50 protein-coding genes and 2 tRNA genes are annotated in these 47,220 nt (G+C 47.9%); 25 read left to right on the top strand and 27 right to left on the bottom strand.

Annotation, left to right across the window (positions count from 1 at the left end):
- Nucleotides 1-1,382: 1,382 nt before the first annotated feature.
- The gene (locus tag HUX64_RS20410; protein ID WP_174625634.1) at nucleotides 1,383-1,640 is read right to left on the bottom strand and encodes a class I SAM-dependent methyltransferase; all 258 of its coding nucleotides are present in this window, start codon (nucleotides 1,638-1,640) and stop codon (nucleotides 1,383-1,385) included.
- A gap of 19 nt (nucleotides 1,641-1,659) precedes the next feature.
- On the opposite strand from HUX64_RS20410, the gene HUX64_RS07580 reads away from it, so the two are divergent.
- The 8 genes from HUX64_RS07580 to HUX64_RS19185 all read left to right on the top strand — a co-directional run bounded on the left by HUX64_RS07580 (nucleotide 1,660) and on the right by HUX64_RS19185 (nucleotide 6,264).
- Nucleotides 1,660-2,178 carry a hypothetical protein gene (locus tag HUX64_RS07580; protein ID WP_174625630.1) on the top strand — a complete coding sequence of 173 codons (519 nt, stop codon included), beginning with the start codon at nucleotides 1,660-1,662 and terminating at the stop codon, nucleotides 2,176-2,178.
- A gap of 85 nt (nucleotides 2,179-2,263) precedes the next feature.
- Nucleotides 2,264-2,536: an exonuclease SbcCD subunit D C-terminal domain-containing protein gene (locus HUX64_RS07575; protein ID WP_174625629.1), complete on the top strand. Its 273-nt coding sequence runs from the start codon at nucleotides 2,264-2,266 to the stop codon at nucleotides 2,534-2,536.
- Between the two features lie 106 nt (nucleotides 2,537-2,642).
- Complete coding sequence (locus tag HUX64_RS07570) at nucleotides 2,643-4,382, top strand: AAA family ATPase (RefSeq protein ID WP_174625628.1); 1,740 nt, start codon at nucleotides 2,643-2,645, stop codon at nucleotides 4,380-4,382.
- Nucleotides 4,383-4,410: 28 nt separating this feature from the next.
- The gene (locus tag HUX64_RS07565) at nucleotides 4,411-4,593 is read left to right on the top strand and encodes a hypothetical protein (RefSeq protein WP_174625627.1); all 183 of its coding nucleotides are present in this window, start codon (nucleotides 4,411-4,413) and stop codon (nucleotides 4,591-4,593) included.
- A 21-nt stretch (nucleotides 4,594-4,614) separates the two neighbouring features.
- Complete coding sequence (locus HUX64_RS07560) at nucleotides 4,615-5,049, top strand: hypothetical protein (protein WP_174625626.1); 435 nt, start codon at nucleotides 4,615-4,617, stop codon at nucleotides 5,047-5,049.
- Between the two features lie 76 nt (nucleotides 5,050-5,125).
- Nucleotides 5,126-5,695, top strand: coding sequence for a hypothetical protein (locus HUX64_RS19195; RefSeq protein ID WP_217426457.1), 570 nt, complete (start codon nucleotides 5,126-5,128; stop codon nucleotides 5,693-5,695).
- Complete coding sequence (locus HUX64_RS19190; protein ID WP_217426456.1) at nucleotides 5,692-5,874, top strand: hypothetical protein; 183 nt, start codon at nucleotides 5,692-5,694, stop codon at nucleotides 5,872-5,874. Before HUX64_RS19195 ends, HUX64_RS19190 begins: the two co-directional genes overlap by 4 nt.
- Nucleotides 5,875-5,913: 39 nt before the next feature.
- A complete protein-coding gene (locus HUX64_RS19185; protein ID WP_217426455.1) occupies nucleotides 5,914-6,264 on the top strand; it encodes an SbcC/MukB-like Walker B domain-containing protein in 351 nt (116 codons plus the stop codon).
- Between the two features lie 185 nt (nucleotides 6,265-6,449).
- Here the strand turns inward: HUX64_RS19185 and HUX64_RS07550 are convergent.
- The 11 genes from HUX64_RS07550 to HUX64_RS07515 all read right to left on the bottom strand — a co-directional run bounded on the left by HUX64_RS07550 (nucleotide 6,450) and on the right by HUX64_RS07515 (nucleotide 12,847).
- Nucleotides 6,450-6,523 (bottom strand) — tRNA-Cys (locus HUX64_RS07550).
- A gap of 47 nt (nucleotides 6,524-6,570) precedes the next feature.
- Nucleotides 6,571-6,645, bottom strand: a tRNA-Gly gene (locus tag HUX64_RS07545).
- Between the two features lie 60 nt (nucleotides 6,646-6,705).
- A complete protein-coding gene (locus HUX64_RS07540) occupies nucleotides 6,706-7,188 on the bottom strand; it encodes a hypothetical protein (protein ID WP_174625625.1) in 483 nt (160 codons plus the stop codon).
- A 249-nt stretch (nucleotides 7,189-7,437) separates the two neighbouring features.
- On the bottom strand, nucleotides 7,438-7,803 hold the full coding sequence (locus HUX64_RS19635) for a hypothetical protein (protein ID WP_246246953.1): 366 nt from the start codon (nucleotides 7,801-7,803) through the stop codon (nucleotides 7,438-7,440).
- Between the two features lie 50 nt (nucleotides 7,804-7,853).
- Complete coding sequence (locus HUX64_RS19630; protein ID WP_246246952.1) at nucleotides 7,854-8,105, bottom strand: hypothetical protein; 252 nt, start codon at nucleotides 8,103-8,105, stop codon at nucleotides 7,854-7,856.
- A 38-nt stretch (nucleotides 8,106-8,143) separates the two neighbouring features.
- Nucleotides 8,144-8,569, bottom strand: coding sequence for a hypothetical protein (locus HUX64_RS19625; RefSeq protein WP_246246951.1), 426 nt, complete (start codon nucleotides 8,567-8,569; stop codon nucleotides 8,144-8,146).
- Nucleotides 8,570-8,669: 100 nt separating this feature from the next.
- Nucleotides 8,670-9,020, bottom strand: coding sequence for a hypothetical protein (locus tag HUX64_RS19620; protein ID WP_246246950.1), 351 nt, complete (start codon nucleotides 9,018-9,020; stop codon nucleotides 8,670-8,672).
- A gap of 125 nt (nucleotides 9,021-9,145) precedes the next feature.
- Nucleotides 9,146-9,952 (bottom strand): ABC transporter permease, encoded by an 807-nt coding sequence (locus tag HUX64_RS07530; protein ID WP_174625624.1) that lies wholly within the window; start codon nucleotides 9,950-9,952, stop codon nucleotides 9,146-9,148.
- Nucleotides 9,949-10,689, bottom strand: coding sequence for an ABC transporter ATP-binding protein (locus tag HUX64_RS07525; RefSeq protein ID WP_174625623.1), 741 nt, complete (start codon nucleotides 10,687-10,689; stop codon nucleotides 9,949-9,951). The genes HUX64_RS07530 and HUX64_RS07525 overlap by 4 nt, the downstream gene beginning before the upstream one ends.
- Nucleotides 10,686-11,648 (bottom strand): PQQ-dependent catabolism-associated beta-propeller protein, encoded by a 963-nt coding sequence (locus HUX64_RS07520; protein WP_246246949.1) that lies wholly within the window; start codon nucleotides 11,646-11,648, stop codon nucleotides 10,686-10,688. Before HUX64_RS07520 ends, HUX64_RS07525 begins: the two co-directional genes overlap by 4 nt.
- Before the next feature lie 8 nt (nucleotides 11,649-11,656).
- Entirely contained in the window at nucleotides 11,657-12,847 is a 1,191-nt protein-coding gene (locus HUX64_RS07515) for an ABC transporter substrate-binding protein (protein WP_174625632.1), read from the bottom strand.
- A 538-nt stretch (nucleotides 12,848-13,385) separates the two neighbouring features.
- Between HUX64_RS07515 and HUX64_RS07510 the strand changes: the two genes are divergently transcribed.
- The 3 genes from HUX64_RS07510 to HUX64_RS07500 all read left to right on the top strand — a co-directional run bounded on the left by HUX64_RS07510 (nucleotide 13,386) and on the right by HUX64_RS07500 (nucleotide 18,061).
- The gene (locus HUX64_RS07510) at nucleotides 13,386-14,210 is read left to right on the top strand and encodes an MOSC domain-containing protein (RefSeq protein ID WP_174625622.1); all 825 of its coding nucleotides are present in this window, start codon (nucleotides 13,386-13,388) and stop codon (nucleotides 14,208-14,210) included.
- 183 nt (nucleotides 14,211-14,393) lie between these two features.
- Nucleotides 14,394-15,599 (top strand): acetate/propionate family kinase, encoded by a 1,206-nt coding sequence (locus HUX64_RS07505; protein ID WP_174625621.1) that lies wholly within the window; start codon nucleotides 14,394-14,396, stop codon nucleotides 15,597-15,599.
- A 20-nt stretch (nucleotides 15,600-15,619) separates the two neighbouring features.
- Nucleotides 15,620-18,061 carry a phosphoketolase family protein gene (locus HUX64_RS07500; protein ID WP_174625620.1) on the top strand — a complete coding sequence of 814 codons (2,442 nt, stop codon included), beginning with the start codon at nucleotides 15,620-15,622 and terminating at the stop codon, nucleotides 18,059-18,061.
- 61 nt (nucleotides 18,062-18,122) lie between these two features.
- On the opposite strand, the gene HUX64_RS07495 is transcribed toward HUX64_RS07500, so the two are convergent.
- Nucleotides 18,123-19,691, bottom strand: a complete 1,569-nt coding sequence (locus tag HUX64_RS07495) for a GGDEF domain-containing protein (RefSeq protein ID WP_246246948.1) — start codon at nucleotides 19,689-19,691, stop codon at nucleotides 18,123-18,125.
- On the opposite strand from HUX64_RS07495, the gene HUX64_RS19180 reads away from it, so the two are divergent.
- Entirely contained in the window at nucleotides 19,690-19,887 is a 198-nt protein-coding gene (locus HUX64_RS19180; protein ID WP_217426458.1) for a hypothetical protein, read from the top strand. The genes HUX64_RS07495 and HUX64_RS19180 overlap by 2 nt on opposite strands.
- Nucleotides 19,888-20,076: 189 nt before the next feature.
- Here HUX64_RS19180 and glnD read toward each other — a convergent pair whose 3' ends face one another.
- Nucleotides 20,077-22,713, bottom strand: a complete 2,637-nt coding sequence (gene glnD, locus HUX64_RS07490) for a [protein-PII] uridylyltransferase (RefSeq protein WP_425484252.1) — start codon at nucleotides 22,711-22,713, stop codon at nucleotides 20,077-20,079.
- A gap of 5 nt (nucleotides 22,714-22,718) precedes the next feature.
- Entirely contained in the window at nucleotides 22,719-23,483 is a 765-nt protein-coding gene (gene map, locus HUX64_RS07485) for a type I methionyl aminopeptidase (RefSeq protein WP_174625617.1), read from the bottom strand.
- Nucleotides 23,484-23,780: 297 nt separating this feature from the next.
- Here map and rpsB point away from each other — a divergent pair, with 297 nt between their 5' ends.
- From rpsB to HUX64_RS07435, 10 genes are all read left to right on the top strand, one after another.
- Entirely contained in the window at nucleotides 23,781-24,518 is a 738-nt protein-coding gene (rpsB, locus tag HUX64_RS07480) for a 30S ribosomal protein S2 (RefSeq protein WP_174625616.1), read from the top strand.
- A gap of 119 nt (nucleotides 24,519-24,637) precedes the next feature.
- Complete coding sequence (tsf, locus tag HUX64_RS07475) at nucleotides 24,638-25,525, top strand: translation elongation factor Ts (RefSeq protein WP_174625615.1); 888 nt, start codon at nucleotides 24,638-24,640, stop codon at nucleotides 25,523-25,525.
- Between the two features lie 78 nt (nucleotides 25,526-25,603).
- Nucleotides 25,604-26,335 carry a UMP kinase gene (gene pyrH / locus HUX64_RS07470; protein ID WP_174625614.1) on the top strand — a complete coding sequence of 244 codons (732 nt, stop codon included), beginning with the start codon at nucleotides 25,604-25,606 and terminating at the stop codon, nucleotides 26,333-26,335.
- Nucleotides 26,328-26,885: a ribosome recycling factor gene (gene frr, locus HUX64_RS07465; protein ID WP_174625613.1), complete on the top strand. Its 558-nt coding sequence runs from the start codon at nucleotides 26,328-26,330 to the stop codon at nucleotides 26,883-26,885. Before pyrH ends, frr begins: the two co-directional genes overlap by 8 nt.
- 14 nt (nucleotides 26,886-26,899) lie before the next feature.
- Complete coding sequence (uppS, locus tag HUX64_RS07460; RefSeq protein WP_174625612.1) at nucleotides 26,900-27,658, top strand: undecaprenyl pyrophosphate synthase; 759 nt, start codon at nucleotides 26,900-26,902, stop codon at nucleotides 27,656-27,658.
- A gap of 17 nt (nucleotides 27,659-27,675) precedes the next feature.
- Nucleotides 27,676-28,551: a phosphatidate cytidylyltransferase gene (locus HUX64_RS07455; protein ID WP_174625611.1), complete on the top strand. Its 876-nt coding sequence runs from the start codon at nucleotides 27,676-27,678 to the stop codon at nucleotides 28,549-28,551.
- A complete protein-coding gene (ispC, locus tag HUX64_RS07450) occupies nucleotides 28,548-29,732 on the top strand; it encodes a 1-deoxy-D-xylulose-5-phosphate reductoisomerase (protein ID WP_174625610.1) in 1,185 nt (394 codons plus the stop codon). Before HUX64_RS07455 ends, ispC begins: the two co-directional genes overlap by 4 nt.
- Nucleotides 29,732-31,093 (top strand): RIP metalloprotease RseP, encoded by a 1,362-nt coding sequence (rseP, locus tag HUX64_RS07445; RefSeq protein ID WP_174625609.1) that lies wholly within the window; start codon nucleotides 29,732-29,734, stop codon nucleotides 31,091-31,093. The genes ispC and rseP overlap by 1 nt, the downstream gene beginning before the upstream one ends.
- A gap of 75 nt (nucleotides 31,094-31,168) precedes the next feature.
- On the top strand, nucleotides 31,169-31,894 hold the full coding sequence (locus HUX64_RS07440) for a DsbC family protein (RefSeq protein WP_174625608.1): 726 nt from the start codon (nucleotides 31,169-31,171) through the stop codon (nucleotides 31,892-31,894).
- Nucleotides 31,895-32,116: 222 nt separating this feature from the next.
- Nucleotides 32,117-33,004 (top strand): transporter, encoded by an 888-nt coding sequence (locus tag HUX64_RS07435; protein WP_174625607.1) that lies wholly within the window; start codon nucleotides 32,117-32,119, stop codon nucleotides 33,002-33,004.
- 157 nt (nucleotides 33,005-33,161) lie between these two features.
- On the opposite strand, the gene mutS is transcribed toward HUX64_RS07435, so the two are convergent.
- Nucleotides 33,162-35,753 carry a DNA mismatch repair protein MutS gene (gene mutS, locus HUX64_RS07430; protein ID WP_174625606.1) on the bottom strand — a complete coding sequence of 864 codons (2,592 nt, stop codon included), beginning with the start codon at nucleotides 35,751-35,753 and terminating at the stop codon, nucleotides 33,162-33,164.
- A 166-nt stretch (nucleotides 35,754-35,919) separates the two neighbouring features.
- Between mutS and HUX64_RS07425 the strand changes: the two genes are divergently transcribed.
- Nucleotides 35,920-37,215 carry a tyrosine-type recombinase/integrase gene (locus HUX64_RS07425; protein ID WP_174625605.1) on the top strand — a complete coding sequence of 432 codons (1,296 nt, stop codon included), beginning with the start codon at nucleotides 35,920-35,922 and terminating at the stop codon, nucleotides 37,213-37,215.
- Here the strand turns inward: HUX64_RS07425 and HUX64_RS07420 are convergent.
- The 7 genes from HUX64_RS07420 to HUX64_RS07395 form a co-directional block, all read right to left on the bottom strand.
- A complete protein-coding gene (locus HUX64_RS07420; protein ID WP_217426454.1) occupies nucleotides 37,166-37,579 on the bottom strand; it encodes a helix-turn-helix transcriptional regulator in 414 nt (137 codons plus the stop codon). The two genes, HUX64_RS07425 and HUX64_RS07420, sit on opposite strands and share 50 nt — an antisense overlap.
- Nucleotides 37,561-38,028 (bottom strand): FlhC family transcriptional regulator, encoded by a 468-nt coding sequence (locus HUX64_RS07415; RefSeq protein ID WP_174625604.1) that lies wholly within the window; start codon nucleotides 38,026-38,028, stop codon nucleotides 37,561-37,563. Before HUX64_RS07415 ends, HUX64_RS07420 begins: the two co-directional genes overlap by 19 nt.
- Nucleotides 38,029-38,040: 12 nt before the next feature.
- Complete coding sequence (locus HUX64_RS19615) at nucleotides 38,041-38,406, bottom strand: flagellar transcriptional regulator FlhD (protein ID WP_246246946.1); 366 nt, start codon at nucleotides 38,404-38,406, stop codon at nucleotides 38,041-38,043.
- A gap of 47 nt (nucleotides 38,407-38,453) precedes the next feature.
- Complete coding sequence (locus HUX64_RS19610) at nucleotides 38,454-38,630, bottom strand: hypothetical protein (RefSeq protein ID WP_246246945.1); 177 nt, start codon at nucleotides 38,628-38,630, stop codon at nucleotides 38,454-38,456.
- 67 nt (nucleotides 38,631-38,697) lie between these two features.
- Nucleotides 38,698-38,958: a hypothetical protein gene (locus HUX64_RS20105; protein ID WP_343034383.1), complete on the bottom strand. Its 261-nt coding sequence runs from the start codon at nucleotides 38,956-38,958 to the stop codon at nucleotides 38,698-38,700.
- A gap of 43 nt (nucleotides 38,959-39,001) precedes the next feature.
- Nucleotides 39,002-39,280 (bottom strand): FlhC family transcriptional regulator, encoded by a 279-nt coding sequence (locus HUX64_RS20100; protein WP_174625602.1) that lies wholly within the window; start codon nucleotides 39,278-39,280, stop codon nucleotides 39,002-39,004.
- Between the two features lie 94 nt (nucleotides 39,281-39,374).
- A complete protein-coding gene (locus tag HUX64_RS07395) occupies nucleotides 39,375-39,560 on the bottom strand; it encodes a flagellar transcriptional regulator FlhD (protein ID WP_246246944.1) in 186 nt (61 codons plus the stop codon).
- Between the two features lie 892 nt (nucleotides 39,561-40,452).
- Between HUX64_RS07395 and HUX64_RS19600 the strand changes: the two genes are divergently transcribed.
- Both HUX64_RS19600 and HUX64_RS07385 read left to right on the top strand, forming a co-directional pair.
- Nucleotides 40,453-40,980, top strand: coding sequence for a hypothetical protein (locus HUX64_RS19600; RefSeq protein ID WP_246246943.1), 528 nt, complete (start codon nucleotides 40,453-40,455; stop codon nucleotides 40,978-40,980).
- Nucleotides 40,981-41,294: 314 nt separating this feature from the next.
- Entirely contained in the window at nucleotides 41,295-42,266 is a 972-nt protein-coding gene (locus tag HUX64_RS07385) for a cell envelope integrity TolA family protein (protein WP_174625601.1), read from the top strand.
- A 271-nt stretch (nucleotides 42,267-42,537) separates the two neighbouring features.
- Here HUX64_RS07385 and HUX64_RS07380 read toward each other — a convergent pair whose 3' ends face one another.
- From HUX64_RS07380 to HUX64_RS07365, 4 genes are all read right to left on the bottom strand, one after another.
- Nucleotides 42,538-44,310, bottom strand: coding sequence for an AAA domain-containing protein (locus HUX64_RS07380; protein WP_174625600.1), 1,773 nt, complete (start codon nucleotides 44,308-44,310; stop codon nucleotides 42,538-42,540).
- The gene (locus HUX64_RS07375; RefSeq protein ID WP_174625599.1) at nucleotides 44,311-44,691 is read right to left on the bottom strand and encodes a hypothetical protein; all 381 of its coding nucleotides are present in this window, start codon (nucleotides 44,689-44,691) and stop codon (nucleotides 44,311-44,313) included.
- Nucleotides 44,675-45,916, bottom strand: coding sequence for a hypothetical protein (locus HUX64_RS07370; RefSeq protein ID WP_174625598.1), 1,242 nt, complete (start codon nucleotides 45,914-45,916; stop codon nucleotides 44,675-44,677). The genes HUX64_RS07375 and HUX64_RS07370 overlap by 17 nt, the downstream gene beginning before the upstream one ends.
- Before the next feature lie 127 nt (nucleotides 45,917-46,043).
- The gene (locus HUX64_RS07365) at nucleotides 46,044-47,093 is read right to left on the bottom strand and encodes a hypothetical protein (RefSeq protein WP_174625597.1); all 1,050 of its coding nucleotides are present in this window, start codon (nucleotides 47,091-47,093) and stop codon (nucleotides 46,044-46,046) included.
- Nucleotides 47,094-47,220: the final 127 nt, after the last annotated feature.

Genomic DNA, 47,220 nt, shown 5'->3' with positions numbered 1-47,220 from the left:
TCGCGTCGTCTCAGTAAAGCCTACGAACGACTGACTCGCATCGACGAAGCTTGGATTTACATCGCCATGACTCGCATCATGGTGAATCGTTTGGCTTGACGCGATAATTTCCAAACAGCTTCTGAGAGACGACGGTGCCAATCAAATAAATTCGAGTAATCCAGGAAGCTCGCAAGCTCGCTGAGGCCACTGCGCTGAAAAGTTGGACGCTGAAGCTGACGTGCAAACAAGCCGCGCCGAGACTCATTTGATACGACGAAAAAGCGGCTCACTCCCTGACACGTTAGCAGAACATCATTGAATCTCCGCAAGCCAGAATAGACCGACGTTGAATGCTCGACTTCGAAGGCGGCAGCAATGACATCGTGCTTGTGATCACCCAGATCACATCGATATCGGACGCAAACCGCATTCACTCTTTGACGAAAGCCGGAAGCGCAGTGATTGGCTGAAATGGTCGCACTAGCCCCCAGTCGAGCAGTTCAACATTGTTCGGTGGAACATACACGCCGTAACCCTTCATCGCACCGATGCCGCCGAGCAGTGTTTGCGCTTGCCAGTGGCTTAGATTCTGGATGATGGCATTTAGGTCCCCATCCTCCCAGAGGGCAGAGCATCAAGTCCGCCAAAAGCGTCAACATTGGTGTCCTACTCTCGGCAGGTACAGTTCCTTCGTGCTTGGACTGTAAGCGATCTGAACCTTGCACTGACCATCAGAGGCCAGCGGCAATTGCCTGATTACGGCCTCAAAATCGCTGTAAGGGATGAATAGTGGCGGTTCTCGGTCATTGAAGAAAAAAGGTACGAGCGACGCCGATCAAGTGCACTGGGATCGACTTGGCGAAGACCATAGAACGACACCCCTTTGCCATATATCTTCGTGTAGCGTAGATAGACTCGAACACCACCTTGTAGATCGATGAGAGATTGGCTCCGTGGCAATCTTGTAATCGACCCGAAGCGTCCCTCTATCGCGATTAGCAGGTCTTTTTGTAGTCGTGGGCTATAGCGTTAGTGGATCAACTCGTAGTCTAATAACGGCTGTAAATGGCGGCATCTACGCCTGCTGAGGCTAATCCAGACAAAGGATCAAAAAATCTCCATGCGTTCGGGGTGGACAAAACCCCGCGCTCTAGGGGCCCAACTGGAGCCTGGCGAGGATGATCTATCTTTTCGATAGGGTTGCTCTTTACATTAGATATATCCGACATCTTCAGGATTTTTTCCTAATGGATTGCCCGAATACTGCCCAGACTTAACCCCTTTAAAATGTTTTTTGCTTGGGTACTTGAATAGCACGCGCACACTCTCAAGATTGAAAATGTAATCATCAGTCTTGGTATATCACATTACCGTCTCGTAACGGCCAGAAAAGCGGCGTTTCATGAGCAGGCGAAAAATGCCAATAATGTGCTTACACATCTGCAACTTATGCTTCTTGAAGAGGGAGTAGAACTCAATATCAAGCGGGAAATTTGGCCATTATCCACAAAATTGCCAACTTGCCAGCAAATACTGGCTGTATCTTTTAGGTGCGGGATCATCTGCTTAATGATCCGTTTTTGCCATTTGAGATAAACCTCAAGTGTCGAACGCATTTCGCAGACTTTGCCGATGTTATAATGCGGAGAACTTACGATTAAATCAAAATTAGGCTCTTTGGGCGGCCTGCTGCGGGATGATCAGGGCGGTATTGACTGGGATCGGCTTATCGTACCGTTCACGAATAAGGCGCGTGAAGTCAAGGCCTGGTGCGGCGCAATGGCGTTTTTGCGCAATGCCGATTTACCGGCTTGCGAGCAAGGCTGCAATTCCTTAATTGCCGGCGCGTCAACGCTGTACACCCAATTGATTGCGCAGCTGCAGAAAAAATCAACCGGCGAAAGCCTGAGTCTGACCGGACACTGCTATAGGGTGAACGGCTGTCTGTCTGAATTAAGCGAGCGCAAAATACTTGGCGGCAATCAACATGCGCTGCCGGCAGAGCTGTTTCCGGATGCTATTGCTTATGTGGCGTTAGGCCATTTGCATCTGGCCCAACAGGTAGGCGCAAATGAGCATATACGCTACAGCGGCTCGCCAATTCCGCTGGCGTTTGACGAAGCCGGCTATCCGCACCAGATTGTTCAGGTCGATATTAAAGCCGGCCGGCCAGCCCGTAGAAATTTTCGCCGTTAAAATTCCTCGCTGTATTGAACTGATACGAATCCCGAACCGCAAGGATTTTGCCGCGCTGTCAGAAGTGATTTTTTAATTGGAGAAAATGCTGTTTGAAGAGCATCCTGCGCCGGAGCAATGCCCGCTCATTGAATTAAGGATCAGACTGGAAAAGCCGAAGCGGGAGCTGCGTCAGCAGATTGAAGAAGTCATTTCAAAATTACCCGTGCGCCTGTTGAAAATATCCACGGCTTATGCGGGTACCGATAAAACGCTGGCTGTTATAAAAATCGATGTAAGGCTTGAAGATCTGCAGCCGCTGGCGGTCTTTGAGCGCTGCTATCAAAATAAATGCGCGCAGCTGCATCGGAAAGCATGAAGGCGATATTTAACGAATTACTCGAAAGCATGCAGAGATCTGAATAATGCTCATTTTAGCGATTCGCTGAAAAAATCTGGCCAGCCTGTCTGGGCCTTTTGAAATTTTGCTGAATGAAGGGTCCCTGAAAAATGCGGTGTTGTTTGCCATTACCGGCCAGACCGGCTCCGGTAAAAGCACGATTCCGGATGCCTTGTGTCTGGCGCTGTATGACAAAATGCCGCGCCTGCCGGACGGCCACGGCTATGCGGTAGGCCATAAAGACGAAGATGAAAATCTGCGCGTGGCCAGCAATGACGTGCGTTCGATATTGCGCCGCGGCACCGGCCGCGCCTTTGCCGAAGTTGATTTTATGAGCAAGGATAAACGCAGCTACCGCGCCCGCTGGGAAGTCAGCAAAGCCCGCGGCAGAGCCGATGGCCGTTTGCAGGCGCAGGAAATCATATTAAGCGATATTGCCGGCGGCCAGCGCATCGGCCAAGGCAAAAAACACACGCTGGAGATGATCAGTGATTTGATCAACCTTAATTTTGACCAGTTTCGCCGCTCGGTTTTATTGGCGCAAGGCGATTTTGCGGCCTTTTTGAAAGCAAAAAAAGACGAGCGATCCAGTTTGCTGGAGCGCATTACCGGTACCGCGATTTATTCGAAGCTGTCTATTGCCGCATTCGAGCGGGCCAGACAGGAAAAAGACGAGCTAAAGCGGATTGCCATTCAGCTGCAGGAGCAAATTCCGCTGCCTGCGCAGGCCCGCCAAGAGCTTGAGCAGCAGCGCGACCACTGCCTCAAGCAGCTGTTTGAACTGGACAGGCAGATTGCCGCCAATCAGGAAATCCTGGCCTGGCATGCTGAGCTGAAAAAATTGCAGGCAGCGGAACGGCTTGCCGGCGATGCGCTTGCGCAAAGCCAAAACGCCTGGAATGCTGCCGAGAACGAGAGAATTTTAATTCGAAAAACCGAAGCCGTGCAGCCGGTAAGACCGTTGTTAAGCCAGTATGAAACGGCAAATGCCGAGTTTCAGGAAATTCAGCGCAAACTGCAGGACAGCAGCGAGCAGCATAAAGCTGCGGAAATACAACTGCAAGCCGTCAGGGAACGGCTAATACATCGCGCCGGTCTGCTGGCTGAAGCCGAACAACAGCAGCGACAGGCTCAACCTTTATTAATTAAGGCGCGCGCCCTTGATACCCGCCTTGATATAGTCCGGAAGGCTATTGACGCGCTGAGCGCTGAAGAAAGCAGGGTCAATGAAGATCTAAAAACTGCCGGGAAAGAATATTCAGGCTTGTTGCAACAGCAGCAGGAACACGGCGCACGGCTGCAAAAACTTACTGGTTGGCTGGATCAAAACCAGGCGATTAAGCCCATCGCGGCGGAATGGCCGCGATGGGCAGCCGAGCTGGAACGCTATCAGAACCTGAATGCCTGCAAGAAGGATGCAGAATACAAGATTGAGCAATTACGGACATCGTTTGATCATGGAGCCGACCGTTTAAAGGAGCTGCGATGCGCGGCAAAAGAAATCCAACAGCAGCTGGAGCGTTATTTTGAGACGCTTGAGCAATTGAAACAACAGGGCAGCCGGCAGTCTCTTGAAGAGCTGTATCGGCTAAAGGATGATCTTGACCTCAAGCGCAGCCATATCGCCGCAGCTGTGAGCCTGGCCGTTAATGCGCGGGATCTGCAGCAGGCCATCGCGGCCGATACCGGCAAACTGGCTTTAATCGAACACTCGCTTACTGAAAATTCCCTGCATCTGCAGACCCTGAACATCGTCACTGGCCAACGACAGCGCCCTGAACGAGGCAAAAAAAGTTCTGGAACTGTTTCAGTCGGCCGCCCATAAAAACGCCCGACAATTCCGCCAGTTATTATTGAAAGGCCAGCCCTGCCCGGTTTGCGGAGCCCTGGAACATCCGTGGAAAAATCGGCTGGATCTGAGCAATGATCATGATACTGTGCAATTAAGCCGAGTCAGGGATCTGGAAAAGCGGAAAACAGCGGATATTCAAGCCATTGCTGAATTGAACCGGAACAGCAGCCACGGGCAGGAGTAAAAAACCACGCTGACAGACCGATTGGCCGATGCTCATGTTAAGCTGAACAGCTATGTCCAGGACTGGGCTGCTATCGCCTTTTCTGCCAAACCTGATTTTTCCCTTGCCGATGCTGAGCTTTTGCCGCTGCTCAACCTGCGTAATGAGCAGACAACCGCTGACTGGGAGCTTATAAAAAAGCAGGAAAAAGCGGCTGTTGAGTTACAAAAGCAGCTAACAGCCACACAGAATTTAATCGACGCCGCCAGGCTGAGGCAAGAAAGTTTGGCCGTCGAACATACCGCGCTGGATAAAAAGCACGCCGAAAATACATCCAATCTGGAGCATGCCCGCAGCATCGTTCCGGAACTGGAAAAGCAGCTGAACGCCATTATCGATTTAGTGGCTGCGCCGTTCCTGGGAATTGAAAACTGGCAGTCGTACCTGCATAATGCTGCTGAATTTAAACGGGAGTAAACGGCCAAAGTAAAGCAGTTTCAGCGCACGGAAAAAGAGGTTGAAATAGCAGACCAGGCTTTACAAAGAATTTATCATGAGACAAAGCTGGCCGAGCAAGCTATTAATCAGCACCGGCAGCTGTATCAGTCCAAACATGCCGAAACGCTGCGGGCCAGCGCAGAAAAGCAGAGTCTGTGGGCCGAGCGCCAGACCTGTTTTAAAAGGACTTGCCGCTGATAGTTATGAGCAAGCTGTCAATCAGCAAGTGTATGAAGCAAGAGCGGCTCACCAGCCAGCCCTCGCTGAAGATAACCAGGCGGAAACTTATCTGGCAACTCAGAAGCAAAAACATGAGCATTGGCAGGCGGAGACAATTCGCCGTCACCACATCCTGGAAAAAGCGTTATCGGCCCTAAGCCAGTCCCTGGAAAAACATTTCCTTGATCTGGCACAGCTGACAGCATTGTTGAAAAAAGACGATGGCTGGCTCACCGAACAAAAAACTGCGCAATCCGCACAGGAGCGCGCCCTGCAGGAAGCGGCTGCCTTATCAAAAGTAAAAAAGCCGGGTACCGGCAGCGTCATGCAAGCCAGTCGGCCGGAGTTAGTGAGGAAATCGCCAATGCCATCGCGCTTGAGTTACAAAAGCGCCGGCAGGAATTGAATGCCACGAAAGATAAATATGTAATTAATCTTCTGGAGGATGATAGAAAAGTCAGCGCCAGCAGCCCTCTGAAATCCGAACTGGACATCCAGTATAAGCGCTGGCGGCAATGGGAAAGCCTGAATGTCACCATCAGCTCAAAAAACGGCGCGATTTTCGGGTGTTTGCGCAAAGCCTGACCCTGGAAGCATTACTTGCGCACAGCAATCATCATCTTAATGACTTCGCGACGCTATGCTGTGCAGCGCGTGCCCGGCAGCGATCTGGAACTGCAAATCATAGGCCGCGACATGGCCGATGATGTGCGCAGCGTACACAGCCTGTCCGGAGGCGAAAGTTTTCTGGTATCGCTGGCGCTAGCCTTGGGCCTGGCCTCGCTGTCATCGAATAAAACCCGGGTTGAATCATTATTTATCGACAAAGGCTTCGACAGCCTCGACCCGGAAACGCTGGATATAGCCATCGCCAGCCTGGACACGCTGCAATCCCTGGGCAGAAAAGTCGGAGTTATCTGGCATGTGCCGATTCTGGTTAAGCGGATCAGCGCCAAGGTTATGGTGAAAAGTTAAGGGGAGGTCGGAGTCGTGTGGTGATTGCTGGAGGATTCGGTTAGGGGCAACGATTCCCAAAATAGACCGCGGAAGCCTTGGCTCTATCGATGGATGTTACTGCACTTCACTGGACATTAAAAAACCCGCTAAGCCTTGTAACTTGCAGGTTTTTGAACTTCGTTGAATCTGTTTAAATCTTCAGGTGGAGGCTGCGGCCGGAATCGAACCGGCGTAGATGGCTTTGCAGGCCACTGCATAACCATTTTGCTACGCAGCCAAAAGATGAAATAAAAAAGCCGCGAATTGTCGCGGCTTGGGTTTATTTGGAGCGGGAAACGAGATTCGAACTCGCGACCCCAACCTTGGCAAGGTTGTGCTCTACCACTGAGCTATTCCCGCGCGTCAATATTATTCAGCGATTATATAAGTTTTTAAATTCCTGTCAATCTTAAACTCTATTTATTGAATATTAATTGCCAAGGTCCAGCCTGCATTACCTTTGCACTCCCCTTCCTCAATTTGAACTTTAACGAAGGCATTTTTCTTGCCAAAAGCATCTTGGAAATCTATGACCGACACAGGTGTTCCCTGAGGCAAATGTTGACAAGGCGAAGTTCTGTCGGCTTCTTCAGTGTCATCATAGGCAGCCATAGTACCGGGGACTGGAACTAGACGGACCGTTGCTTTGGGGTCATACGTATTGGGGGATTTTAGAATATATTTTTGTCCTGCCACAAGATCTTTAACGGTAGGCCCGGAAACAGGCGTTGGTTTATCACCGCCGCTCATCATCATAATTAAAATCAGCAGCACTATCCCTCCAATGGCGCCAAAAAAAACTTTTGGCTGTTTTTCTTTTAAACTCAATATTGAAGAAGTCAGGTTACCAGCCATGTTTTTTGCCGAGTCTATAGTTTTTTTAGTATTCTCTTGATCACTCATTTTTCATCCTCACTTTTATAATTATTTATTGTAGTTGTTGAGACTCTGCTCAAATATTATGACGCCGGCCAAGCTAACCTGAAAAGTATCCCCATGAAAGCCCTCTTATTACTGGCCTATATCTATTATCTATATTTAAAAGTAGTCATGGAATTAACCCTGCCTGCTTAGCGTATCAACTTACCACGATGAAAAAACTTTTCAAGCTTTTATACACCTGGCCTTTGGTTTCAACAATATATCTTCTGCTTAATGAAATCGTAGTCTTTTTTTAGCTGGCAGAGGCTTTTCCATTTCCACTGTGGGCGAGCATTCAAATTGCCAGTAACCAAGCCCGATATTTTTTCTGTTGCCCAAAGCCATGGGAAACCTTTTGTTTTTCATAAATAGTAGAATGGCATCGCCGTCTTTCAACATAAAATTATCCACAATAAGGTGAGTTTTTTCGATATTTTCTTCTTTTATTGTATACGCCAGGCCTTTTTGTGACGTTTTATTATTCGGCGCATTCAGTTGGCGGTAAGTTACTGGCAAAGACTCTTTTGCCACTAATTGGATGCCAAAATTTATTTTACCGCTTTGTTTTGTTACCACAATTTTGTCAACAATTCCCAATAAGCGTACAGGTTTCGGCAGATCAGTTTTTCTGAAACTGACGAGGCTGCCTACGGAAAAAACCCAGGCTTGTTAAATACGGCGGATAATAATCTGTCAGATGCAGATTGCACAAGGAATTCGAGATCTTCGTCAGTATCTTTGCTTGATTCAGTTTGCACTTCAAAAGCTGAAGACAACCCTGCGGCTATATGGCGATCAAGCCTGTCGCTAAAAAGAGACACTCCCTGCAAGTCGATCCCCGCCCCTCTTTGTTCAAGGTAATCCAGTAATTCCGCTGCAGGTTTTAAGCTGTTATTCATCAATACAGGCATCGAGCCAAACCTGGCCTCGGTCGTGCTTATCCATTCTGTTTAAAGGCTCTTGACACTTTAGTAAAGTCGAGGCAAAGGGCAGCTGAATTATTCTGGGGGTTCAGTTCAAAAGGCGGAGGCTGGTCCTCATCCGTTAAAATAATGCATTGAATGGGCAAACCGGATATAGGCCTGTTTTTCAGGCTCACCAAAGATACTATTGTTTCTATAAAACCATAAACCAATAGTATTTCTTTTTGCATTAAACCCGTTGGCTCAGCAAGGCTGAGTAAAAGAATTTGTAAATAGCACTGTTCCGGCGTACTTGCTTTATTAGTCTGGTTTGTATCATTGGCTATATCATTGTCTATTTTGGTCGTATCTTTTTTTATTTTTACACTCAGTTTGTAAAGTGAATGCAGATCTATCCATACCAAATCGGGCATCTGCATACCCATAATAAAATGATTCATGACAATACTGCTCAGACCCTTAATGGTACGCTGAATTGCCAAAATGCCGCATGCTTGCCCTGAAACCAGCCGATATCACGCTGGGTTAGCTCCTTAACTGCTATCCAGTAGCCGAGATAGTGAATTCCTTCTCTATGGGTATTAATACCTGCAGAATTTTCTTGTCATTTTCTGCTTTTGGAAATCCTGTTTTAATAAGCCTGGAGCGCAGGTAATCTTCGATAACAAGCACGCTCGGCCTTAAAAGCTCCAAGGCCTCGAGTCTTGACTGGGCAGCCATTTCAGTGGCATCAAATTCCCGGATAAAATCATGAATCAGCCGGCTGGCAAGTCCAGGATTAGCCGTCGGCAATTCAGTAAGCCATTGCTGCAGCGCCCTGGTTTCAAATTGTTTTAAGCGGAGCGGGTTATTTTGCTGTTTTGGAATAACCAGAAAAAAAGAGTTTTTCAACTGTTAACCGCATACCTTGGCTTATAAATTTAATTAACAAGTCCTCACTTTTAAATAGCCTGACCAGCCCATTCCTCTACAGTCATTTTAACTTCTCTTGCAGGGACAAAAAGCTGCTTTCATAGTCAAGCGCCTCCTTTTCCGGTCATCATGCCTTTTGAAGGATTATAGCCAATAATTGCCGCGATCATGAAAACGATAAAGGCAACCAGCACATAAATGAAGGCTGGCTGGTTAAACTGCTCATACAAGGCAAAGCGGATTAATTCAACTGCCTGTGAAAATGGATTATAGTGCGCAAGCTTATAAAGCAAGGCACTGGATTCTTTTATTTTCCACAAGGGGTAGAGTGCTGTCGACATGAAAAACATCGGGAAAATCACAAAGTTCATGACCCCGGCAAAGTTCTCCAGCTGTTTTATGAAAGAAGACAATAATAAGCCCAGCGCGCCCAGCATCATGCCCGACAACATAAGCGCAGGCAGTACCCAGACATAGCCCTGCCACGACGGTGCCCTGATTTCATAAAGCCAGGCAATTCCCAAAAACACATAAACCTGCAGAATCGATACCGCCGTGCCCGCCAGCAATTTACTCAGCAGTAAAAACCAGCGGGGCAAGGGACATACCATCAGTATGCGCATACTGCCCATCTCGCGGTCGTAAACCATCGATAACGAGCTTTGCATGCCGTTGAACAACTGGATCATGCCGATTAAGCCGGGCGTGATATAAACCTCGTAGAGAATATAGGTTTCATAAGGTGGGCTGATGGCGATCCCCAGGGCCGACCTGAAGCCGGCTGCAAAAACAAACAGCCAGATTAAAGGCCGGACTAATGCGGAAATAAACCGTTCGCGCTGGGTGATAAAACGTCTTAATTCACGCCCTATGATGCCCCACATGGCACGCCAGTAATGAAGTATGTTCACGCCTGCGCTCCTTGCGTCAGTTTATTAAAAGCATCTTTTATGGTTGATGTGCCGGTTAACTGTAGAACTTCATTAACCGTTCCGTTGGCTTTAATCCGGCCTTTATCGAGCACGATCACATGATCGTCAGGATAAACTTCATCGATTAAATGGCTTGCCCATAACACCGCCATGTTTTCCTCTGCGGCCAGCCGGTGCACATGATCTACTATGTCCTGACGGCTCGGCACATCCAATCCCACTGTCGGTTCATCCAGCAGCAGCAAGGACGGTTTATGCAATAATGCCCGGGCAATTTCCACGCGCCGCCTGTGTCCGCCATTAAGCTGGCGTATTTTTTCAAAGCGGCGATTAAACATATTTAGCCGCTCCAGTTCTTCCTGAATTCTTAGCATCGACTGTTTACGCCCCATGCCATGCAAGGCAGTGTGATAGCGTAAATTCTGCATGACAGAAAGATCCATATCGAGCGTGGTTTGCTGAAAAACCACGCCCAGCTTTGCCAGGGCTTTGCGGGTTTGCCGCTTGATATTAAAACCGCACAATTCGATATTGCCGCCCCGCGAATCATACAACCTCGTAATCAGTGAAAATAAAGTACTCTTTCCGGCTCCGTTAGGGCCCAGCAATAGCGTGCATTCGCCCGGCTGAATCCTGAAATTAATCCGGTCGAGCGCTTTCTTTTTGCCATAGGAAAAACTTAAATCTTCAATTGATAGCGCTATCGGGGTATTCATGGTTTTACTGCAACTCCCCACGGATAAGTTCCTACGCCGATGGATTTAGTCACTGTCTGGCTTTCAAGATCAATGATGGACATATCGTTGCTGACGCCGTTGGTGGTATAAAGCCTTTTTTGATCGGGAGAAAATGCCAGATTCCACACCCGCTGGCCGACCAGCAGGTACTTTTCTACTGCAAACGTCTGGGCATTAATCACGGCCACGCGATTTGCAGGACCCAGAGCTACATAGCCCCGATTTCTCTGTTTATCAATAATAACGCCCACAGGCTGTATTTTATCGGCTGTCACCCCTGAAACCTCAAAGCCGATATTTTTAATAATCTGCCTGGACCTGGCATCTAGAATCATCAAGGTTCCGGCCATTTCCGACGTCACCCATAACTGCCGGCTATCGGCTGTAAAACCGAGCGCGCGCGGACGCGGATCTACGAGCGTATTTTCGACGATAGCATTTGTTTTGGCATCGATCCAATGCACCATGTTGGTCGTTTCAGTAGCGCTGATTACCCAGCGGTTATCGGGGCTGACGGTGATGCCTTCAGGTTCCACGCCGACCTTGATCTGTTTGATGGCTTTTTTCCTGGCCACGTCAATAACAGTCACCAGACTGTCATCTTCGTTTGAGACATAAATCCGGTCCCCGGCAGGATTTAATGCAAAGGTTTCAGGATCATCGCCGGAAGGCAGTTTGCCTATCTCTTTTAGCGTTTCGGCATCGATAATCTTGATAGTATTATCATCGCTGGCAGCGATATACAGAAACTTGTGATCGGGGCTTATGGCAATGCCCCGGGGTCGCTGGCCAATCTCCACTGTTTTGATCAGCTTGCCCTCCAGCGGATCGACGACAGCCAGGGCGTTGTCTTTTTCCAACGTGACAAATACTGTCTCGGCCTGTGCAATGCCGGTTAATGCAACAAATAAAAGCAGTTCGAAACAGGTTTTTTTCATTATCATTCTCACCATTTGCATTTTGATTCAGGTTGATCATAACCCAGCGTATCGAGCTCCGTTTTTGGATGCAGAAAACCTTCAATCGGCGCTACCGCCACTAATGACCGCGGAGCCGCCAGCAAAACCGGCTGCCGCAACTGGCCGTCCCAGGATCGAAAAGACAGGGGAGTGCCTTTATAGCCCTGCAAGGCGAACTGATCGCTCAACAGATAGTCCTTAAGCTTATTCAAGTCTTTCGATTGAGTGCGGGTGGCCGCTTCACCTATGGCCCTGACTGCCAGATAAGCGGCATAATCCTGATCTTCCATCCAGCGCCCCGCCTTTTCCCTGAAACGGTTTTGAATCTGGACTGCGCCCCATTGCTCATGCGTGCGATGCCAGGCGGTGGCAATCAATCCCTGCGTACCTATCACCGGTCTCGGCAGCCATGTCCGATAATCCAGATATTCACCAAACAGCCCCTGTTCATCGGCTACGGCCAACACATCATAGTCATCCTCCGCTTGCGTGAACACAGCGACATCGGATTGAGCCGTGCGCCGCGCATCGAAAGTATGCTCCCAGATTTTTTCCGCAACTATTTTTATGCCGAATCGCTTGGCGGCGCGCCTTATCGCTTCGGCATATAAGCGATCTTCCTGATTGGGACCGATCACCAAAAACCATTTAGTCCAGCGCTTTTTCAGCATATATTGCGCGATGGCATCGGCGCGCATCGCGCGGCTGGGTAAAATATGCAAAACATTAGGACGGCATTGCTCGTTGCGTAAAGCGTCATCACTCGTCGCCGCATCAAATATCAGCTTCTGCCTGGCATTCTGTGAATCAGCCAGCCGGTTTAACTGGTCTATAGCCAAACCGCTGACTACATAGTTAAATTTTTTACCTATTTCCTTGTTAGCAGTAGTAATAACATTGCCATCCGCAGGCACGATGAATTTTTTCAGAATAAACTGCTGGCCGGTAAATTCTCCGGTTGTATTGTTGTCTTCAATGGCCAATTCCGCACCTAAAATCCCCTTGTTTTTTATAAAGGGATCCAGATTCGACAATGCCGGAGGAACTTTCTGCTCTTGGGTCAGAAAAGCAATATTAATAACCTGCTTCGCCTTTCCGTAGGCGATGCCGGCAGCAAACAATTGAATAATGAAAAAGGTTCTGACAATTGCTTGAAGAAGCAGATTAATTGATCGCATCATCGCTTTACAAAAAAGACACAAGGAAGCTAATTTTAACGGATTCAGAAATTTTAATTCAGTTTTCAAAACGTGTGCTAACGCGGGTATTTGAAATTTATCCATTTATAGCCGATACTTGGTTCAAGTGATTAGAAATTTAACCGATTATCATTGCTTCACGCGTGATTTTGAAGATCATTCAGGAACTATTGATGATTTTTTCAGCCTCGGCACTCGCACGCCGCATTCCAGTTGAATTATTGCATATCAGCAGTAAAGACCGGTTAATTTACCCTTCAGAAAACTTGGCGTTAAAAAAATAATCCTGGATATTAAATTCAGCTGCGGCAGGACATTTAAGATAAAAGCGAAAATCGTCCTTAAGACGGATTAGCCAAATTACCAATACGAGATAAAATGGATCACCGTAACAATCTTTAGGCGATTATCTGCTGGAAACGCAGAGTAAATCTAATTTAAATAAGACCGGCTCCGTTACCTCTCCCGGTCCGGTCCTTCGGTTAACATAGCTCAGGCCGGTAAATTATTCATCTCCATGTCACAGGTCATAATAAGCGAAATATTCATCTATCCTGTCAAATCGCTGTCCGGCATCAGCGTACCCGCCTGGACGGTCAGCGAAACAGGTTTGCAGTACGATAGAAAATGGATGATTATCGACGATGCCGGGCAATTTCTCAGCCAGCGCGTTTTGCCGCGAATGACTTTAATCAAAACTGCGCTGACGGATAAAAGCCTGATTCTTTCCGCGCCGGGAATGGAAAACCTGGCGCTGCCTCTTGAACCTGTTGACGGGCAAATTATCGCAAGCACTATCTGGCATGACTGCTGCGATGCGCGGAGTGTATCTCAGGAAGCCGATCAATGGCTGAGCGGCTTTTTAAGCAAAAGCTGCCGGATGGTTTACCAGCCCTCTGAAATGATCCGCCAAGTCAATCTTCAATATGCCAATGCCGGCGATAAAGTGGCCTTTTCCGACGGCTTTCCTTTTCTGATTATTTCGGAAAACTCCCTGGCTTCATTAAACCGGGCGATGCGGCTGAATTTGCCCATGATCCGCTTTCGGCCCAATCTCGTTATTTCCGGTTGCGATGCCTATGCGGAAGACTGCTGGCGGGAAATCAGCATTGGCGCAATTGATTTCAGATTTCCCAAGCCCTGCTCCCGCTGTTCAGTTCCAACCATAGATCCTGAAACAGCGCAGACGGGCAAAGAGCCTCTGAGGACTCTCAACCGTATCAGAAAGTGGAATAATAAAGTCTACTTTGGGCAAAATGCCCTGCATAATCAAGTGGGCCGATTAACACTCGGTGATCAGGTACGAGTCAAATTGACCGGCCCCAACCAGCCGCCGCTCTAGCCAACAGGAAAGCCTTTTATATTGTTTATAATTACTGTGGTCGACCGAATTTTTAAAAAAAAATCGAAACCCATCATTCCGTAATCAGACAGCCTTCAGGAAACCTGAAAGTCAAGTTATGATGTCGTGAATGTGCACCGTTAAAACTAGACAATAATTATTCATTCAGGAGCATTATTTTTCATGAGTACGCTATTCCTGGTCATCAATGTCGGCAGTACATCAATAAAAACCCGGCTATTTGATACAAATTTGCATGGCAGAGCCATTTTCAACGCCGATTATTCTTCTCAGACCGGACTTGTTATTGAGGGCAGGGATTATCATGGCGTAGCTATACATCAAAATATACCCTCGCCCCATGATACTGAAGCCGCGTTAGCAGTAGTATTAAATGAGTGGCGCCGGATTATTGCACAGGACGGGTTACTGCTGGCGGCAATCGGACATCGCATTGTGCATGGCGCCAGCTGGTTCGACACGGTAACTCTCCTTGATAAGGAAGTTCTGAATCGGCTTATCCAATTGGATGATTATGCACCGTTGCATAATCCATTCAACCGCTTAGGTGTTACAAGGGCAACGGATATTTTTCCGGATGTTCCCCAATTTGCCGTATTTGATACGGCTTTTCATCGCACCATTCCGGAATATGCCGGGCGTTACGCGCTTCCTGAAAAGTTAGCCGGCAAAGTCGATTTTTATCGCTATGGATTCCATGGCATTTCCTGTCAACATAGCTTATCGGCTGCGGCTGCTCTACTCGATAAAGATCAAGCAACATTAAACCTTATTGTCCTGCATCTGGGCGGAGGAGCAAGCATCACAGCGATCCGTGCCGGGGTCAGCGTGGATACTTCCATGGGCTTTTCACCGGCAGAAGGATTGATTATGTCCGGGCGCTGCGGCGATCTTGATCCGATGATTCCTGTCACCCTGCAAAGGCAGGGAATGTCCCTGGATCAGCTTGAGACTATACTGAATTACCGTAGCGGAATGATTGGCATTTGCGGCGAAGCCGACATGCGCACTATATTGAAAAGAGCTGAACAGGGCGAGCCGAGCGCTCTACTTGCACTGGACATGTACTGCTATCGGATTAAAAAATATATCGGCGCGTATTGGGCAATACTGGGTGAAGTATCGGCGCTCATCTTTACCGGCGGCATTGGCGAGCATGCGCCGGCGATCCGGTATAAAATAATACAAGGTTTGGATAAACTGGGTTTCTCCCTCGATTTGGAAGCCAACCAAAGACAGTGGGAACACACCCTGGACCTTAGTGATCAAAATAGTCGCTCCCGCATTTTGGTGATTTCCTCTGAAGAGGAGCGTGAAATCGCCCGTCAAATCGCAGGCTTCCTTGCAACTGCGTCCTATAAAACCTGATAAACACGAGGCTAAATAGTATGGAACAGGCTAAACAAGATTTTTTTGTCTCCGCTGAATTGCTGGAACGCATGAATGCTTATTGGCGGGCTGCAAATTACCTCTCGGTCGGGCAGATTTACCTGCTCGACAATCCTTTGCTTAAGGAGCCGCTCAAACTGGAACACATCAAGCCGCGCTTGCTGGGACATTGGGGTACGACGCCCGGCTTGAATTTCATCCATGTGCATTTGAACCGGCTGATAAACGCCCATAATCTGAACATGATCTTTATCTGCGGCCCCGGTCACGGCGGCCCGGCCATGCTGGCAAACTGCTGGCTGGAAGGCACCTACAGCGAATATTATCCGCATATTTCGCTGAACAAGGAAGGCATGAAGGCGCTGTTCAGGCAGTTCTCTTTCCCGGGCGGAGTGCCCAGCCATGTCGCGCCCGAAACGCCCGGTTCGATTAATGAAGGCGGGGAGCTGGGTTATGCCTTGTCGCATGCTTACGGCGCGGCCTTCGATAATCCCTATTTAATCGCCTGCTGCGTAATAGGCGATGGCGAAGCGGAAACTGGCCCGATGGCGGCTGCCTGGCATTCCAATAAATTTCTTAATCCGGCACGCGACGGCGCGGTCTTGCCCATTCTGCACCTGAACGGCTATAAAATCGCCAATCCCACTATTCTAGCCCGCATGGAAGAGGATGAACTGCTGCAATTATTTGAAGGATACGGCTATCGCCCCTACCTGGTTGAAGGCAACGAGCCGGAAATTGTTCATCCTCGCATGGCCAGCATACTTGAGCAATGCCTGGATGAAATCAAGGCCATTCAGCACAAGGCGCGCAGCGGGGAGGCGCTAATCCGTCCGCATTGGCCGATGATTATTATGCGCACTCCCAAGGGCTGGACGGGGCCGAAAAGCGTTGACGGCAAAAAAACCGAAGGTTTCTGGCGTTCTCATCAGGTGCCGCTGGAAAAGCTGGCCGAAAATCCCGACCACATTAATCTGCTGGAACAATGGCTGAAAAGCTACCGTCCCGAAGAGCTGTTCGATGCCCAAGGCGCGCCGCTGCCGGAGCTGCTTGAATTGGCGCCCAAAGGTCATCTGCGTATGAGCGATAATCCCCATGCCAATGGCGGACTATTGCTCAGGGATTTGCGGCTGCCTGACTTTCGCAATTATGCCGTTGAAGTGCCGGCGCCGGGAGCCGTTGAAGCCGAAGCCACGCGCGTCATGGGAAATTTTTTACGGGATGTGATGAAAAACAATCTTGATCAGCAGAATTTTAGAATTTTCGGCCCTGATGAAACGGCATCTAACCGCTGGAGTGATATTTTCGAGGTCACGTCCAGGGTCTGGATGGAAAAAATTCTGCCCGAAGATACCAATCTTGCCCAGGATGGCCGGGTCATGGAGATACTCAGCGAACATACCTGTCAGGGCTGGATAGAGGGATATTTGCTTACCGGACGGCACGGCTTTTTTTCCTGCTACGAAGCCTTTATCCATATTGTCGACTCCATGTTCAACCAGCATGCCAAATGGCTGAAGACCTGCAACCGCATACCGTGGCGGCGCCCTGTGGCGTCCTTGAATTATCTGCTGACTTCGCATGTCTGGCGGCAGGATCACAACGGCTTTTCCCACCAGGATCCGGGCTTTATCGATCATGTGGTCAATAAAAAAGCTGAAGTGATCCGGGTGTTTCTGCCGCCGGATGCCAATACCCTGCTGGCCGTGACTGATCATGTGCTGCGCAGCCGCAACTATGTCAATGTCATCGTGGCGGGTAAACAACCGGAGCACCAATGGCTGAATATGGATGCGGCAATGAAACATTGCGAAGCCGGTATCGGCGTATGGGAGTGGGCCAGCAATGACCGGGGCGAAGAGCCTGATGTAGTAATGGCCTGTGCAGGCGATGTGCCTACCCTGGAAACCCTGGCGGCGGTGGATTTTCTGCGCCGCCAGTTGCCGGATTTGAAAATCCGCGTGCTGAATGTCGTCAATCTGATGAAATTGCAGCCTAACAGCGAGCATCCCAATGGCTTGAAAGATCGTGATTTTGACGAATTGTTTACTACCGATAAGCCCATCGTATTTGCCTATCACGGCTACCCTACCCTAATTCACCGGCTGACTTACCGGCGCGCCAATCATGCCAATCTGCATGTGCGCGGCTATAAGGAAGAAGGCACTACCTCTACACCGTTCGATATGGTCGTCATGAATGACATAGACCGCTATCACCTGGCAGCCGATGTCATTGACCGCGTGCCGCGCCTGAAAAATAATGCGGCTTATCTCAAGCAAATGATCCGCGACAAGCTGATTGATCATAAGCATTATATTGCCAGCCACGGCGAGGATATGCCGGAAATACAGAATTGGCATTGGCCTTATGAGGCTGCGGAAGAAGTTAAAAAAGCGCAGGCTATTGATATTTCTGAGGCCATGGAGTTCGGAGAGTAGCAAGGCAGGAAAATACCTTTCCTCCCCAATACTGACGCGTCAATACTGACGCGTCAGTATTTTATATAGTCTCAGTATGTGTATGGCTTGAGTATTTGTTTTCCGCCTTGACCTGATACATATGCGAGTCGGCTATTTCCAGCAAGGCATCAATATCGAGACCATCGTCCGGATAAACAGCCATGCCTATACACGCTGAAATTCGTAATTCCTGTTCCTGGTAAATAATAGGACGGCTGATCTCCTGCTGGATTTGTCTTAACGAACAAATAATATCTTCCCGGTTAATGATATTGCTAAGTAATATCGCAAACTCATCGCCGCCCAAACGCGCGGCAATATCAGACTGGCGTACAAGTTTTCTTAAAGTCAGGCCGACATATATCAAAACTTCATCACCCGCCTTGTGTCCGAATTGATCGTTAATTATTTTAAAATCATTAAGATCAATAAATAAGACGGCAATTTTGTTGTTCTCCCTATGCGCCAGCTTTACCATTTGATTGGCCAGGATAAAAAAGCTGAGGCGGTTATCAAGCCCTGTCAAGGTATCCCGGTAAGCAAGTTTTTTTATTTCAGCCTCGGCGGCCATACGTAGCAGACTTTCACGTTTTATGGATCGATTGGCCATATACAGTATCATCGCCAGAATGCTGGTCAACAAAGCGATGCCTCCGGAAATTTGGACATATTGCCTTAATTTTTTCTGGTCAACCGCCGGGTCAGGATCATAGACAAATCCTTCCAAAAGCCGATCGTTATCAATCATGCCGGCCTTTACAAATGTTTCAGCCATATGTCTCAGACGACCGGGATTAATATGACCTATTTCTATCAACTCAGGCAGAATCAATGAACGCATTGCCTCGGCCTCAAATTCCAAATGGCTTCTTGACTTTTTGACCTGATATTTACCAATCAACAAATCAATTATTTCCTGAGGATGATTCATCGCGTAGCGCCAGCCTTCAAGAGTGGCGCTACGAAAGGCTTTTACCCGGTCGGGGTGTTGCTTTATTTCATCCTCGGTAGTAAAAAGAATGTCGCTGTAAAAATCTACGCCGTAGTTGCGCGGATTAAGCACGGTATACTCGACGCCATGCTGCTTTAGATAATAAGGTTCATTACTTAGATAGGAGTTAAAGGCCACAACTTTGCCGTCAACCAGATCCTGAATATTAAAACTGCTTGGAATAACATGAATTTTCGCCAGGCTAACGCCCTCATTATGCAGCATGGCGAAAAAATCGGCATCGACGGCTTTGTCCATCAACATCACATCCTTGCCGATTAAATCATCGGGAGAAAGAATACCGGCATCTTTGCGCGCCAGTAATACCGAAGGAGAATGCTGAAATATTGCAGCCAGAGCTACCAGCGGTGCGCCGCGCAATCGGTCCAGCAGCAACTCGCTGTTGGCGACGCCGTATTGGGCATGGCCCTGCAGCACTTCAGAAACAGAGAATTTTTCCGGACTGCCCTCGTGCAGTATAACGTCAAGCCCTGCCTGCCGGTAATAGCCTTGTTCCAGGGCGGCATAGTAGCCGGCAAATTGAAACTGATGATGCCAGCGTAATTGCAGGTGAATCTTTTCAGCACAGACGCAAAAGGACGGCAGTAAAAATGCCATGCAAAGTATGACGTTTGCCCTCATCATAAAGCTGAAAATCAAATTTGCTATAGCTACGATGATCGCCGGTCCTTTTTGGGTAGCAGTGCAGACTGTAAATAATAGCTCTGAAATTACTCAGGAGCTTAATTGTTATTCAAGTAAATTCTTCATTTTTTTTCAATCCCTTATTGATGAATTTATTGAAGGAAGCTAAGCTGATTGTGCAGGGATTGAGACGCCGGTTAAACTTCAGGCAGGCAATCATAATTATATTTTAATATAACAAAGTCAAGCTGTCAGACTACTCCCTGTGATGAAGTTGGCGTTCACCGTCATCATTACTGGTCGAGTATGATGCCCTGCGCCTGGCTAGAAGCAGGACAGGATGAGAGGAAAGCTTTAATCATCCGCCGGCATCCAGCATGGTCATAATTTCTTCACGTATCTGTTCCTGTCTGCCCGCGTCGGCAATTGGCTCTAGCTGCTGGTCGGTAATGTAAAACATATCTTCCGCGCGGCTGCCTATGGTGGTTATTTTTGCGCTGTGCAAATTTACGTTTTGTTTTATAAAAGCTCGTCCTATTTTTGACAGAAGACCTGCATGATCGGTTGTTACAAGTTCCAGAATCGTGTTCCTGTTTAAAGGATCTGCATGAAATTGAATGCTGGTCGGAATAGGAAAATGTTTGGCTTGCCGTGATTGACGATGTATGTTTCTGCGCTCTTTTACCTTACGGTGCAACAAGTTATTACGTAAGGCCCTGCAGATATGGACTTCCCTGTATAGCTCATTAATAGGCTCTCCCGACTGCTCAAGAACCTGGAAACTGTTAAGCACATAGTTATCAACCGTAGTCATTATTTTGGCATCGAGAATGGTAAGACCTAACTGGTCGAGAGTGGCTGTGCACAAGGAAAAAATAGAACCTTCATTTCTGGTATAAACAAAGATCTCTGCGCTGCCGCGCTGGGTTTGGGGGCGCAAGAGAACTAAGGGCAAATCTGTCTCCCTCGATGAAGCGATGGCAATAGTGTGCCAGGCTATTTCGTCAGTTGAATATCTTAGAAAATAATCATCGCTGACAAGTTGCCAGGTATCATCAATAGCCGCTTCGGATAAACCGAATTTGATTAGCTCGTCTTTTGCTTCCTTTTTACTTTCCTGTAGCCGGTCGGAAAGCGCAACGGGATTTTGCAGGCCTTTATGCAGGGCGCTGTAAGTTACGGCATACAGCTCTTTCAGTAAAGAATCTTTCCAGGAGTTCCACAATTCAGGATTGGTCGCGCGTATATCAGCGACTGTCAGCAGATACAAGTAATTGAGGTACTCGATACTGCCCACTTTCCGGGCAAATTCATGAATAATATCAGGATCGCTGATATCCTTTCGTTGTGCAGTCATCGACATCATCAGGTGATTACGGACCAGCCAGGTAATCAGTTTGGTATCATGCGAGGAAAGATCATGTTGAAGGCAGAAGTTTCGGGCGATGTCTTCGCCAATAACTGAATGATCTCCATGTCTGCCTTTGGCAATATCATGGAATAGAGCCGCAATATATAATATCTCCGGCTTTTGAATCAGAAAGAAAATATCATTGCAAAGAGGCAGTTCATCACTGTGTTTTGGCAATGAAAACCTGCGTAAGTTACGAATAACAAAAATGGCATGCTCATCAACTGTATAAATATGAAATAAATCATATTGCATACGGGCGACTATGTTGGCAAAGCTGGGTAAATAAGCCGCTAAAACTCCATAACGGTTCATGCGTCTTAATTGAGTGGTAATACCTCGCGGCTGACGAAAGATTTCTAAAAAAAGACGGTTGGCGACTTTATTCTGACGAAACGAATCGTCGATCAGATGCAGGCTTTTGCGTATCAGACGGATCGTGGTCGCCCTGACGCCTTTGAGTGCAGAGTTCTGTTGAAGAATTAAAAAGACTTCCAGCAATGCCACCGGCTGCCGCTCAAACACATAGTCGTCTACCGCTTCAAGATAGCCGTTGATAGCCGCAAATTTGTCATTAATAGGAATCTGTTTGCAGGCTATTTCTCCGCAAATAAACCGTTCATTAAATAATTGCAGCAACATTTCATTAAGCCGTTCCAGGCCGAGCACGGTGGTGAAGTAAAACTGCATAAACTGCTCTACATCTTCGTTATACTGGTAGCTGCCAGCGCTAAAGCCGAACTGTTGCGCCAGGTGGCGTTGATAATCAAAAATGAGCCGGTCTTCACAGCGGTTGGTCAGTAGATGCAGCGCATAGCGAATGCGCCATAGCACTTCTACAGCAGCAACCAGCTCCAGATACTCAGACTCAGGCAGAAAGCCGTACTTGATCAGTTCCTTGAGAGTGGATGAATTATAGTGACGCTTGAATACCCAGGCGATAACCTGTCTATCGCGCAAGCCGCCGGGCCCTTCTTTTATATTAGGCTCAAGGTTATAGGCAGTGTCGTGGAATTTGGCATAGCGCTGAGCCTGCTCTTGCATTTTAGCGGCAAAAAACTGATCCGACGGCCAGATTTTATCCGGCGTGATTTGTTGCTTGAGGTCTTCAAAAAGCGCCATGCTGCCGGTAATCAGCCGGACTTCCATGAGACTGGTCATAATTGTTTGATCAGCTTTTGCCGTTTCTACACATTCCTTGATGGTGCGTACGCTTTGCCCCGGCTTCAGGCCAATATCCCAGAGGAAAGTAAAGAAATTCGCCAGCGCTTCCTCATACACGGAGGTATCGGCGGAGTCCAGAAGAATAACAATGTCGATATCGGAATAGGGAAATAATTCTCTTCTGCCATAGCCGCCCACGGCCAGTAAACTGAGCTTTTCCGCATGCCCGGCAAGGAAATGCCGCCAGCTGCAGCTTAGAATCTCGTCAATGAAATCGGACTTTTCCTTAAGCAGTTCGGCAACGGAGCTGTGAGGGTCAAATTTTTGCCTTAGCTCATCGGCTTTTTCCTTTATCAGGCGCTTGAATAGTTGCAGGCTGTCATTTTCGGCAAACAGCGCAGGGCTAGTACTTTTGTTCAAGGCAATCACATTTCTTCCTGGCGCAAGGTCAGAATGTCGTAGCCGCCAGGCGTTACCAGAATGGTGTGCTCCCATTGTGCGGAAAGGGTTCTATCCTTGGTTACGGCAGTCCAGCCATCGGCCAATACTTTAACATGACGCTTGCCGATATTAATCATGGGCTCAATGGTTAATATCATGCCGCTCTCCAGAACCTCGCCTTCGCCGGCTTTGCCGTAATGCAGCACATGCGGGTCTTCGTGAAAATTTTTGCCGATCCCATGCCCGCAAAATTCTCTTACCACCGAATAGCGGTTGGCTTCAGCGTATTTTTGTACGGCATGGCCGATATCTCCTAATGTGGCGCTCGGCTTGACTTGCTCTATGCCCAGAAACATGGCTTCGCGGGTTACTTTAATCAATCGTTTCGCATGCGGGCTGACCTCGCCTACGCAGAACATTTTGCTGGTATCGCCATGATACTCATCTTTAATGACGGTAATATCTATATTGACAATATCGCCCGATTTAAGTTTTTTCTCGCTGGGAATGCCATGGCAGACCTGCTGGTTAATCGAGGTGCAGATGGATTTTGGAAAACCGTGATAATTAAGCGGCGCAGGTATGGCCTTTTGCACATCAACAATATAATCATGACAGATTTTATCAAGCTCATTGGTAGTCACGCCGGGAATGACATACGGCTCAATCATTTCCAAAACTTCGGCCGCCAGTCTTCCGGCAATGCGCATTTTGTTAATTTCACTTTCGGTTTTAATGATTATGCTCATAGCGTTAAAAATGTAGTTTTCGGGTTTACTGCTCAGATATTGTATTTGCTCAATTACAACCGCAGTCAGACCTGTAAAAAGAGGAGTTTAACAGAGATTTGGTTGTTGCAAAAAGTTAATTATGGTATAAAGATAAGTTCATTTTTGAATTAATACTCACGTCTATCGTCACGTTTGGTAGGGTGCCGGCGCCGCCTGATTCTCATAGAATCGTTGTAAACCGGTTACCAGACGGGATGGGCGGAGGCGCAACCCAACACGGAACAAAAGTTCCGAATTTTATATCAGGAGAAATTAATGGCAGCAGTATCCATGCGGCAAATGCTTGAAGCGGGTGTTCATTTTGGCCACCAGACTCGTTACTGGAACCCGAAAATGGCCACCTACCTTTTCGGAGCGCGTAGCAAAATCCATATCATTGATTTGGAAAAAACGCTTCCCATGTTTAATGACGCGATGAATTATCTGGGTCAGATGGCGGCTAACAAAGGCACCATTCTGTTTGTCGGCACCAAAAAAGCCGCCCGTAAGGTTGTCGCAGAAGAGGCAATACGCTGCGGCATGCCCTATGTAAATCATCGCTGGCTTGGCGGCATGATGACCAATTTCAAAACCATCAAAAAATCAATCAACCGTCTGAAAGAACTGGAAGCCATGAAAGCGGACGGTACACTTAACCAGCGCTTCGGCAAAAAAGAAGCGCTGGGCATGGAGCGCGAACTTGAAAAACTGGAACGGAGTCTGGGCGGAATTAAGGACATGAAAGGCATTCCTGATGTAATTTTCGTAATGGATGTCGGTTATGAAAAAAACGCCATCAGCGAAGCAAAAAAATTAGGCGTTCCCGTCGTCGGAGTGGTTGACTCCAACAATTCACCCGAAAAAATTGACTATGTAATTCCAGGTAATGATGACTCAATTCGCGCCGTTAAGCTCTATTGTGAAAGTGTTTCCGCGGCAGTACTGGAAGCCAAAGCAGCAAGCATGGGCCTTTCAGCCAAAGCGGATGATTTTGTTGAAGAGGCAGCAGAGTAAGTCGGTTACGCATTTTTTGCAGTTAATTTGCGATGAATTGAAAAGTTTAATCAGGCCAAAAAAACGCCTCCTTACGGGGGCGTTTTTATAGTAACTATAGTATTGAGGAAAACCAGAAAATGAATATTAGTGCGAGAATGGTTAAGGAACTTCGGGAAAGAACCGGTTCAGGCATGATGGAATGCAAAAAGGCATTAATTGAAAGCAATGGCGACATGGATCTGGCGATCGAAAATATGCGCAAATCCGGCTTAGCCAAGGCAGATAAAAAATCAGGGCGTATCGCTGCTGAAGGCATTATCGGCGTTAAAGTCAGCGATAATCAAAAAGCTGCGGCGATGGTTGATATTAATTGTGAGACTGATTTCGTGGCCAAAGCAGACGATTTTATAAATTTCGTCAATAATATAACCGCAGCATTGCTGAATAATGCCGATATTGAAACAGAAGAGCAATTGCTGTCCATGAAATTGGCGGACGGTCAGAGCGTTGATGAAGTTCGCCGGGGATTGATTGCAAAACTGGGCGAGAATATTGCCATTAGACGTTTTGAAAAATACCAGAGTGCTGCCGAGGGCGGCACCGCCTGTTATTTGCATGGCAATAAAATCGGGGTAATTGTTGAATTAGCCAAAGCGGATAGCGAATTGGGCAAGGATATCGCCATGCATATTGCCGCCAGCAAGCCTTCTTATATTTCTGAGGATCAGGTGCCCGCAGAAATTATTGAGAAAGAAAAGGAAATTTTTCTGGCTCAAGCCTCAGAGAGCGGAAAACCGGCTGAGATTGTCAATAAAATGATTGCCGGCCGCATCAGCAAGTTTTTTGCAGAAATCACCTTACTGGGACAGCCTTTTATTAAAGAGGAAAAAACCAGTGTCGGCAAACTGCTGGCTTCAAAAACTAACCGCGTTATCCGTTTTAGTCGTTTTGAAGTAGGCGAAGGCATAGAGAAAAAAGAAGAAAACTTTGCCGAAGAAGTTATGGCGCAGGTTAGAGGTAATTAAACTTATCCAGGTAGCCAACACTATTACCGCTTACGCCCCGCCAACCCCACATGCCAATATTAATCCTGACTAAACAATATGACTAACCTGATTTGCCAGAGAATCTTGCTTAAATTAAGTGGTGAAGCTTTAATGAGTGATGCCGGAGGGAGCATTGATGCCGATATTGTCAAACGCCTTGCCTGTGAAATTAAAGACTTGTCCGATGCAGGCATCGAGGTTGGCCTGGTTATTGGCGGCGGCAATATATTACGCGGCGCTGAAAAAGCTTCCGAAGGCCTGGACAGAGTAACCAGTGATCAGATGGGCATGCTGGCCACGGTTATAAATGCGCTGGCCATGCAGGATGCGCTGGAAAATCTCGGCCAGCAGGTCAGAGTGATGTCGGCCCTGAAAATCAATCAGGTATGCGAAGATTATATACGCCGCCGGGCCGTCAGGCACCTGGAAAAAGGCCGCGTGGTGATTTTTGCCGCCGGCACCGGCAATCCTTTTTTCACCACGGATTCGGCAGCCAGTCTCAGGGCCATCGAAATCAATGCCGGCTTGATGATTAAAGCCACTAAAGTCAAAGGCGTTTATTCAGCTGATCCGGAAAAAGTGAAAGACGCCAAATTCTATTCGCGGCTAACGTATGATGAAGCCCTGGATCAGCGCCTTAACGTAATGGATGCGACCGCCCTGGTGTTATGCAGAGATAATAATGTGCCTGTGCGGGTAATGAATATTTTTGAGAAAGGTGCAGTAATGGAATTGATGATGGGCGGAGAAATTGGATCTCTTATTCAACGAGGAACAGATAATGGTTAGTGATATTCAACAAAATGCTTCAACCCGAATGGCCAAGAGTCTGGAAGCTTTAAAGCATGAATTTTCAAAGATAAGAACGGGCAGGGCTCACCCCAGTTTGTTGGATCAAATTAGCGTTTCCTACTATGGTACGGATTCCTCCTTGTCGCAGGTCGCCAATATTGCTGTGGAAGATTCGCGCACGTTAACGATTACACCTTGGGAAAAAGGTATGGTCCAGGCTATAGAGAAAGCCATTCTGAAATCTGATCTCGGCCTGAACCCGGCCACTAACGGCATGGTTATCCGAATTCCTTTGCCGCCATTAACTGAGCAGCGTCGTCGTGATCTGGTTAAAGTAGTTAAACATGAATCAGAAAATGGCCGGGTTGCAATCAGAAATATTCGCAGGGATGCCAATTCCGAAATAAAGGAAGCCTTGAAAGAAAAAATGATTTCCGAAGATGAGGCCCGTGCCGCCGAAGAAAAAATTCAGAAACTGACTGATCAGTATGTGAAGGAAGTAGAAAAGCTACTGGAAGCCAAAGAAGCCGACTTGCTGTCAATTTAATCGGGATTTTAGCAATGTCTGCTGATGACTCCAATAAAGATAATAACAATCCCCGCCATATTGCCATTATTATGGACGGCAATGGCCGCTGGGCTCAGAAAAGACATATGCCAAGAACTATTGGTCATCAAGCCGGCGTTAAAGCAGTCAGAAAAATTGTCGAGCACTGCGCCAGACAAGAAATCGAGGTCTTGACTTTATTCGCTTTCAGCAGTGAGAACTGGCGTCGCCCGGAAGATGAAGTATCAACGTTAATGAGCCTGTTTATGGCAACTCTGCAAAGAGAAGTCAGCAAGCTGCATCGCAACGGCATTCGTTTGCGATTTATAGGCGACCGGGCAGCATTTTCAGATAATTTACAAGACAAGATAGCCGAAGGAGAAGCCTTAACCTGCGAAAACAAGGGCCTGACCCTGGTGGTCGCAGCCAACTATGGAGGCCGCTGGGATATATGTCAGGCACTGCGAAAAGTTGCGGAAAAAATGCTTGCCGGGGAATTAAAAAACTATGAGATTGATGAAAAATTAATCACTCAGTATTTATCAATAGCCGACCTGCCCGAGCCCGACCTGTTCATTAGAACCGGCGGCGAACAACGCGTCAGTAATTTTTTATTATGGCAATTAGCCTATGCGGAACTATATTTTACCGCAACGCTCTGGCCCGACTTCGACCAGAATTCACTCGATGAGGCCATCAAGAGCTTTAAAAGCCGCCAACGGCGTTTTGGCTATACCGGCGAGCAAGTACTTGGAAAGTCTATTACCTTATAACTCCTAATAATTTCAAAATGTTACTACAGCGCATTATAACCGCATCGGTCCTGGCTTCCCTGCTTGCATTGGCAGTGTTCAAGTTGCCCCCGGCCTATTTTTCATTGCTTTTAGCTCTGTTCACGCTTTTGGCTGCCTGGGAATGGTGCAGTCTCGTCGCTATTAACCCGCTGTTCAAGCGGGTATTATTTTTACTCGCCTTGATGGCGCCCATGGCGGGAATTCATTTCTGGACACAAATTCTCGAACTGATTGCGCAAGCTGTGGATTGGCCTGACGTCAGAAATTATTCAGGGGCGCTGGAATGGCTGGTTATAGCACCGGTGTTATTCTGGATACTGGCCATGATATTAATCAGAAATGCACCGGCCGGGGTTTTGGCGCTGCAAATGAAGCCTTGTTATAAGGCATTGATCGGATGGTTTATTTTATTATCGGCATGGATGTTTTTGTCCAGACTAAGGACCTTATATGGCTCCGAGGTGACCATGTATTTGCTAATCCTGATTTGGGCAGCCGATATTTCAGCTTTTTTTGCCGGAAAAAAATATGGAAAAGTCCTGCTGGCGCCGCTGATCAGTCCCGGTAAAACCGTTGCCGGCATGTATGGGGCTTTAATAGCAGGCATTGTTTGTGCAGTCAGCTTAAGCCTGATTAATGGTTTCCCGCTGATGGTGGCAGCAGACTTTGCTTTATTGTCTGCTCTGACGGTGCTGATTTCAATTTACGGCGACCTGTTTTTCAGTGTCGTCAAACGTCAGCGCGGCGTAAAAGACAGCGGCTCATTATTGCCGGGTCACGGCGGCATTCTGGACAGAATTGACAGTGCGGTTGCTGCTATCCCTTTCTTCTATGCGGGCATATTTCTGGAAGCTTACGGGATATTTTCATGAAAGGCATCTGCATCCTCGGCGCGACAGGATCGATTGGCGTCAGCACACTGGATGTAGTAGGCCGGCATCCACATCTTTATAAAGTCATCGCGTTAACGGCAAATACCAATATTGATGCATTATATGAACAATGCCTGGAACATCATCCCGACTATGCCGTTGTGGTAGACGAGAACAAGGCCCGGATTTTTAAAGATAAACTTCAAAACTCGTCCATTCCGGATATTCAAGTACTGGCAGGGCCCCAGGCTCTGGAATATGTGGCGACTCTGGACACTGTCGATTCTGTTATGGCGGCCATTGTTGGCGCCGCAGGTTTGCTGCCGAGCCTGGCCGCAGCAAAGGCGGGTAAAATAATATTGCTGGCCAACAAGGAAGCTCTGGTCATGTCCGGCGCTATTTTTATGCAAGCGGTTACGGAGTCGGGTGCTCAATTACTGCCTATAGACAGTGAGCATAATGCGATATTTCAGTGCATGCCGGTCGGCTATATAGCGGGCATGCAGGCAAAACAAGCCAGACGCATTTTATTGACAGCCTCAGGCGGGCCTTTTCGTGAAATGCCTCTGGATCAGATGGCTTCGGTTACCCCGGATCAGGCGGTAGCTCATCCCAACTGGGATATGGGCAGGAAAATTTCGGTAGATTCGGCAACCATGATGAATAAAGGTCTGGAAATGATTGAAGCCTGCCTTTTATTCAATATGCAGCCTGATCAGATACAGGTTGTCATCCACCTGCAAAGCGTTATCCATTCCATGGTGGATTATGTGGACGGAACCGTTCTGGCACAAATGGGCAACCCCGATATGCGCATACCCATCGCTCATTCACTGGCCTGGCCAGAACGATTTGATTCCGGAGCAGAACCTCTGGATATTTTTGCGGTGCGGCGCATGGACTTTGAAGAGCCGAGTCTGGAACGTTTTCCCTGTTTGCGTCTTGCCTATGAAGCCATTGCTGCAGGCGGCATTATGCCCACAGTTCTAAATGCCGCCAATGAAATAGCAGTAGAGGCTTTTCTGAACGAGAATGTTCGCTTTACCGATATTCCGATCATTATTGAACGCTGTATGAAAAAATTTGTCGTTACAGAAGCGGGTAGTCTGGAAATTATTCTGGAGACCGATCAACAGGCCCGGCTAGTGTCGCGGCAGATTATTGAAGATCTTAATAACTGATGGAATTAATGCATACGCTGTTTTATTTTATAATCGCCATAGGCGTCCTCGTTTCCTTTCATGAGTTCGGGCATTTTTGGGTTGCCCGTAGAGCCGGGGTAAAAGTCCTCCGGTTTTCCGTAGGTTTCGGCAAGGTATTATGGGCTTACAAAAAGCGGCCTGATTCTACAGAATACGTGTTATCGGCCATCCCTTTGGGAGGCTATGTCAAGATGGTCGACGAGCGTGAAGGAGAGGTTAAAAAAGAAGACCTGCCTTTTGCGTTTAACCGGCAGTCCTTGCTGGCAAGAGCGGCGATAGTCGCAGCCGGCCCTCTGTTCAATCTGGCTTTGGCGGCTATTTTGTTCTGGAGCGTGCTGGTTATTGGCGAGACCGGCATAAAACCGATACTCGGCGCCATAGAGCCTGGGACTTTGTCTGCTGATGCAGGTTTTGCTGAAGGCGATGAAATTATTTCGGTTAATGACAAGGTTACCCCCACCTGGACTGAAGCCATCAATGTAATAGTCGGGGCCGCTTTGGAAGGTGAATCTGCCATCAAGGTTAAAGTAAAAAACTTTGATGACCAGCAAAGCGTCAGGACAATTAGTATTGCTGAAGATGATAGTCAGAATCCCGAAGTATTTTACAAGCGCCTGGGTTTTAAGCCATGGTCGCCACAATTAAAGCCGGTTATAGGGCTAGTGCTGGCTGACAGCGCTGCGGCCGCGGCGGGTTTGCAGAAAGGTGATTTAATTATCAGTGCAGACGGCATTGCTATGAAAGACTGGATGCAATGGGTTAATTATGTAAAAAAACATCCTGATGTTGCCATAGGGCTGATTATCGAGCGCGACGGCGTGCGTTTGCCATTAACCATTACGCCAAAAAGCGTGCAAGCTGAAGGAAAGGCTGAAGGTAAAATCGGCGCTTCAGTCCATATACCTGAAGAGCTGATGAAAGCAATAACCGTGGAATATTCATTATCTCCTTGGGCAGCAATACCTGTTGCTATGGAATCAACTTATAACTATTCCGCCACGACTTTAAAAATGATGGGGAAAATGCTGATTGGCAAAGCCTCTGTAGAAAATCTTAGCGGCCCTCTCAGCATTGCCCAGTTTGCCGGACAGTCTGCCAGTATGGGTCCGGTGCACTTCTTAAAGTTTATCGCCCTCGTCAGTATCAGTTTGGGCATATTGAATTTATTGCCTATTCCTGTGCTGGATGGCGGGCATTTAATGTTTTTTGCCCTAGAAGGCATTAAAGGCAGTCCTGTTTCAGAGAAAGTGCAACTGTTTTTTCAACAGATCGGCATCACCATGCTGGTGTCATTAATGGCACTGGCAATGATCCTGGATATTCAACGGTTATTTCAATAACAGCTCATATCACACGGCGCAAAATTTTTTGTTCTTGCGTCTTTAAAATAAATTTTTCAGGGAAAAATGAAGAACATGAAAAATAGTCTCCGGATTGCCGCTCTAGTGCTTTTGGGCTGGGCTTTTTTTGCCGTTGCCAATGCCGATCAAAACACCGTTAGACAGGCTATGGCCAAATCCATGCCTTCAGTTAAAATTGACTCAATCAAGCCTTCTGTAATCAATGGCCTGTATGAAGTAACGGTAGGCACCAACATCATTTATGTTTCTGACAATGGCAAATATATCCTGCAAGGGCACTTGATTGATGTGGAAGCCCGCAGGGATCTGACTGAAGAAATGTTGGGGGCGGCCCGCATACAGGCTATCGAAAAAATCGGCCAGGATAATATGATCGTGTTCAAGCCCAAGACAAGCAAATATAAAGTATTTGTTTTTACCGATATAGATTGTGGCTATTGCCAGAAACTGCATTCAGAAATTGATCGATATCTGGCCGAAGGCATTACCATTCAGTATCTGTTTTTTCCAAGAGCTGGTAAGGGTTCTGACTCCTATAACAAAGCGGTATCAGTCTGGTGTTCCAAGGATCGTAACGCGGCTTTAACCTCAGCAAAAAAAGGCAATGTCCCTCCTCCTAAAACCTGCGATAACCCGGTCGATGAACATATGCAGTTAGGCGCAGAGTTCGATGTCAAAGGCACCCCTATGATTGTTACAGAAAAAGGCAATATTTATCCCGGATATCTGCCGGCCCAACAATTGTCTGAAGCATTGGCAAGCGAGAAAGCCCAGAAATAGGCTGCCCTTTCTTTCAGGAAACACAGGAAATGCTGGAATTCTGCAGTCAGTACAATATTGTGTCCGATATGGAAGTCGCTCCCAGTTAACAGATTAATGAAGCGTATAATTCAAGCTGATGTCCGCTCCCGTTTCGTCATCGGCCTTAAATCATTGAGTGCCGATGCTGGCTCCACTTTAGATATTGGCCTGCAAACCGGCTAAAGGCCGGAAGGCGATAAAGTGAGCTTTCCTGCCATGTACGCTAAATTCAGGGCATTGGCTGGTATTATGACCCCATTGATCCTGCTTACGTTGCCGCAAACACCGATGTGGAGTGCTGAACAGGAGACTGATTTATCGCCAGTTACTCAGTCATTTGCCGGCGATTCGGCGGCTTCACCTTCATCAGCGAAGCCAGCATCAATGCTGCCCCTGACCACCTCACGGCCCAGCGAGACGGATGATTCCAAAACGGTGCCAAAGGGAAGCCTGCAAGCGGAAAACGGAGTCACTTATGAAGATGACAGCGATGAAAGCCAATCCTGGATTCTGCCGGAAACCTTATTGCGCCTGGGCTTGAGCGATAACACGGAATTCCGTTTCACCCTCCCTAATTACATCTATCAACGGGATAAAGATGAAGGGCAACTGACAAATAATTTCGGGGATATTTCAGTCGGCTTGAGTCACCATCAGGAATTACCGGGTAAAATCGATATAGCGCTCATCCCCATTCTGCATCTGCCGACCGGCGCCAATAATATCTCCACCGACACGATTGAGCCCCAACTTCGGGTCGCGGTGTCGAGAGAATTTAAAACGCTGACTCTTGAAAGCCAATTCGACGCGCGCTGGTCTCACGGAAAAAACGCTAACGCCAATGCGACGTTTACGCCAACATTGATGATTAGCCATGACTTCATGGATAAACTAAGCGGGTTCGCTGAAGTGGTCGGAGAAATTTTCGCCTGGGGCAGCGATGATTATTATATCCAAACCGGCGCATATTACACCCCGACCAAACGACAGCAAATCGATTTCCGGCTGGGAACGGGCTTGATAGCGAACTCCCAGGATATCCTGGTCGGATTCGGGTATTCGTTCCGAATAGACGGCTTGATTAAGTAACAAACAGCTGACGCTTAACTCGGCGACATACTGAACTGCAGCTTGTCCTGAGCGATAAGCAACGTACGGGCCGGATAAGCGAAACCGACGCCTTTCGAATAACCTTAGCTGCTAAAGCGGTAATTAAAGCTTCTTGCCTAATCTTGAAACAGGAGCATCAGCGCTCCACCATCCTTTTTAGCCGATAGAGCATCTCCAAAGCCTGCCTGGGGCTAAGATCATCCGGATTCATCTCCTCAAGTAAACTAACCGCCGGGTGGCACTCTTTCGATGAAAACAAATCCAGCTGATTAACGCCTGTTTCCGCCTGCTGTTCAAGGTATGCTTTGTCCTCAAGATGCCGGAGTTTGGTTTTGGCTTTATCAATAACTGAACGCGGCACGCCTGCTAGGGAAGCCACTTGCAATCCGTAACTTTGATTGGCGGGGCCTTCTTTTACTGTATGTAAAAAAATAATCTTGTCGCCATGTTCCATAGCATCCAAATGCACATTATGGATGAATTTCTGTTCATCCGCCAAAGCAGTCAGCTCAAAATAATGCGTGGCGAATAAAGTAAATGCCCTGGTTTCTTTAGCCAGGTAATCAGCGCAGGCCCAGGCCAGGGACAAGCCATCAAAAGTGCTGGTGCCGCGGCCAATCTCGTCCATTAAAATCAGGCTTTTCGAGGTGGCGTTATGCAGGATATTGGCTGTTTCCGACATCTCGACCATAAATGTTGACCGCCCCCCAGCCAAGTCATCCGATGCGCCAATGCGGGTAAATATCTTGTCGATGAAGCCGCAGGCCATCGCTTTGGCCGGCGCATAACAGCCAATATGCGCCATTAAAACAATCAGCGCCGCCTGGCGCATGTACGTGGATTTACCGCCCATATTGGGGCCGGTAATCACCAGCATTCTACGCTGGCTGGACAAAGCCAGGTCATTGGGCACAAAAGGAATAGCAGCAACCTGCTCAATAACCAAATGCCGTCCGCCTTCGATAGTAAGCCCAGGTTTAGCTATCAATGCCGGTTGAGATAAATTCAACGACTCAGCGCGTTCTGCAAAATTGACCAATACATCCAGTTCAGCCAGCGCAGATGCACAATGCTGTAGCGGAATAAGTGATGCCGTGATGGTATTGAGCAATTCCTCATATAAGGATTTTTCAAAAGCCAGCGATTTCTCGCGGGCGCTGAGCACCTTATCCTCAAACGATTTTAATTCTTCAGTAATATAGCGCTCGGCCCCTTTTAAGGTCTGTTTTCGGGTGTAGTGGGCAGGAACTTTTGCTGAATGCAAATGGGATATCTCAATATAATAGCCGTGTACGCGATTGTAATTGACCTTAAGATTGACAATGCCGGTCGCCGCTTTTTCCCTGTTCTCCATATCGACCAGAAATTGATCGGCATTCTGGCTCAAGTTGCGCAAGTCATCCAGTTCCTGATTAAATCCTGCCGCAATTACGCCGCCGTCCCGGATAAGCACAGGCGGATTATCTATGATGGCTTTTTGCAACAGGCTTAAGATCTCCGGCTGCTCGCCAATCTGTTTGCTTAACAAGGCGAGCAGGGAGTTATCCGCGCTTGAAAGCGTTTGCTGCAGCTCGGGCAGAACCGCGAGGGTATTGCGCAAGACCAGTAAATCCCGCGGACGTGCTGATTTTAATGCAATACGGGAACTTATCCTTTCAATATCGCCCACATGCCGCAGATAATTGTGCACATCCCGGTACAATTTGCCATGAAGCAATGCAGCAATACAGGCATAGCGATTATTCAATATTTTATGATTGCGCAGCGGCCGGTTTATCCAGCGCCTCAGGCATCGGCTGCCCATCGCCGTCGCCGTTTTATCCAATACCCCAAACAGAGTGTACTGGAGTTGTCCGGACGGGTGGAAATCCAGTTCAAGATTGCGGCGGCTGGCTGCGTCCAGCAAAATACTTTCATCGCTGCTCTCGGTGCGTATGCCCTGAATATGAGGCAATGCATATTGCTGAGTATCTTTTACATATTGCAGCAAAGCCCCTGCCGCAGCGATGGCCGCAAGCATGTGTTCACAGCCATAGCCTTTTAAATCAAGCGTGTTAAATTGCTTTAACACCAATTGCCTGGCGCTTTCCTTGTCAAAATGCCAGGGCGGTCTTCTACACAGGCCGCTACGCTGTTTTAAACCTGAAGGCAGCGGCCAGTCTTCGCTAAACAGCAACTCGGCCGGATTAAGGCGGGCCACTTCACTTAATAATTGATCTTCAGATTCAAGCTGCTGCAAGACAAAACGTCCGCTGGTTAAATCGAGGCTCGCAACGCCGTGCATATTATCCAATGCGTACAGCGCGACCAGTAAATTATCTTTCCGGTCATCCAGCAAGGCTTCATCAGTGACTGTTCCGGGCGTCACAATACGCACTACCTTGCGCTCGACAGGGCCTTTAGATAAAGCAGGATCTCCAATTTGCTCGCAAATAGCGACCGATTCACCGTTTTTTAACAGCTTGGCAAGATAGCTTTCAGCCGCATGGTAAGGTATACCGGCCATAGGAACCGGCACTCCTGCAGATTGGCCCCGGCTGGTTAAGGCAATATCCAGTAATTGCGAGGCTTTTTTCGCATCGTCAAAGAAAAGCTCGTAAAAATCCCCCATGCGGTAGAACAAAAGCGTATCGGGGTATTCTGATTTGATGCGGAAATATTGTTGCATCATCGGAGTAGGTTCTTTTTGCTGGGCTTCTCTATTACCCTGATTTAACTCGTCTTTCATTTTCATCTTATTGATAGTAGATGCTTTTTAACATCTTTATTCGTCTCGCTTAACATCATCTGCACTTATCAAAACTTACCTGCACTTCGCATTTTGGTGCAGTATTTTACATCCTCTCAAAAAAGCTATACTGAAATTTCAGGGCAACTAAAAAAGCTATACTAATATGCACTTCGACTCCCGCACAGCCAAAGCTTTGCAACCTGGACAGCATATCACCTTTACCGATTATCCCGGTCTTCGCCTCTCGGCTTCAGCTAAGTTGCGGACCTGGATTTATCGCTATAGAAGCTCTGTTGATGGACGCATTCGGCAAGTCGCTATAGGTCATTGGCCGGCCATGTCCTTTCCAGCCGCTATTGTCTCTTGGGAAGCCTTGAAAAACCAGCGCGATTCAGGCAGTGATCCGGTGTTGTCCGCCAAACAGGAGAAGATCGAGGCCAAAGCATTCATTGAGAAAGAACGAGCCGAAAAAGCCGAAAGCGCGTATACGGTGCGGGTATTGTGCGACGAGTATCTGGCTGGGCATATTTACCGGCACCGGGCAAAAAAAGGCGCAACCGAAATCACCCGAATGTTTGACACTATGCTGGGCAGCCTGGAGAAATTGTCGGCCACGGCGATAACCCGGGCAATGTCATTTGATTTAATTCAACGTCATGCAGCAAAATCCCCGGTGCAGGCTAGAAAGCTCCGCTGCGAACTGGGGGCGGCATGGGATTATGCAATGGATGCCGGCCGGTTACCAGAAACGGCAGTGAATTGGTGGCGGTTAATTCTAAGGGGCAAGATTCAATCAAAAGGCAAGGCTATTGCGGGTGAGAAGATCGGTACCGTTAAGCGCGTGCTTTCTGAGGATGAAGTAGGCGAACTGATTGCCTGGCTGCCTAATTTTCCCCTACTGATTGCCGATGTACTGACTCTGTATTTATGGACAGGGGCACGCGGAGCCGAAATTGTCGGCATGACTGGGGCGGAAATTACCGAAGAGAATGGCGTATGGTGGACAATTCCCAAATCTCGCACCAAAAACGCCAGGCATGAAGGTGCGGCCGATCAACGGGTACCCTTATATGGTCGCGGCCTGGCTGTCGTGTTGCGACGCAAGCGGCTTTATGGCGGAGGCGTTTTATTTCCCTCACGGCAGAAAGCCGGCCATGTCGATCAAAAAACGATTCAGCAGCAAGTCCACTATCGCCAGCCTTATTGTCCGACGCGACCTGAAATGACCCGTTCCCGCTTGACGGTTACGCACTGGGCACCGCATGATTTACGTCGCACGTCGCGAACACTGCTGGCAAAATTGGGCTGTCCGGACGCCGTAGGCGAGATGATTTTAGGCCACATGCTTCCAGGTGTTGTCGGCACTTATAACCGCCACCAATATGACGGAGAAAAGCTTAAATGGCTGCTCACTCTGTCTGAGCATCTTGAGGTATTGGCAAAGCGTTTTGAGAATTAGGCTTTCCATTACGGCCGCCAGCCGCGGTGTTGGGCGGCGGTAAAAAATCTGATACGGGACGGGATTCCGCCCACTCCTCGATTTCGCGCAATAACCAGCATGACCGCCTTGCAGAGGCTTTGCGTGGCTTAGGAAAATCGTTCGCGCGAATAAGGGACTGCACCGTAGATTCCGATAGCCCGGTAATTTCCGCAACGGCCTCAAGATCAATCATGATCGGTTTTAATACCGATTGACGTTTCTTGTTGCTCATATTCTTTCCATCCATCGACTCTCGGGCAATAGACTCTAATTGTTCAAGTTGTGCTGTTAAGAACATCTCCCCCAAAATTAAGGCATTCAACTTCACAAACTTGTTTTGCATATCTCGCACCGTTCAGAATCTCTTTCACGAGCATTCAGCAATAGAGCGGCTTTGCACTTCAAACATCTTGCCAGCCTAATCTGCCTCGACCTTAGGTCCTTTGCGATTACCCATGCGGAGGAAAAATCTAAATCACTGCTCGGAAGTGATTTTTTATAGGAATCAAAAGCGATAACGATTTTTCGGATGTCGCTCTCCGAGCTGTTGGATTCAACTGTTTGGAAGCAAACCGCAAACAGCGTTACCTCTTTGTACTTCTTAATGTTACGTGTCAACCCGTGCGTTGAATATTTCAAAGCCCCTGGACGCGGAGAACGCCCATGTAATTCCCGATAAGTTTTCCGGAGCAGCTGCCGAGGTAACCCTGTTTCCCTATGGATAATTGAAATTCTGGCATGACGTCTCAGCAATTCGAGTGCAAGGGAATATTGATGAAAGGTCTTAAGCATCCGCCGCCTCCATTAATTCGAACCACTAAACCCGAGCAACACATCAACGATGTCGTGCTGCCGGCGGGTCATACTACGAATGAAGTGGGATGTAAATCGCGGCGAAAAACATAACCAGCCTGATTGAGCAATATGCTGAATGTCCTCATTGGACAATTGACTAATCTCCAAGCGCATGTCTTCTTCGGCAATGCCCATCATTAACTCAGCAAGAATCGCATTTTCCCTCGCCAATTCACGGGCTTTTATCAACCAAGTGAGATTCAGTTCATAAATTTCGGCATCACATGCTTTATTATGAAGCGTGGCATGGCGCTCAAAATAATCATCCAGATTGTTAAAAGCTGACTTCATGACCTCGTCTATCTCAGGCGTCATATTTGCGAGCTGAAATTTGTTTTTAAGAAAACCTGCGCCAAACTCCGCTACCAGAGGTAGCACCAATTCCTGAAAAAACCGTGGGTAATGGGTTGCACGCCTTCAAAATCAACCGTCAGTGCCTGCTGGTTGGCAAAACATTCACGGGCCAATCTCGCCAGCTTTTTGCCATGAGACGGTTGCGGGGTTTTGAGATCGGTGAAGCTCTTAACAACGATATACACTCGTTTTCTCCTGGTCGGCAATTTACTCGTCAATCATTCCAAACAGCACAAAAATCAATTCACCTGATCAAGCCTTTTGCCTAGGCTTGACCGTAGCCCATCGGCGACGCCCCGCTTTATCTGCCCAAACATCGCAGATTGGGCATTGCTGATAGGGTTTTGGCATTTTGTTGAGCACCACATGACGAGCATGGCATTTTTCGCAAATCGCCAGCCCCATTTCACTCGCTTTCCATTGCCCAACCGGTTGCCAGGCTCGATTGATATCCAGCAATATGAACTGCGCAACTCCAGCTTCCAATTTGCTTGGCTGTGGATTATGTGCCACAACGCTGCCGTACAATTGATAAGCAGTGAGGAACAACTCGGCATTAATAACAGCCTGGGGATAAATCGTGGATCAGCCCCAGGAAAATGGAAGCGTGAATGGTGTTCACGGAAGAACGGAGAATCCAAAATGAGTCGTAAGGCAGCATGCCCTGCTTAGGCGATCGTCGGTGGATGGTCTTATACACCCGTATCGCCGTCTTTTTTCCGATATGGCACACAGAACGCACAACCGGAGGCCGAGCACCCAATTTAAACAGCGCCTCGGCCAGGGCCAATTCATAGCCCTTACCTGTCTCAGGAATGAAGGGCAAACGAATCATTTAACTTCCAAGCTTAGTGGTTTTGAGGAAGTAAGTAATGCGACATGCGATGCTAACGACACATTTTTGGGCGTATTCATAGGAATCAGCGTAATTACGGTTCTTGCAATGCCAGATAGCTCCCTGATTTTTCCACGGAAAAGCCGGAGAGTTCCTCGATCTGCTTTCGATCAACACCGAATCGCCATGCCGCTTCTATCGGGTTATTTCTGGCGCATTCGCGGGCCAGCATCAGGTATTCAAAATTCAGATGGGCAATATCTTGTTCAAGGGTCGACATGGTGTTACCTACTTAAATCACGATCGCGGTCTATGCTAATGACTAATCTTGTTAGTGTCCCGTACAAAAGATTTCGGTTTTGAGATATAAATCACGAGAAGCTTGTCTATTCGTAGCATTGCCTCTCTTGAAAAAATGTCCCGAAAGGGATGATTTGCTTTTGATTCCGAATTTCCAAGCGTCAATCAAGCTAAAGTGCGTGCTTACAACAGCAGATGCACCCATTTTTTATCGTCTATAATTTTTGTCTACAATTCAAAAAGAGTTGCAAACTGATCGATTCAACCTGAAATCATGTGGGCCCAACCCTATAATGGGCACATTACGAATTGAGAGACCCGTTAATTACCTGAAATGTAAGTTTTGGAGGAATTTTATGGTTTTATTTTCCGGTAACCAGCCACAAACCTTCAGCAACCCAGTTAGGGATGGTTTATGCGTGAAGTGATTCAATGTCTGATCGACTGGATTGACAAGGATCCGGCGATGAAAAGCCGCATCGCATACTCCGTGCCTTAGCGCAGGAATCGTTGAAGAAAGCGGGCTTTGAAGAAGGCAAGCGACGTTTTACCGCGGATGAGCTTGTAGCTGCAGCAGAGGAATTACCCAAGCCCGTCGACCCAAAAAATGGATCGATTGGCCAGGGTCATTTTCGAATTACTGGCAGACCAAAGAACCTCAGATTATTGAATTTGCCAGGCAGCAAGGATTGCAGTCCTATCCTAAGCCAGAGCGGATCAGCACCAAAGGCGGACCTGGTAACGTGGCTACTTTTTGTATCAAAGCGGCGCCATTACCCGAATTACAGGAGGAAGATAATGTATTTCCAGCGTCTACCGAGAAAGAATTCCGACAGCTGTAAGCCCATTACGAAATTGCCTCCCATGGTGCAGTGAAGCCATCCTGGTTAGCCCATTGGTTATTTCACGACGGCCAAATACAATTAAAACACTGGCATATTTGGCTGATTGTCGGCTGGTTATTCTTAATAGGCCTTGGCACTCTCGTGTTCTCGTATGTCGGCTGGTTTTCGCTCTCGAGGCCTCAACCGGTTACGACCCGCGAAATCACGCTGTTTTTAACCATTTTTGGTTTCCCCTATTTTGTCTGGCTTGGATTGCTTAGACCCTGGGTACGTCTATTCGAGGATCGAGTCGTGCTTGCACATGAGATTTTTATAAACATCAAAGAAAAACCGGCACAATATGAATTACTCAGAGATGGGGATTTAAGACAGATCCGTCTCGTCCGCTATACCGCTCCCTGTCCGATTTGTGGCGCAACCATTTATCTTAAAAACGGCGCACCTGATTATCCGCGTCGCTTGGTTGGACGCTGCTATGAAAGTCCGAGAGAGCATGTGTTCAGCTTTGATCGCGTCACTCGGCGAGGGCGCTTGCTAATCGGCCAATTGGCATAGCTATTCCATGAGATGGACCAATCGATAGAATTAAGATCAGAAAAAATCAATGTCGCGATATTTATGCAGCCCCCGATACCTGTGCTATGAGTATAAGAGTCCCAAAAATAATTAGGCAAGCTCGACCTAACTTTAGAAGTGTCTCTCGCTCTGGGACAGAATTATCGAAGCGAGTGATAGAGAATCCCTGCCGGATTGATCTCGCTAGAAAATATTTCGTAGCCGACCTTCCGGGAGCAATTACCCCTGCGACCCGCCTTCACACTATTCTCGCTAGCTTAGAGCAAGGGCGCCGGCCTTCAGAACAGGCTCTGATGTATTTGCAGAAACAGGGACTTGCCGCGCTACAACAACTTGCGCAGAATGAAATTAGCTACGATGCTTTCTCCGAGATTGCAGCCGAAGAATTGGTTAAGCGTGAACAAGTTGCCGAGGCTGAACGGAGAAAAAAAGAAGCGGCGCAGTTGCGACTATTTGAGCAAGAAAAAGCTAAAGAGGCTATCCGTAAAGCCGAATACGAACGTAAGCGTCAGCAGGCGGAGGAAGCTCGACATCAGCGGGAGAGCGACCCGAAATATATCACCAAAATAAAAAACCAGCAGCTTCGGTCACGCTATGGGCTAGATCAGTTCATTGAAAAACAATTTTTTGCCCGTTTGATGGACATTCTTCATCGCCTAGAAGGTGGCAATCGTCTCTCTGACGAAGTCATTCTGTGGCTTACCACCGAGGGCTCGGATTACTATACTGAAACTCTTCAGACGGCCTTTCATGAGCGCGAGGCTGAGTTCTATACGGCTGAGTACAAACGAACAGCTGATCCCTGGAATGCGGTTAATGCCAGCGGACACTACCGCAAGTGCAACCAAGCCAGAAAAGCCCATGATCTGCTGGCTTCGATCCCTGCTGGGCGCCAGAAAGCCCCCAAACTGATCTCTGCTATCTACACAACCCATGGTGGTGTGATGCGAGATTTGAAGCGTTTCAATGAAGCTTTGAATTTTGGCGACCAGGCACATGCTCTGACGCCGAAGGATTTCCGCCCCTGCACCCTATTAGGTGCGGTAAATTTCGAGATGGGAAACTACGACCTCGGGAGGGACTGGTATGTCAAGGCGACAGAGCGCGGAGCCAGTGAGCGGACGATTGACTATGACCTACGTGGCATCTTCCTGCGTGCGGATAAGGCTAAACGCGAGGAGATAAGGGCATTCCTGCTTCGCGAAGATCCGGTTCGGTATAAATGGGTTATTAAACTCAAAGTCCAAGATCAAGCGCCCTCTTAGAGTCGATAGTACCAGCTAAATTGTCATCGAGTGGTATCGGCCAAAAGCGGTCGGTCAGCCCACATATTCTTGGCTGGCCGCTTCAGACTGCGAAGCAGTCTTTCGACCTTGGACATCCATTAACAGCTGGTCTCGATTTTGAAATTACCCTCTGCGACTGCATTGCGGTTTGATTGTTAGGGTGAAAGTCCTCCAATAACATCAAACATTGCTTGCGAAGCAAACGAGTTTGGTCTACCCATTTAACACAAAAAAGCAAAAACACGAGTTTTTAAAAGTATTTGATTAAACCTTCTTTTCGATGCTTTATTAATATAGGCAAGCGTGCTAAGGCATCAAGCACCGGCAGGCGTTTGCTGCGGATGTAGTCAATGTCGCCAACCAGATAGACGGCATCTCGTGCCCGTGAGATGGCCACGTTCATGCGGCGGTCGTCAGCGTAGAAAGTCGCAGGACCAGTATTGCGCACGAATGAGAAGAACACGATATCGGCCTGTCGTCCTTGGAAAGCATCGACGGTGTCGACTTCCACAGCCAACATCTCGCTGAAGTCATGTTGGCTCAGGGTATCGCGCAAGGTTTTGCTCTGGGCGCGGTATGGCGTGATCAGTGCAACGCTGAGTTTTCTGGTACCACCAGCTCGCTTGAGCCTTTCGAATATTTCGGCGAGCCGGGCCATGATGATTCGGATCTCAAACTCATTGACCAAAATCTTCTTTTCGTTACCCTGCTGCGCCGGCACGCGGTAACCATTGGACTGGTAAGTGAACCAGCCGAAGTCTTGAAACTCGTGATCAGTGGTTGTTCGGTGGTGCTGCAGTTCACCCTTGTAGAAGTGGTGAGAGATGAATTGGCCGATGTGTGGAAGCATGCGGAACTGCTTGCCCAGCGTGCCCTTCATGTCCATGGGCAGGTTCTCGAACAAGCGTTCGATCACACCGTTACGGATCAAGCGCTCTTTGTGGTCGTCCATCTTGGTCAGTGCTTCGGCTTCTTCTGAGCAGAATGTGGGCGGCAGTTGCTTGTGGTCGCCAACCAAAATGCACTTCTTGGCCACGCTCATGGCCATGAGCCATTCGGGCATGGTTGCCTTGGAACACTCGTCAACAATGGCCAGGTCGAACATCTCGGTTTCATCATCGACCAAGTGATCGATCTGATTGCAGGTGACGCCGATGACCTGGTGCATTTCAGCGAGATTGCGAGCTTGCCAACGCGGCAGGCCCATCTTGCCGTTGTCATTGGTTTTACCCTGCTCTAACGTCCCCCATAGGTTCATGGTCAACTCAGGCGCGACACTATGCGCCTTGTGCCATAAAGCATCAGCGCGGCTTAGAGCGTCTGTTTGTGGCGTGTTTGGGCTCTCGAACTCGGTGATGGAAAACTGTGGGTAGCGTAGCATCGAATCCAGAAGCTCAGGTGAGCATTGCGCAGCAAGACGGTCAAAGGCGTTATCCACGGCCACGTGAGTCTCTGAGCTGATCAGGATTCGCGCCCCGGGCTTGGCTTTGATCGTTTGCAGGATGATTTCCACGATAGCTGTTGTCTTGCCGGTGCCGGGTGGCCCCTGCATGAAGAACAGATCCTCGGTGGCCAGCGCCTTGGAGATCAGCTTGAACGCGGGATCACCTGCCTTGTAGTTCGATTGGATGGGAGCTAAGGGCTTGATCGCCATGGAGGACCCGCCTTCACGAGCCTTGAACTCGTCAATGAAGGCCTTGATCTTGGCCTCGGTGTCTGGCTTGACCTTGTTGGTTGGACGGTCATCGGCGTTGAGGCGTTCCCCCGGCATCGAGATGTCGTCACCGCTCTTTTTGGCTCGATTGCTGTAGTAATACTGAAGCAACCGATTGTGGTTGATGTTGCAGTTGGCACCGGTGCGAAACGCGAGCAGATAGCTGATCTGACGCTTGAGCTTCGGCATCGTTTCCTTGTCAGCATTGCGCATCAGCTCGGACAGGTATTCCAGCCAATGGTCGATGTGCTCTACGAAATCGATAACAACTTCGGATTCGGGATGCATGTATGGATAACGTTCGCCCATTTATGCCTCCATGATCTTTGCATGAAGCAATGATTCAACGCCTGCAGGATTTTTAGAGCCCAGCTTGTTGATAATCACGCGGCGCATGGATGCATCTGCTTCATCAACCGTCAAAGGCAATACCAGCTTGGAATCAGCAAGTTCAAAAACAATATCCATATCTGGATGAATGCTCAATACGCCAAGATTATTTTCAGCCATGCCAGCGGTAATCAATGCGTCAATAGCAAGCGCAATTCTGTAAATCGAAAACTGAGGCAAACATGCAGTCAGTTTCTCTTTTGTGTTGAATCCAACGCCTACAGCTTTCGTTACAGCAATAATGCTTTCCTTAATCGATTGCCTTCTCCAGACAAATGACAGTTCAATTTGTGGCTGCATTCTCAATCCTCTTGTTCTTCTTCTCCCAGTGCTCGCACTTCTGGTTCTTTGTGTTAAATCCGAATGCAGACCGAGCATTAAACTCGCGGTCAGCGCGTAGTATTTCACAGATGCTCTCAATAGCTGAATCAGGATGCAGAGGCTTAATTCGGTCGATATATCCCCGAAGCTCATCACGGCGTGTATTCAGAATGGTGCGTGCTTCTATTAACGATTCCTTGTCTTCCCAGGCACCCTTCTTCATCCGATACAGCCGATCTCGTTCTGCCTTGTCACGCGTTAATGTTTCAAAATTACTGCTTTCATGGGCAACCTTAATACGCTGTTTGCATAACTGAAATTCCTCGTTTAGCTCAGTTAATATTTCGTTAGCGCAACCAATAATGTCAGTAGACGTACCAATGACCTTGATAATCTCTTGCAGCGTACCGCCTTCTTTGAGATTTTTAAACCAATAGTTCGCATAATCGTTTTGCGTCATTTCAAACGCATAATATGATTCGAATTTCTTGGCAATTACATTCCAATATTCAATGCATGAGCCATATTTCAATGCCAAAGTTTTCTTATTGGCTTCGTGTCTCTCCTTAACCGATACTTTGTTATCGTGAACAGCTTTTTTTTCGTCTTTAAGGGTGGCAGCTTCTTTTAAAAGAAGTGATCGATGGCTTTTAAGCCGATTCAACTCATTGTTGAATTCGTCGTTACTATTTTTTGACGAGCGCTCAATGGAGCGCTTCGTTGCCTCAATGAAATCAGTGGTCACACCGATTTCTCGCGCAGAAGTAAATTCACGCCACACATGACGAACTTGCCGCTGAGTCTGCTTATTCAGCTCATTGATATAGGCATCAATTAATGATGTGGTCGAATAAATTGCATTCAGCTTTTTATTGACGATGTTGATTTCTTGATTGCAAAGATCAAGATGCATCCACGAATCAATACAGACAAATGTGAAACTTTGGAACTCTGCAAGTTCATTTAAATATGTGCCAGTTATTTCTAACTGACCATTCATGAAATCAAGATACTGCTTGAGTTCTTTGTTGCGCTGTTCCTGGTGCGCTTTAATCTGGCGAGAGTATTCCGCCATTTTGGCATTTACTCGACGATTGGCTTCAGCTTGAGCCGTTTCCAGACGTCGAACCAGAGCCTGTGTGTGGGCGGTTTCTTCTTCCAGCTTTGAGCCTGCCCACCTTTTGGCAATTGCTTTTAAGATCATAGAAATTCAGTCCTCAGTGCAGCTCAAGAAATTCACAGGCCTGGTCCCAGCCGGTCTTGTTTGGAATGATCAATTCCATGCGAGTGAGGATCGTCTTTTCGATCTCTTTTTTTAACTCCCTACCTGTCTAGTCTGAGATGTCGATGGTGTTCAGCTTCTCTTGCAGGACTTCTAGCTCTGCGGCGAATGCTTGCGAGCGCTCGTTCTTCTCTTCTTGTTTGCGTCGCTCTAGGTCCATCAGATCCGAGTGTTTGATGTAGTTCTTGCGCACGGGCGTGAACATCAGGTATTGCATCTCCAGGTGATCGTTAAGCTCTTTGCCCATCGCGTCGAACTGAGCGAAGGCCTGATTGGTAATGCTGCGCCGCTCCTCTTCGTACTGGCGGTCGATGTTTGCAATTTCCTTGCTGTATTCGTTGGCCAGCTCCTGCATCATCTGGCGCTCTTGCTCTGGCAGTGCTTCGAGCTGCACGTAGATATTGTTTTGAACAGCCTTGAGCTGGTTCTTACGCGTGCTGTATTCCGAGATTACCGAGATCGCACCGCTGAAAGGCAGCAGATCTGTCCAAATAAACGACTGCTCGGACATGATGCCAACCTTTCCGACGTACTGCGACAGTTTGATCGAGCCGCCGTTGAGTAGCTCCAGTGCAGATTTCAGATCTTCATTGGCAATCGTCACACCCTTGGCAGAGAAGTGATTGACATAAGCACCAGCTGCAAGCGAGAACCCAACTGCAAACACTGCACCGCTGGCCATGACTCCCAGGGCACCAAGGGTTGTACCACCAATGGCGTAACCAGAAACCGAGGTAGTGACAAACGTGCCCAAGTACGTCCCAGCGCCGACACCCAAGCCATATGCCAAACTACCACCCACGACCTGCATCGTGCCGCCAATAGTGGACGAAGCGAACTCGATGCTGTCGATCTCGCCGTTCGAGAACTTGTACAGGTTCTGTGCCAGCTGGACCGTGATTTGGGAAACTGCCGCAGCTACGTTGCCTTTGATGAGCTGTTTGCCAAGGGTTCGGCCAATCGTTTTGCCGGTCTGAGCTGCAGCAGCATCAATCAATGACTGTCCTGCGTGCTGAACACCAGTGATCAGCAAGGTATTGCCAGCCCCCTTCACGGAGCTAAGCACCACCCGTTGCGTCGCATCAAGACACTGATCCATGTCTAAGAAGCTGTTTGGAAATTCATCTTTTCGCCCATAAGGTATCAATTTTGATTATGAAATAAATAGTATGAGCACAAAAAACGGAAAAAACGTTACCCGAGTAATTTGAGTGAGGGGGCATGGC

The sequence above is a fragment of the Candidatus Methylobacter favarea genome, assembly GCF_902806695.1.
GTDB lineage: Bacteria > Pseudomonadota > Gammaproteobacteria > Methylococcales > Methylomonadaceae > Methylobacter_B > Methylobacter_B favarea.
This window is presented reverse-complemented; position numbering and strand designations above follow the sequence as displayed.

Coding starts and splice junctions, on each gene's coding strand:
- HUX64_RS07575 (WP_174625629.1), top strand. CDS start 2,264: ATGCTGTTTGAAGAGCATCCTGCGCCGGAGCAATGCCCGCTCATTGAA.
- HUX64_RS19195 (WP_217426457.1), top strand. CDS start 5,126: ATGAGACAAAGCTGGCCGAGCAAGCTATTAATCAGCACCGGCAGCTGT.
- HUX64_RS19185 (WP_217426455.1), top strand. CDS start 5,914: ATGACTTCGCGACGCTATGCTGTGCAGCGCGTGCCCGGCAGCGATCTG.
- HUX64_RS07540 (WP_174625625.1), bottom strand. CDS start 7,188: ATGAGTGATCAAGAGAATACTAAAAAAACTATAGACTCGGCAAAAAAC.
- HUX64_RS19630 (WP_246246952.1), bottom strand. CDS start 8,105: ATGAATAACAGCTTAAAACCTGCAGCGGAATTACTGGATTACCTTGAA.
- HUX64_RS19625 (WP_246246951.1), bottom strand. CDS start 8,569: ATGAATCATTTTATTATGGGTATGCAGATGCCCGATTTGGTATGGATA.
- HUX64_RS07525 (WP_174625623.1), bottom strand. CDS start 10,689: ATGAATACCCCGATAGCGCTATCAATTGAAGATTTAAGTTTTTCCTAT.
- HUX64_RS07520 (WP_246246949.1), bottom strand. CDS start 11,648: ATGAAAAAAACCTGTTTCGAACTGCTTTTATTTGTTGCATTAACCGGC.
- HUX64_RS07515 (WP_174625632.1), bottom strand. CDS start 12,847: ATGCGATCAATTAATCTGCTTCTTCAAGCAATTGTCAGAACCTTTTTC.
- HUX64_RS07510 (WP_174625622.1), top strand. CDS start 13,386: ATGTCACAGGTCATAATAAGCGAAATATTCATCTATCCTGTCAAATCG.
- HUX64_RS07505 (WP_174625621.1), top strand. CDS start 14,394: ATGAGTACGCTATTCCTGGTCATCAATGTCGGCAGTACATCAATAAAA.
- HUX64_RS07500 (WP_174625620.1), top strand. CDS start 15,620: ATGGAACAGGCTAAACAAGATTTTTTTGTCTCCGCTGAATTGCTGGAA.
- HUX64_RS19180 (WP_217426458.1), top strand. CDS start 19,690: ATGCAAAGTATGACGTTTGCCCTCATCATAAAGCTGAAAATCAAATTT.
- HUX64_RS07495 (WP_246246948.1), bottom strand. CDS start 19,691: ATGGCATTTTTACTGCCGTCCTTTTGCGTCTGTGCTGAAAAGATTCAC.
- map (WP_174625617.1), bottom strand. CDS start 23,483: ATGAGCATAATCATTAAAACCGAAAGTGAAATTAACAAAATGCGCATT.
- rpsB (WP_174625616.1), top strand. CDS start 23,781: ATGGCAGCAGTATCCATGCGGCAAATGCTTGAAGCGGGTGTTCATTTT.
- tsf (WP_174625615.1), top strand. CDS start 24,638: ATGAATATTAGTGCGAGAATGGTTAAGGAACTTCGGGAAAGAACCGGT.
- pyrH (WP_174625614.1), top strand. CDS start 25,604: ATGACTAACCTGATTTGCCAGAGAATCTTGCTTAAATTAAGTGGTGAA.
- frr (WP_174625613.1), top strand. CDS start 26,328: ATGGTTAGTGATATTCAACAAAATGCTTCAACCCGAATGGCCAAGAGT.
- uppS (WP_174625612.1), top strand. CDS start 26,900: ATGTCTGCTGATGACTCCAATAAAGATAATAACAATCCCCGCCATATT.
- HUX64_RS07455 (WP_174625611.1), top strand. CDS start 27,676: ATGTTACTACAGCGCATTATAACCGCATCGGTCCTGGCTTCCCTGCTT.
- ispC (WP_174625610.1), top strand. CDS start 28,548: ATGAAAGGCATCTGCATCCTCGGCGCGACAGGATCGATTGGCGTCAGC.
- rseP (WP_174625609.1), top strand. CDS start 29,732: ATGGAATTAATGCATACGCTGTTTTATTTTATAATCGCCATAGGCGTC.
- HUX64_RS07440 (WP_174625608.1), top strand. CDS start 31,169: ATGAAAAATAGTCTCCGGATTGCCGCTCTAGTGCTTTTGGGCTGGGCT.
- mutS (WP_174625606.1), bottom strand. CDS start 35,753: ATGAAAGACGAGTTAAATCAGGGTAATAGAGAAGCCCAGCAAAAAGAA.
- HUX64_RS07425 (WP_174625605.1), top strand. CDS start 35,920: ATGCACTTCGACTCCCGCACAGCCAAAGCTTTGCAACCTGGACAGCAT.
- HUX64_RS07420 (WP_217426454.1), bottom strand. CDS start 37,579: ATGCAAAACAAGTTTGTGAAGTTGAATGCCTTAATTTTGGGGGAGATG.
- HUX64_RS07415 (WP_174625604.1), bottom strand. CDS start 38,028: ATGCTTAAGACCTTTCATCAATATTCCCTTGCACTCGAATTGCTGAGA.
- HUX64_RS19615 (WP_246246946.1), bottom strand. CDS start 38,406: ATGACGCCTGAGATAGACGAGGTCATGAAGTCAGCTTTTAACAATCTG.
- HUX64_RS20100 (WP_174625602.1), bottom strand. CDS start 39,280: ATGATTCGTTTGCCCTTCATTCCTGAGACAGGTAAGGGCTATGAATTG.
- HUX64_RS07395 (WP_246246944.1), bottom strand. CDS start 39,560: ATGTCGACCCTTGAACAAGATATTGCCCATCTGAATTTTGAATACCTG.
- HUX64_RS07385 (WP_174625601.1), top strand. CDS start 41,295: ATGTATTTGCAGAAACAGGGACTTGCCGCGCTACAACAACTTGCGCAG.
- HUX64_RS07380 (WP_174625600.1), bottom strand. CDS start 44,310: ATGGGCGAACGTTATCCATACATGCATCCCGAATCCGAAGTTGTTATC.
- HUX64_RS07375 (WP_174625599.1), bottom strand. CDS start 44,691: ATGCAGCCACAAATTGAACTGTCATTTGTCTGGAGAAGGCAATCGATT.
- HUX64_RS07370 (WP_174625598.1), bottom strand. CDS start 45,916: ATGATCTTAAAAGCAATTGCCAAAAGGTGGGCAGGCTCAAAGCTGGAA.
- HUX64_RS07365 (WP_174625597.1), bottom strand. CDS start 47,093: ATGGATCAGTGTCTTGATGCGACGCAACGGGTGGTGCTTAGCTCCGTG.